At 68.1% G+C, this 56291-nt stretch carries 57 protein-coding genes (2 of these 57 running past the window's edge); 20 read left to right on the forward strand and 37 right to left on the reverse strand.

Annotated features, from left to right (window positions below; all coding sequences use genetic code 11):
* From moaA to QK291_RS07730, 3 genes are all read left to right on the forward strand, one after another.
* A protein-coding gene (gene moaA, locus QK291_RS07720; RefSeq protein WP_282380586.1) for a GTP 3',8-cyclase MoaA crosses the window boundary here: on the forward strand, positions 1 to 559 show its final stretch. 578 nt of this gene lie to the left of the window's left edge; 559 of the gene's 1137 nt are visible here — the last part of the coding sequence; its start codon lies off the left edge, out of view; it ends in the stop codon at positions 557 to 559.
* Between the two features lie 7 nt (positions 560 to 566).
* Positions 567 to 833, forward strand: coding sequence for a MoaD/ThiS family protein (locus QK291_RS07725; protein ID WP_282380588.1), 267 nt, complete (start codon positions 567 to 569; stop codon positions 831 to 833).
* 121 nt (positions 834 to 954) lie between these two features.
* Positions 955 to 1236 (forward strand): hypothetical protein, encoded by a 282-nt coding sequence (locus tag QK291_RS07730; RefSeq protein WP_282380590.1) that lies wholly within the window; start codon positions 955 to 957, stop codon positions 1234 to 1236.
* A 245-nt stretch (positions 1237 to 1481) separates the two neighbouring features.
* On the opposite strand, the gene QK291_RS07735 is transcribed toward QK291_RS07730, so the two are convergent.
* From QK291_RS07735 to QK291_RS07780, 10 genes are all read right to left on the reverse strand, one after another.
* A complete protein-coding gene (locus QK291_RS07735; protein WP_282380592.1) occupies positions 1482 to 2093 on the reverse strand; it encodes a hypothetical protein in 612 nt (203 codons plus the stop codon).
* Between the two features lie 672 nt (positions 2094 to 2765).
* Positions 2766 to 2921 (reverse strand): hypothetical protein, encoded by a 156-nt coding sequence (locus QK291_RS07740; protein WP_282380594.1) that lies wholly within the window; start codon positions 2919 to 2921, stop codon positions 2766 to 2768.
* 377 nt (positions 2922 to 3298) lie between these two features.
* On the reverse strand, positions 3299 to 3937 hold the full coding sequence (locus QK291_RS07745; protein ID WP_282380596.1) for a hypothetical protein: 639 nt from the start codon (positions 3935 to 3937) through the stop codon (positions 3299 to 3301).
* A gap of 627 nt (positions 3938 to 4564) precedes the next feature.
* A complete protein-coding gene (locus QK291_RS07750) occupies positions 4565 to 5050 on the reverse strand; it encodes a DUF1579 family protein (protein ID WP_282380598.1) in 486 nt (161 codons plus the stop codon).
* A 175-nt stretch (positions 5051 to 5225) separates the two neighbouring features.
* Positions 5226 to 6569, reverse strand: a complete 1344-nt coding sequence (locus QK291_RS07755; protein ID WP_282380600.1) for a pitrilysin family protein — start codon at positions 6567 to 6569, stop codon at positions 5226 to 5228.
* A gap of 179 nt (positions 6570 to 6748) precedes the next feature.
* On the reverse strand, positions 6749 to 8998 hold the full coding sequence (locus QK291_RS07760) for a polyribonucleotide nucleotidyltransferase (RefSeq protein ID WP_282380602.1): 2250 nt from the start codon (positions 8996 to 8998) through the stop codon (positions 6749 to 6751).
* Positions 8999 to 9245: 247 nt separating this feature from the next.
* Entirely contained in the window at positions 9246 to 9515 is a 270-nt protein-coding gene (gene rpsO / locus QK291_RS07765) for a 30S ribosomal protein S15 (RefSeq protein WP_226760651.1), read from the reverse strand.
* Positions 9516 to 9699: 184 nt separating this feature from the next.
* Positions 9700 to 10926, reverse strand: a complete 1227-nt coding sequence (locus tag QK291_RS07770) for an aminotransferase class V-fold PLP-dependent enzyme (protein ID WP_282380833.1) — start codon at positions 10924 to 10926, stop codon at positions 9700 to 9702.
* 62 nt (positions 10927 to 10988) lie between these two features.
* The gene (gene kynA, locus QK291_RS07775) at positions 10989 to 11843 is read right to left on the reverse strand and encodes a tryptophan 2,3-dioxygenase (protein WP_282380607.1); all 855 of its coding nucleotides are present in this window, start codon (positions 11841 to 11843) and stop codon (positions 10989 to 10991) included.
* Positions 11844 to 11986: 143 nt separating this feature from the next.
* A complete protein-coding gene (locus QK291_RS07780; RefSeq protein WP_282380609.1) occupies positions 11987 to 12982 on the reverse strand; it encodes a bifunctional riboflavin kinase/FAD synthetase in 996 nt (331 codons plus the stop codon).
* A gap of 236 nt (positions 12983 to 13218) precedes the next feature.
* On the opposite strand from QK291_RS07780, the gene QK291_RS07785 reads away from it, so the two are divergent.
* Complete coding sequence (locus QK291_RS07785; RefSeq protein ID WP_282380611.1) at positions 13219 to 14046, forward strand: DUF937 domain-containing protein; 828 nt, start codon at positions 13219 to 13221, stop codon at positions 14044 to 14046.
* Between the two features lie 40 nt (positions 14047 to 14086).
* Entirely contained in the window at positions 14087 to 14536 is a 450-nt protein-coding gene (locus tag QK291_RS07790) for a hypothetical protein (protein WP_282380613.1), read from the forward strand.
* 42 nt (positions 14537 to 14578) lie between these two features.
* Here the strand turns inward: QK291_RS07790 and QK291_RS07795 are convergent, their stop codons facing one another.
* Both QK291_RS07795 and QK291_RS07800 read right to left on the reverse strand, forming a co-directional pair.
* The gene (locus tag QK291_RS07795; RefSeq protein WP_282380614.1) at positions 14579 to 14989 is read right to left on the reverse strand and encodes a hypothetical protein; all 411 of its coding nucleotides are present in this window, start codon (positions 14987 to 14989) and stop codon (positions 14579 to 14581) included.
* A 34-nt stretch (positions 14990 to 15023) separates the two neighbouring features.
* The gene (locus tag QK291_RS07800) at positions 15024 to 16091 is read right to left on the reverse strand and encodes a GNAT family N-acetyltransferase (RefSeq protein WP_282380615.1); all 1068 of its coding nucleotides are present in this window, start codon (positions 16089 to 16091) and stop codon (positions 15024 to 15026) included.
* Between the two features lie 128 nt (positions 16092 to 16219).
* On the opposite strand from QK291_RS07800, the gene QK291_RS07805 reads away from it, so the two are divergent.
* The gene (locus QK291_RS07805; protein WP_282380616.1) at positions 16220 to 16645 is read left to right on the forward strand and encodes a GNAT family N-acetyltransferase; all 426 of its coding nucleotides are present in this window, start codon (positions 16220 to 16222) and stop codon (positions 16643 to 16645) included.
* Positions 16646 to 16699: 54 nt separating this feature from the next.
* On the opposite strand, the gene QK291_RS07810 is transcribed toward QK291_RS07805, so the two are convergent.
* Entirely contained in the window at positions 16700 to 17119 is a 420-nt protein-coding gene (locus tag QK291_RS07810; protein WP_282380617.1) for a hypothetical protein, read from the reverse strand.
* Positions 17120 to 17249: 130 nt separating this feature from the next.
* Between QK291_RS07810 and QK291_RS07815 the strand changes: the two genes are divergently transcribed.
* Positions 17250 to 17642: a hypothetical protein gene (locus QK291_RS07815; RefSeq protein WP_282380619.1), complete on the forward strand. Its 393-nt coding sequence runs from the start codon at positions 17250 to 17252 to the stop codon at positions 17640 to 17642.
* Positions 17643 to 17741: 99 nt separating this feature from the next.
* Here the strand turns inward: QK291_RS07815 and QK291_RS07820 are convergent, their stop codons facing one another.
* Positions 17742 to 19409 (reverse strand): HNH endonuclease signature motif containing protein, encoded by a 1668-nt coding sequence (locus tag QK291_RS07820; protein ID WP_282380621.1) that lies wholly within the window; start codon positions 19407 to 19409, stop codon positions 17742 to 17744.
* A 259-nt stretch (positions 19410 to 19668) separates the two neighbouring features.
* Between QK291_RS07820 and QK291_RS07825 the strand changes: the two genes are divergently transcribed.
* Entirely contained in the window at positions 19669 to 20256 is a 588-nt protein-coding gene (locus QK291_RS07825; protein WP_282380623.1) for an NUDIX hydrolase, read from the forward strand.
* Positions 20257 to 20432: 176 nt separating this feature from the next.
* Entirely contained in the window at positions 20433 to 20858 is a 426-nt protein-coding gene (locus QK291_RS07830; protein ID WP_282380624.1) for a VOC family protein, read from the forward strand.
* 4 nt (positions 20859 to 20862) lie between these two features.
* Here the strand turns inward: QK291_RS07830 and QK291_RS07835 are convergent, their stop codons facing one another.
* From QK291_RS07835 to truB, 3 genes are read right to left on the reverse strand one after another with little or no spacing between them, the layout of a single operon-like run.
* Entirely contained in the window at positions 20863 to 21288 is a 426-nt protein-coding gene (locus QK291_RS07835) for a hypothetical protein (RefSeq protein WP_282380834.1), read from the reverse strand.
* A 46-nt stretch (positions 21289 to 21334) separates the two neighbouring features.
* Complete coding sequence (locus tag QK291_RS07840) at positions 21335 to 21688, reverse strand: hypothetical protein (RefSeq protein WP_282380625.1); 354 nt, start codon at positions 21686 to 21688, stop codon at positions 21335 to 21337.
* Positions 21688 to 22641: a tRNA pseudouridine(55) synthase TruB gene (gene truB / locus QK291_RS07845; protein ID WP_282380626.1), complete on the reverse strand. Its 954-nt coding sequence runs from the start codon at positions 22639 to 22641 to the stop codon at positions 21688 to 21690. Before truB ends, QK291_RS07840 begins: the two co-directional genes overlap by 1 nt.
* Before the next feature lie 37 nt (positions 22642 to 22678).
* Here truB and QK291_RS07850 point away from each other — a divergent pair, with 37 nt between their 5' ends.
* A complete protein-coding gene (locus QK291_RS07850) occupies positions 22679 to 23845 on the forward strand; it encodes a pyridoxal phosphate-dependent aminotransferase (RefSeq protein ID WP_282380627.1) in 1167 nt (388 codons plus the stop codon).
* 139 nt (positions 23846 to 23984) lie between these two features.
* Positions 23985 to 24194, forward strand: a complete 210-nt coding sequence (locus tag QK291_RS07855; protein WP_282380628.1) for a hypothetical protein — start codon at positions 23985 to 23987, stop codon at positions 24192 to 24194.
* 53 nt (positions 24195 to 24247) lie between these two features.
* On the opposite strand, the gene QK291_RS07860 is transcribed toward QK291_RS07855, so the two are convergent.
* The 3 genes from QK291_RS07860 to QK291_RS07870 all read right to left on the reverse strand — a co-directional run bounded on the left by QK291_RS07860 (position 24248) and on the right by QK291_RS07870 (position 25716).
* Positions 24248 to 24493: a CU044_2847 family protein gene (locus tag QK291_RS07860; RefSeq protein WP_348994566.1), complete on the reverse strand. Its 246-nt coding sequence runs from the start codon at positions 24491 to 24493 to the stop codon at positions 24248 to 24250.
* 129 nt (positions 24494 to 24622) lie between these two features.
* The gene (gene trxA / locus QK291_RS07865) at positions 24623 to 25060 is read right to left on the reverse strand and encodes a thioredoxin (RefSeq protein ID WP_282380630.1); all 438 of its coding nucleotides are present in this window, start codon (positions 25058 to 25060) and stop codon (positions 24623 to 24625) included.
* Between the two features lie 170 nt (positions 25061 to 25230).
* A complete protein-coding gene (locus QK291_RS07870; RefSeq protein ID WP_282380631.1) occupies positions 25231 to 25716 on the reverse strand; it encodes a nucleoside deaminase in 486 nt (161 codons plus the stop codon).
* 184 nt (positions 25717 to 25900) lie between these two features.
* Between QK291_RS07870 and QK291_RS07875 the strand changes: the two genes are divergently transcribed.
* Entirely contained in the window at positions 25901 to 27028 is a 1128-nt protein-coding gene (locus QK291_RS07875; RefSeq protein WP_282380633.1) for a ScyD/ScyE family protein, read from the forward strand.
* A 127-nt stretch (positions 27029 to 27155) separates the two neighbouring features.
* On the opposite strand, the gene rbfA is transcribed toward QK291_RS07875, so the two are convergent.
* From rbfA to rimP, 5 genes are all read right to left on the reverse strand, one after another.
* Positions 27156 to 27665 (reverse strand): 30S ribosome-binding factor RbfA, encoded by a 510-nt coding sequence (rbfA, locus tag QK291_RS07880; RefSeq protein ID WP_282380635.1) that lies wholly within the window; start codon positions 27663 to 27665, stop codon positions 27156 to 27158.
* 244 nt (positions 27666 to 27909) lie between these two features.
* Positions 27910 to 30813: a translation initiation factor IF-2 gene (gene infB / locus QK291_RS07885; RefSeq protein ID WP_282380637.1), complete on the reverse strand. Its 2904-nt coding sequence runs from the start codon at positions 30811 to 30813 to the stop codon at positions 27910 to 27912.
* 152 nt (positions 30814 to 30965) lie between these two features.
* Positions 30966 to 31307, reverse strand: coding sequence for a YlxR family protein (locus tag QK291_RS07890; RefSeq protein ID WP_348994562.1), 342 nt, complete (start codon positions 31305 to 31307; stop codon positions 30966 to 30968).
* A gap of 263 nt (positions 31308 to 31570) precedes the next feature.
* Positions 31571 to 32551 carry a transcription termination factor NusA gene (gene nusA, locus QK291_RS07895; RefSeq protein WP_282380639.1) on the reverse strand — a complete coding sequence of 327 codons (981 nt, stop codon included), beginning with the start codon at positions 32549 to 32551 and terminating at the stop codon, positions 31571 to 31573.
* The gene (gene rimP, locus QK291_RS07900) at positions 32551 to 33168 is read right to left on the reverse strand and encodes a ribosome maturation factor RimP (RefSeq protein ID WP_282380641.1); all 618 of its coding nucleotides are present in this window, start codon (positions 33166 to 33168) and stop codon (positions 32551 to 32553) included. Before rimP ends, nusA begins: the two co-directional genes overlap by 1 nt.
* Before the next feature lie 106 nt (positions 33169 to 33274).
* On the opposite strand from rimP, the gene QK291_RS07905 reads away from it, so the two are divergent.
* From QK291_RS07905 to QK291_RS07920, 4 genes are all read left to right on the forward strand, one after another.
* Positions 33275 to 34507 carry a DUF4439 domain-containing protein gene (locus QK291_RS07905; protein WP_282380643.1) on the forward strand — a complete coding sequence of 411 codons (1233 nt, stop codon included), beginning with the start codon at positions 33275 to 33277 and terminating at the stop codon, positions 34505 to 34507.
* Between the two features lie 252 nt (positions 34508 to 34759).
* Positions 34760 to 35491 carry a VIT family protein gene (locus tag QK291_RS07910; protein WP_282380645.1) on the forward strand — a complete coding sequence of 244 codons (732 nt, stop codon included), beginning with the start codon at positions 34760 to 34762 and terminating at the stop codon, positions 35489 to 35491.
* Positions 35492 to 35535: 44 nt separating this feature from the next.
* Positions 35536 to 36642, forward strand: a complete 1107-nt coding sequence (locus QK291_RS07915; protein WP_282380647.1) for an aminoglycoside phosphotransferase family protein — start codon at positions 35536 to 35538, stop codon at positions 36640 to 36642.
* 34 nt (positions 36643 to 36676) lie between these two features.
* Complete coding sequence (locus tag QK291_RS07920; protein WP_282380649.1) at positions 36677 to 38632, forward strand: molybdopterin-dependent oxidoreductase; 1956 nt, start codon at positions 36677 to 36679, stop codon at positions 38630 to 38632.
* Positions 38633 to 38714: 82 nt separating this feature from the next.
* On the opposite strand, the gene QK291_RS07925 is transcribed toward QK291_RS07920, so the two are convergent.
* The 8 genes from QK291_RS07925 to QK291_RS07960 all read right to left on the reverse strand — a co-directional run bounded on the left by QK291_RS07925 (position 38715) and on the right by QK291_RS07960 (position 47156).
* On the reverse strand, positions 38715 to 40139 hold the full coding sequence (locus QK291_RS07925) for a pyridoxal-dependent decarboxylase (RefSeq protein ID WP_282380651.1): 1425 nt from the start codon (positions 40137 to 40139) through the stop codon (positions 38715 to 38717).
* A 99-nt stretch (positions 40140 to 40238) separates the two neighbouring features.
* The gene (locus QK291_RS07930; protein ID WP_282380653.1) at positions 40239 to 41033 is read right to left on the reverse strand and encodes a TSUP family transporter; all 795 of its coding nucleotides are present in this window, start codon (positions 41031 to 41033) and stop codon (positions 40239 to 40241) included.
* 13 nt (positions 41034 to 41046) lie between these two features.
* The gene (locus QK291_RS07935) at positions 41047 to 42858 is read right to left on the reverse strand and encodes a proline--tRNA ligase (RefSeq protein WP_282380654.1); all 1812 of its coding nucleotides are present in this window, start codon (positions 42856 to 42858) and stop codon (positions 41047 to 41049) included.
* Positions 42859 to 43378: 520 nt separating this feature from the next.
* Positions 43379 to 44266, reverse strand: coding sequence for a GNAT family N-acetyltransferase (locus QK291_RS07940; RefSeq protein ID WP_282380839.1), 888 nt, complete (start codon positions 44264 to 44266; stop codon positions 43379 to 43381).
* Positions 44229 to 45395, reverse strand: coding sequence for a flavodoxin-dependent (E)-4-hydroxy-3-methylbut-2-enyl-diphosphate synthase (gene ispG / locus QK291_RS07945; RefSeq protein ID WP_069951145.1), 1167 nt, complete (start codon positions 45393 to 45395; stop codon positions 44229 to 44231). The genes QK291_RS07940 and ispG overlap by 38 nt, the downstream gene beginning before the upstream one ends.
* Before the next feature lie 38 nt (positions 45396 to 45433).
* Complete coding sequence (locus QK291_RS07950; RefSeq protein WP_282380657.1) at positions 45434 to 45727, reverse strand: YciI family protein; 294 nt, start codon at positions 45725 to 45727, stop codon at positions 45434 to 45436.
* A gap of 158 nt (positions 45728 to 45885) precedes the next feature.
* A complete protein-coding gene (locus tag QK291_RS07955) occupies positions 45886 to 46392 on the reverse strand; it encodes a hypothetical protein (RefSeq protein ID WP_282380659.1) in 507 nt (168 codons plus the stop codon).
* Positions 46389 to 47156, reverse strand: a complete 768-nt coding sequence (locus tag QK291_RS07960) for a MarR family transcriptional regulator (protein WP_282380660.1) — start codon at positions 47154 to 47156, stop codon at positions 46389 to 46391. The genes QK291_RS07955 and QK291_RS07960 overlap by 4 nt, the downstream gene beginning before the upstream one ends.
* A 317-nt stretch (positions 47157 to 47473) precedes the next feature.
* On the opposite strand from QK291_RS07960, the gene QK291_RS07965 reads away from it, so the two are divergent.
* Positions 47474 to 48028 (forward strand): hypothetical protein, encoded by a 555-nt coding sequence (locus QK291_RS07965; RefSeq protein ID WP_282380661.1) that lies wholly within the window; start codon positions 47474 to 47476, stop codon positions 48026 to 48028.
* On the opposite strand, the gene QK291_RS07970 is transcribed toward QK291_RS07965, so the two are convergent.
* Both QK291_RS07970 and dxr read right to left on the reverse strand, forming a co-directional pair.
* Positions 48012 to 49343, reverse strand: coding sequence for a site-2 protease family protein (locus QK291_RS07970; protein WP_282380663.1), 1332 nt, complete (start codon positions 49341 to 49343; stop codon positions 48012 to 48014). The genes QK291_RS07965 and QK291_RS07970 overlap by 17 nt on opposite strands.
* 19 nt (positions 49344 to 49362) lie before the next feature.
* Positions 49363 to 50547 (reverse strand): 1-deoxy-D-xylulose-5-phosphate reductoisomerase, encoded by a 1185-nt coding sequence (gene dxr, locus QK291_RS07975; protein ID WP_282380665.1) that lies wholly within the window; start codon positions 50545 to 50547, stop codon positions 49363 to 49365.
* 206 nt (positions 50548 to 50753) lie between these two features.
* Between dxr and QK291_RS07980 the strand changes: the two genes are divergently transcribed.
* Positions 50754 to 52250 (forward strand): lipase maturation factor family protein, encoded by a 1497-nt coding sequence (locus QK291_RS07980; protein WP_282380667.1) that lies wholly within the window; start codon positions 50754 to 50756, stop codon positions 52248 to 52250.
* 42 nt (positions 52251 to 52292) lie between these two features.
* On the opposite strand, the gene QK291_RS07985 is transcribed toward QK291_RS07980, so the two are convergent.
* Complete coding sequence (locus QK291_RS07985; RefSeq protein WP_282380669.1) at positions 52293 to 52979, reverse strand: response regulator; 687 nt, start codon at positions 52977 to 52979, stop codon at positions 52293 to 52295.
* Entirely contained in the window at positions 52976 to 54598 is a 1623-nt protein-coding gene (locus QK291_RS07990; protein ID WP_282380841.1) for a sensor histidine kinase, read from the reverse strand. The genes QK291_RS07985 and QK291_RS07990 overlap by 4 nt, the downstream gene beginning before the upstream one ends.
* Positions 54599 to 54887: 289 nt before the next feature.
* Here QK291_RS07990 and QK291_RS07995 point away from each other — a divergent pair, with 289 nt between their 5' ends.
* Together QK291_RS07995 and QK291_RS08000 are read left to right on the forward strand one after the other, a co-directional pair.
* On the forward strand, positions 54888 to 55895 hold the full coding sequence (locus tag QK291_RS07995) for a tripartite tricarboxylate transporter substrate-binding protein (RefSeq protein WP_282380843.1): 1008 nt from the start codon (positions 54888 to 54890) through the stop codon (positions 55893 to 55895).
* Positions 55892 to 56291: the 5' portion of a tripartite tricarboxylate transporter TctB family protein gene (locus tag QK291_RS08000; RefSeq protein ID WP_282380670.1), read on the forward strand. It continues 113 nt past the right edge of the window; only the first 400 of its 513 coding nucleotides appear in the window; it begins with the start codon at positions 55892 to 55894; its stop codon lies beyond the right edge, outside the window. The genes QK291_RS07995 and QK291_RS08000 overlap by 4 nt, the downstream gene beginning before the upstream one ends.

Raw genomic sequence — 56291 nt, forward strand, 5'->3', positions numbered from 1 at the left:
CGCTGTGCTGATGCGCGGCATCAACGACGCCGAGTCCCCGGCACTGCTGGCCTGGGCGCTGGACCGCGGCTACGAACTGCGGTTCATCGAGCAGATGCCGCTCGACGCCGACCACGGCTGGACCCGCCGGAACATGATCACCGCCGCGGAGATCCGCGAGCTGCTCTCGGTCGACTACGTGCTCAGCGCCGATCCGCGGGACCGCGACGGCGCCCCGGCCGAACGCTTCGAGGTCCGGGCCCGCGTGCCCGGCACGGCCGAGGCCACGGGAGAAGTGCTGGGAACCGTGGGGATCATCGCCTCCGTGACCGAGCCGTTCTGCTCCGATTGCCGCCGCACCCGGATCACGGCCGAGGGCAAGATCATGAGCTGCCTGTTCTCACGGGAGGAAGTGGACCTGTTGGGGCTGCTCCGCGAAGGCGCGAGCGACGAACAACTCGCCGAGCGCTGGCAGGACGCCATGTGGATCAAGCCCAAGGCCCACGGCATGGACCACGTCGGGCTGGATGCCCCGGACTTCGTCCAGCCGGACCGCAGCATGAGCGCCATCGGAGGCTGAACCACCTGTGAACGTACGTTATTTCGCTGCCGCGCGCGCTGCCGCCGGCGTCGATGAGGAACGCTTTGAGCTCCCCGCCGGAGCCACCGTGGCCGCGCTGCTGGAGGCGATCCTCGCCGTCGAGCGCCCGGAGCCCCCGGCCGGAACACCGCCGCTGGCGCGCCTGCTGTCCCGGAGCAGCTTCCTGCTCAACGAGGTGGCGGTGCGGAACCGTGCGGCGGCGCTGAGGCCGGACGACGTCGTCGACGTGCTGCCGCCGTTCGCCGGCGGCTAGGCCCCCTGCCGGTTTCCGGCCACGCCCCCCGGATTTTTTGGGATACCGCAGCATCCCTGCCGCGCGTAGCTTGGAAGCATCCCTGCAACCTGCAGATACGGCGCCGGAAGGAACGAGTGGCATGTACACCTTGCAGATAGAGCACGAAATTTCGGATTTTGGCGTGTGGAAGGCCGCGTTCGACCGCGATCCGGTGAACCGTGCGGCGTCGGGGGTCACCGCGCACCGGATCAGCCGCCCGGTGGACGATCCGCAGTCCGTGGTCGTCGAACTCGACTTTGCGCGTCGCGACCAGGCGGAGGCGCTCCTTGGCAGGCTGCGCGCGAACGTCTGGAATTCTTCCGACGCTGCGCCCGCCCTTCTGGGTGCGCCGAGGACCCGGATCCTGGAGTCAGCTCTCTGATAGCGACAGGGGCACCAAGGCCAGCGTCCGGTCACTACGCCACGGCAAGGGCCTCCCCCACGGTGTCCGCGACGGCGGCGGCGCCCGGCCCGCCCATGATAATCGCGTAGCGGTTGACGTCCGGGATCGCTCGGACCGTCAGGGCGGGCTGCACCGGTGAAGGCCGCCCGCACTGCACGGCGACGCTCGCCTGCCATGCCCGATCCGCCGAATGCCGACGGCCTTCGGGCATCCGGGGCGAGCTGTTATGGCCCATGGCCATCACGGCGCACGAGACGCCTGGCCGCGAGGCCGGAGAGCAGCGCCACGGTGAGGGCCATGAGCAGGCCCGCCACCGTGTAGCTGCCCACGAGCACGGCCACCGGCGTACGCTCATCCACCAGGGGCGAGGGCGCGAACGTCCACAGCAGGGCCGCCATCCACGCGCCCATGTTTGCCGGGATCCACCAGGCGCAGCGGGACACGGTCCGGCGCAGCACGAACCACTGCAGCGTGGGGATGGATGCAAGCAGCACGACCGCGCCGAGCCCGGCGACCGCGAGGACCGGCCCGGAGCGCCAGTCGACATCGAGGACCAACAACAGGCCCCCAACCGACCAGGCAAGGCCCGCCCCGGCAGCCGTCGCGGCGATCCAGGGCCCGCCGGGCACCGGCCGGTCGGAGCCGAAGCCGATCCACTGGCCCAGACCGAAGAGGAGCCCTTCGCCCACACCGGCGGCGATGGCCGCCGCATACAGGACGGGCCCCGGCGCCCCGGCCTGCGCCAGGGCGATGCCGACAACGGCCGGGACGGCGAACCCCAGGGTTTCCCCGACCGTCACGGCGAGCACCCAGCGCCGCAGGAACCTTCCCTTCACCTTCGCCGCCTCACTGCTGGATGTCCGCTGGCGGGATCAGGCTCCCACACCGTCACCACGGCGGCACCGCCGTAATTGTCTTGGCCGCGCGGTCCGAACAGTCGGTGTCGGGCAGCGCCGCCGCCGGCGCGAGGAGGACAGGAGCGCCGACGATGCCCGCGCTCTCCAGCAGCTCATGGGCCTGCGCGGCCTCAGGCAGCGGGCACCTGCCGGCGATGGGTGGGACGATCCGCCGGTCCTCGAGTAGCTCATACAGGGTGGCCCAGGCGGCCGGCAGCGGCCTGGGCAGTCCCCGGCAGCGACGGCGTAGCCGGACACGAACGGGAAACGCTGCGGATACTTCGAGCCCCCGACGGGCCTGTAAATCAAAGGCGCTCACTCTGCAGGCGTCAGCCCGCACCCTGACCTCGCCACGGCGAGGTGTCCCCACCCGGCGGGGCACGTCCTGCAGCACTTCCGGGCCGCCAGCACGGCTCGCGACCACGCTGCAGTACCCCGCGGGCGCCGCCCGCTCCGCTGGCGGGGCGGCGCAGCGGGCAGCAAGGTCTGCCCGTTGCGCAGCGGCTCTTGGTCCGGCGATCGGCCGTCCGTGACGCACGATGTCGGTCATGTCCGACTCCCGGAGCGCCGCTGGCGGCGGGAGCCTCAGCAGGGGACGCAGCACCCACCGGGCTAAGGGGTTGGCGTGCGCGTCCACCCGGCGTCCCCGAGTACCCACCCAGGCCCGGCGCGAACCAGGGAGACGTGGAAGGTGATCGGACCCGGGCCGGTGCTCAGCTGGTACACGCCGTCGGCGACGGCCAGCGGCTGCGGGGTTTTCGTCTGCATTCCGATCGTCCTTTCCGGTGTGCCCGGCGCATCGGCGTCCTGCCTTCGGGCTCAACTGCTGCGCTTACAGTGCTACAAAATGTCATTCACCCATGTTTCGGGCAGGGGTGCCATCTTCTAGGAGGTGGCCGGCGATGGCGTCCGCGAATGCATCCAACTCCACCCAGTTCCGGGAGTCCCCGTATCGCCCGCCCAGGAGCGAACACTCTCCGCTGGCGGAACGGCGGTCCGCGGATGAAATCGCGGGCCTGAGGCAGCCATGCGCCGGAAGACACCGCACTGCCGCTGACCGCGGCCCCGAACTGTTCGATCGCCGTCGCCTGGTGGAGGGCTGCTCTTCAACTGCCTGGCCGTGCGACCGGAGACGGGCGGCCAGCCTAAGGGCCACCTCTCGGGTGGAACCATGTCGGGACGCGAAGGCCGCTAGTATTGTCACCGGCCGTCCGCCTTCCGGACAGCGCCGCGGTTGACCGACGTAGCAGCAGCACGGCGGCCAGCATCACCCAGATCGCCGGCGGGAGGTTGGCCACGACCACCCGGCCCCAGCCGGCGGCGTCGTAGAACCCGGCCGGGTCGAGGGGACCGCCGTACATCGATGGCACTGCGGCGGCGCACAGCAGGACTCCGACAAAGGCGATCCACCGAGTCCATCGAGGGAGGACTCCGGTAGCGGCGGCCGCCCAGCCGGCGGCACCGCGGAAAAGGCCCGTGATAGCGAAGGCAATGGAGCTGTTGCAGATCAGGATGTAGCCCATTGTCAGCGCGCGGTTCACGGACGGGTCAGGGTCCGGTGCCATGGCCCACCCGTACCCCGGATCGGCCCGGCGGATGAGGTGGCCCAATCCGGCCGCGAAGATCATTGCCGACACGTACAGGCCCAGATCGAGCAGGATACGGGTGACGATGATGCTGCGGATCCGGTAGGCCTCCACCGCGCCGGCGGAGCTGTCATAGATCCCCACCGAAGGATCGTGCGCGAGGTACAGGGGGAACTGGGCCGCCCAAAAGACCAGCATTCCGACAGCAGCCCACCCGGTAAGTCTTCTGACCGCTCTGTTGTCCAGGGCTGGCTTCCTTTCCGGGTCCTTCAGCCGGGGCGGCCCGTGGCCTGCGGAGGACGGTCGTAGCGGGTAAACGGTCTGCTCAGCTGTGCCGACTCCGTTGGGCGGCTGTGGCAACTGCTCTCCGACCTTCGCCTCCGTGGGGGCCTCCTTCCCGGAGCCAGGGACCTGCCGGCCTCGATCGCCTCCAATGCAAGTACCAGCGTGATGCCTCAGGACCGGGGCAACACAGGGTCGAAGGTTCCGTGGCGGAGCTCGACATGCGTCCGTGGTGAACGTTGCGCGCCGAGCTCGGCGCCCCGGGGCGCACGCCTTCGCCACCAGGGGCCCACCTTCTCGGAGCTGGCGCAGGCGTTTGACGTCACCGGGAGGCCGGGCCCGTTGCCTTTACAGGTGCGTTGGACCCTTCCCTCTAGACGAAGACCGCCTGTGGCCCTGGTGTCGCAAATTCGCCCCAATCATGGCAGTTTCCCCCGCCGCGCCAGGAACCGCAGACATCACCCTCATGCGCAACCTCGACAATGCTCAGACACCATCAGCGGCACCCGGGCCAAGCGCCGCCCCCCACCAGCTGAGGGAGCGTCAAGCGGGGACGGCGGTATTCATGGCCACACGCCGGCAGACGGTGGTCATAAACGGCGTGAATTCGTTCGCGGAACCCAGCCGGAGTCCGGCAGCGTGAGTCAGCACGCCGTCGTCGACCCGGAAAGTGTGCCGGGACGTGCCGCGTTCGCTGCGCCGTTCCATGGTGAGGGTGCCATCCTGCCAGCTGGCGCGTGCGGGCGCTTCCGGGGGCAGACCCATGCTGTTGACGTGGTACCAGAGAGTGTCCGGACGGTCCGGGTCCATGGTGAACACCCCGTGGCCCTCGAAGCGGGTCCCGTCGGCTTCCGTGTGCCGGTAGCTGTGGGTGACGGCCAGCCCGGCGGCGGCGCGGGCGAACGTCAGCTCGATGGCAGCAGCACGCGCCGGCCCCCACGGCGTGGCCTCCCATCGCGTGGTGCCGGTCCAATGCCCGAGGAACGCTTCAAGCGCCTCGTGTGCACTGCCGGGCAGCGGCCGGTCCATGTTGTCCTTCCAGATGGGGGCTCCTGAGTGACCCGTCCCATCATCACGCGGCGCCGCCTGCCCTGTCTAGGTGCGCGCGGGCCACCCGGGCCAGTGCAGGCCCAGCTCAGCGGCCTGCAGGGCCCAACGCAGCGGCCTGCGGGGCCAAACGCAGCGGCCTCTGCGGCCCCGGTCCTCAGAGGCCGAAGGTCTCGGTTTCCTCGAAGGGACCCACCACCGTGATGGTCCGCGGGGCGGCGGCGAGTTCGCGGGCGAGCTCCTGGACTTCGGCGGCGGTGACGGCCTTGATCTGGCGCAGGGTCTCGTCGATGTCCTGGTATTCACCGGAGACAAGTTCGGCCCGGCCCAGCCGGGACATCCGGGAACCGGTGTCCTCCAGGGCCAGCACGATTCCGCCGCAGAGCTGGCCTACGGCCTTGCGGAGTTCCTCCTCGGAGATGCCGCCCGCGGCCAGCTTGTCGAGTTCGGCGCCGAGCAGATCAAGGACCTGCCGCACCTTAGACGGCGTGCAGCCGGCGTACATGCCGAAGTAGCCGGCGTCGGCGTAGGAGGAGGCGAAGGAGTAGGTCGAGTACACCAGTCCGCGCTTCTCGCGGACCTCCTGGAATAGCCGGGAGGACATCCCCCCGCCGAGCACGGCGTTGAGCACGCTCATGATGAAGCGGCGGTCGTCGGTGGCGACGATCGTCGGGCAGCCCATGATGATGTTGGCCTGCTCCACCGGGCGCTTCACGACGTGCAGGCCTGCGGTGCCGGTGATGGCGGCGCGGTCGGTGGAGCGGCGCTGCACGGGGGCCGCTTCGGGTTCCAGGCTCCAGCCGGCGGCGTGCAGGGCGTCGACGACAAGGCCGCAGACGACGTCATGGTCCAGTCCCCCGGCGGCGGTGATGACGAGCTCGTCCGGGCGGTAGTAACGGCGGTAGTGGTCCCAGACGGAGTCGCGGGCCACGGCCCGGATGGCGTCCGGGGTGCCGCCGATCGGCCGGCCCAGCGGGTGGGTGCCCAGCACGGCGCCGACGAAGTGTTCGTGGGCGACGTCGGTGGGGTCGTCACTGTCCATCGCGATCTCCTCGAGGATGACGTCGCGTTCCTGCTCCATCTCCTGCGGGTCCAGCACGGCCCCGGTGATCATGTCCGCGATGACGTCGATGGCCATGGGGAGGTCGGTGTCCAGCACCCGGGCGAAGTAGCAGGTGCTTTCCTTCGCCGTGGCGGCGTTGGATTCGCCGCCGACTTCGTCGAAGGCCGAGGCGATCTCCAGGGCGGTGCGCCGCTTGGTGCCTTTGAACAGCAGGTGCTCCAGGAAGTGGGTGGAGCCGTGCTGTCCGGGGGCCTCATCGCGGGAGCCGACGCCGACCCAGAAACCGATGGTGGCCGAGCGCTGGCCCGGCATCGCTTCGGTGAGCACGCGGACGCCGCCGGGCAGGACCGAACGGCGCACCTCGGAACCGCCGTCGGCGCCGTGGATCAGGGTGTCAGCGTGCTGGTTCTGCTCAAGCGGCAGGGGGACGACAGTCATCAAGGCCTTTCAGTAAACACGTGCCAAATCTGCCTGCAATCGTACCAGCGGCACACCGCCCCCACGGTCCGGCCGCGGCCCCGGGGATCCGCTGACGACGGCGGCCGGCAGCCGGCCGCCGTTAACGGCGGCAGGGCCGGTGGATGATCCACCGGCCCCGCCCCTTGAAACAGCAAAAACTACTCTGCGGACTCCAAGGAGACCTCAGCGTTGTCGGCGTCCTCGGAGCCAGCCTCGCCAGCCACAACGGGTGACAGGGAGAGCTTGCCGCGGTCATCGATCTTGGTGATTTCCACCTGGATCTTCTGGCCGACGGAGACGACGTCATCGACGTTGTCCACGCGCTTGCCGCCGGCGATCTTGCGCAGCTCGGAGATGTGCAGCAGACCGTCCTTGCCCGGAGTCAGGGAAACGAAGGCGCCGAAGGTCGTGGTTTTGACGACCGTACCCAGGTAGCGCTCGCCGATTTCCGGGATCTGCGGGTTGGCGATGGCGTTGATCGCGGACCGTGCTGCGTCGGCAGACGGGCCGTTCGTGGCGCCGATGTAGACAGTTCCGTCGTCCTCGATCGAGATGTCGGCTCCGGTGTCTTCCTGGATCTGGTTGATCATCTTGCCCTTCGGGCCGATGACCTCGCCGATCTTGTCTACCGGGATCTTGACCGCGATGACGCGCGGCGCGAACTCGGAGAGCTCGTCCGGGGTGTCGATCGCGGAGTTCAGGACGTCCAGGATGTGCAGGCGGGCTTCGCGGGCCTGCTTCAGGGCAGCGGCCAGGACGGAGGCCGGGATGCCGTCGAGCTTCGTGTCCAGCTGGATGGCCGTGACGAACTCAGCGGTACCGGCGACCTTGAAGTCCATGTCACCGAAGGCATCTTCGGCGCCGAGGATATCGGTCAGGGCTGCGTAGCGGGTCTGACCGTCGACCTGGTCGGAGACCAGGCCCATGGCGATACCGGCAACAGCGGCCTTCAGCGGCACACCTGCATTGAGCAGGGACAGCGTGGAGGCGCAGACGGAACCCATCGACGTCGAACCGTTGGAGCTGAGGGCCTCAGACACCTGGCGGATGGCGTAGGGGAATTCCTCGCGGGACGGCAGCACCGGCATGATGGCGCGCTCGGCGAGGGCGCCGTGGCCGATTTCGCGGCGCTTCGGGGAACCGACGCGGCCGGTCTCGCCGGTGGAGTACGGCGGGAAGTTGTAGTTGTGCATGTAGCGCTTGCGCGTCACGGGAGACAGCGAGTCGATCTGCTGTTCCATCTTGAGCATGTTCAGCGTGGTGACACCCATGATCTGGGTCTCGCCGCGCTCGAAGATGGCCGAGCCGTGAACGCGGGGCAGGACCTCAACTTCGGCGGTGAGCTGGCGGATGTCCGTCAGGCCGCGGCCGTCGATGCGGATCTGGTCCGTGAGGATGCGCTGGCGCACAACGTGCTTGGTGACGGAGCGGAAGGCTGCGGACAGCTCCTTCTCACGGCCTTCGAACTGGCCGGCCAGGGAAGAGGTGACCTCGTCCTTGAGCTCGTCGGAGGCGGTGTCGCGCTCCTGCTTGTCGGCGATCTGGAAGACAGCGGCCAGCTTCGCGGCGGCAGCGGACTCAACAGCGGCGTAGACGTCGTCCTGGTAGTCCAGGAAGACCGGGAACTCGACGGTCGGCTTGGCGGCGCGCGCTGCCAGGTCGGACTGCGCTTCGCAGAGGGCCTTGATGAACGGCTTGGCAGCCTCGAGGCCTTCGGAAACAACCTCTTCGGTCGGGGCGGTGGCGCCCTGTTCCTTGATGAGGTTCCAGGAATTGTCGGTGGCTTCGGCTTCAACCATCATGATGGCGACGTCGTCGTTCTTGATGCGGCCGGCAACGACCATGTTGAAGACGGCGTTCTCCAGCTGGGAGTGCTTCGGGAACGCAACCCACTGCGAACCGTGCTCGTCCTGGACGAGGGCAACGCGGACGCCGCCGATCGGGCCGGAGAAGGGCAGGCCGGAGAGCTGGGTGGACATCGAGGAAGCGTTGATCGCGACCACGTCGTAGAGCTCGTCCGGGTTGATGGACAGCACGGTGACGACGATCTGGACCTCGTTGCGCAGGCCCTTGACGAAGGCGGGGCGCAGCGGGCGGTCCATCAGGCGGCAGGCCAGGATGGCTTCCGTGGACGGGCGGCCTTCGCGGCGGAAGAACGAGCCCGGGATGCGGCCGGCGGCGTACATACGCTCTTCGACGTCGACGGTCAGCGGGAAGAAGTCGAAACCTTCACGCGGGTGCTTGCCGGCGGTGGTGGCGGACAGCAGCGCGGTCTCTTCGTCGAGGTAGACCATCGCTGCGCCGGCTGCCTGCTTGGCAAGGCGGCCGGTTTCAAAGCGGATTACACGCTTGCCGAAGCGTCCATTGTCAATGACTGCTTCTGAGAACTGGATTTCGGGACCCTCCATAGAGAGTCACCTCCGTTTCATGGTTCACGGAGTCCAGCCGCATCAACCCAGACCAGCATCTGTCGGCTGGCCTGCACTGCACCCGGTCATCGATCGAGACCCACGGGCTCAGGCTTCATCCCTTGAAGCCGTTCCCGGAGATCACTACCGAAGACCGCGAATGCGTGATGCGGTTGATCCTCCTGTTGAGTTTTGTGTGAAGAAGGCGGCCCTTTCCGTCACGGAAGGGGCCGCCCCTTAAAGCTGACTAGCGGCGCAGGCCGAGACGCTCGATGAGCGCACGGTAGCGGGTGATGTCAGTGTTCTTGAGGTAGGTCAGCATGCGCTTGCGACGACCAACCATGGCCAGCAGACCGCGCTGGGTGTGGTAATCGTGCTTGTGCACCTTCATGTGCTCAGTGAGATCCTTGATCCGCTGAGTCAGGACTGCAACCTGGACCTCCGGCGAACCGGTGTCGCCCTCGGACGTTGCGAAATCCTTGATGATGGACTGCTTTACAGCGGCTTCAAGTGCCACGATAACTCCTAGAGATGTGCCGTGAGGCCCGAATCAGTAACTCACTGCCGGGGGTGCTGCGCCGGAGATTCCTCCTCCGAAGAGGGGGCTGCCCGTACACAACAAGAGCCAGCCGCCACGGACTGCAGCCGGATCCAACGTTTAGTTTACCGGCACGCCGCTAATCTTGTCGAAACGGCCGGTCCTACCGCCCGGAAGGGCCCTGTGCCAGCCGTTCACGGATGGCGGCCATGCCGCGGTACAGCTCCGCGAAGGACGTGCTCAGCGGGGACAGCCCGATCCGGATGCCGTGCGGTGCCCGGAAATCCGGAATGACATCCTGCTCCCACAGCGCCGCGGTCAACTCCCGGAACGCCGGATGGTCCACCGTGATGTGGCTGCCGCGCCGTTCCGGATCCCGCGGCGTGGAGAGTTCCACGCCCGCCGGGGCGAGCCAGGCGTCGTGGAGTTCGACGGCGAACGCGGTCAGCAGCCGGGACTTCTCCCGGACGGCGGCCATGCCCACCTCCTCCAGCAGATCCAGGGTGCCGCGCATGGCGAGCATCCCGAAGATCGCCGGGGTTCCGCTGAGGAAACCGCGGATTCCCGCCGCGGCCTCATAGCCGGGCCCCATTTCGAAGGCGTCCTTGCGGCCCATCCAGCCCCAGATCGGCTGCTGCAGCCCGGGCAGGTGCCGGCTGTTGACGTAGGCGAACGCGGGTGAGCCCGGTCCCCCGTTCAGGTACTTGTAGGTGCAGCCGGCGGCGAAGTCGACGTCGGCGGCGTCCAGGGCGATCTCCACCGAACCGGCGGAATGGCACAGGTCCCACACGACCAGCGCGCCGGCGTCGTGCACGGCCGCGGTGATGCCCGGCAGGTCCGCGAGGAACCCGGAGCGGTAGGCGATCTGGCTCAGGACCACGACGGCGGTGGCGGGGCCGGTGGCGGCCCGCACCTGGTCGACGGTCACGCCGGAGTTGGGATCGGCGTCGATCCAGCGCAGCGTGAGGCCCTCTTCGCGGGCGATGCCCTCGACGAGGTAGCGGTCGGTGGGGAAATTGTCCGTGTCCAGCACGATTTCGGTGCGTGCCGGGTCCGTGACCGCGGCCAGCGCGGCCCGGATCAGCTTGTACAGGACCACCGTGGTGGAATCGGCGATGATGGTCTGCCCGGCAGCGGCGCCGAGGACGGCCCTGCCGAGCTGGTCGCCGATGGCCTGCGGCAGTTCCAGCCATTCCTCGTCCCAGCCGCGGATCAGCCGGCCGCCCCAGCTGTCCTGGATGAAGCTGCTGATGTCCGTGACGGTGCGCTTGAGCGGGCGGCCCAGGGAGTTGCCGTCCAGGTACGACAGGGCGGCGTCGGCGCCGACGAAGTGGCCGCGGTAGGCGGCCAGCGGGTCGGCGGCGTCCAGATCGCGGGCGCGCTGCAGCAGGGCTGTGTCGTTGCCGGCGGCAGCCTGTGCCGCGGGGCCCGCCGTTTCCGGCTGAAGGGCGCTCACTGGCCGATCACCGTCCGGACGGCGAAGAGCTCGGGGAAGAAGGTCAGTTCCAGGGCCTTCTGCAGGAAGGCGGCGCCGCTGGAGCCGCCGGTGCCGGACTTCATGCCGATGGTGCGCTGCACCGTGCGCAGGTGCCGGAAGCGCCAGAGCTGGAAGTTGTCCTCGAGGTCCACGAGTTCCTCGCAGGCCTCGTAGGCGCCCCAGTTGTCCGCGGCGTTCTCGTAGATGTATTTGAAGACCGGGACGAGCTCGGCGCAGAACTCGTGCGCCTGGGTCACGTCCCGCTCCAGCAGCGAGGCGGGCACGTCGAAGCCCTGGCGCTTGAGGTAGGCGAGGAAGTCGTCGTAGATGCTCGGGGATTCGAGGAGCTCAAGCAGCATCGCATGGGCCTCGGGGTCGGATTCGAACACCGGCAGCATCTTGCGGTTCTTGTTGCCGAGCAGGAATTCGACCGCGCGGTACTGGCTGGACTGGAATCCGGAGGAGTTGCCCAGGAAGCCGCGGAACTGCGAGTACTCGGTGGGGGTGAGGGTGGCCAGCACGGACCACTGCTCGGTCAGGGTTTTCTGGATGTGCTTGACCCGGGCGATGGCTTTCAGGGCCGAGCCGAGATCGTCGGAGCGGAGCCAGGCGGCGGCGCTGCGGAGCTCGTGCAGGACCAGCTTGAGCCACAGCTCCGTGGTCTGGTGCTGGATGATGAACAGCATCTCGTCGTGGTGCTCCGGGGCGCTGACCGGCTGCTGGGCGCTCAGGAGCGTCGGCAGCTGCAGGTAGGACGCGTAGCTCATCTTTGAGCTGAAGTCCCGGACAATGTCCTTGTCCAGCTCCCTGGTGTTTTTCTCAATCGTCACGATTTCTTGCCTTCCTTGCCCAATGGCGGTGCTTCACTGCCCGGACCCGCCGGCGAAACCGCCCGCAAGGACCGCGGATCAGCCGCGCGGTTCAGCGCGGCGGTTCGGCGCAGCGGTTCAACCTGGCGGTTCAGCCTGGCGGTTCAGCGCGCGAACAGAATGTCGTGGGCCTGGACCACGTCCAGGCGCATCTGGTCCACCAACGCTTCAGGGCCACGGTACGCCACCATTCCGCGCAGCCGGGCGACGAATTCCACTACTACTGTCTGGCCGTACAGATCGAAGTCCTCGACAGCCTCTTCCGGACGGTCTAGCACGTGCGCCTCCACCTGCCGGCTGACTCCGTCGAAAGTCGGGTTGGAGCCCACGGAGATGGCCGCGGGCCAGCGCGTGCCGGCCTGGTCGACGAGCCAGCCGGCGTAGATGCCGTCGGCCGGGACGTAGCCGCTGGCGTTGGGGGCGAGGTTGGCAGTCGGGAAGCCGAGGTCGCGGCCGCGCGCGGCGCCGTGGACCACTTCGCCGCGCATCCGGTGCGACCGGCCCAGGACGGCGGCCGCCGTGGCGACGTCGCCCTCGCGCAGTGCCTCGCGCACCCAGGTGGAGGAACAGCGGCGGTCCGTGCCGCCGTCGTCGTACTGATCGCCGTGCAGCGGGAAGCCCTCGGAGCCGAACTCGCTGATGACCAGGACCTCGAAACCGAGTTTCCGGCCAAGCTCCTGCATGGTGTTCAGGTCCCCGGAGTTGCCCCGGCCGAACCGGGCGTCGTGGCCAATCACGACGTGGCTGGCCTTGAGGGCGCCGACCAGGACGTCGGCGACGAATTCTTCGGGGGTGAGGCTGGCCAGTTCGAGGGAGTACTTCATGACGAGCACCGCGTCGAGGCCGAGTTCGCCGAGCGCGACGAGCTTGTCTTCCAGGCCCATGATCAGTTCCGGGGCGGATTCGGGGCGGTGGACCTGCGCCGGATGCGGGTCGAAGGTGATGGCGACGGCCCGGGCGTGGTTCAGGCGGGCGATGCGGATGAGCTGCGAGAGCACCTGCTGGTGGCCGCGGTGGACACCGTCGAAGTTGCCGAAGGTAACGACGGAAGGACCGAAGTCCGCCGGGACTTCGGACGGATCGTTCCAGATGTGGACCATCAACCTCGCCTTTTGCTGCCTGCCGTGTGCACCTCCGGAGAATCCTGCCGGCTCCGGAACTCTCCTAGATTACCCGCAAACACGGTCCGGCTCCGACGGGCGCTGCCCGGCCCCGGGCAGGGTCCTTTCGCGTTCCGGGCACCCGGACTACGATGCAAGGGCAACCGTCCGCCGGCGCAGGCGCCGGCGCCGCGTCCAGCGAGGCCCGCACTGTGCTGCGGCTGAAGGAGAACGCCATGACCGAGCTCCACGACATCCTGCGGCAGGTCCCGGTAGAGCAGATTGCCGGCTTGCTCGGCACCGACCGGCAGACAGCCCAGGCCGCAGTGGAAGCTGCCGTGCCCACGCTGCTGGCTGGCATGCAGAACAATGCCCAGGCCTCCGACGGCGCCGCGTCGCTGGAGTCGGCGCTCGGCCAGCACCAGGACGGGCTGCTGGAGGGCGGGGTCGATATCTCGCAGGTGGACACCGCGGACGGTGAAAAGATCGTGAGCCACGTCCTGGGCGGCCAGCAGGACCAGGTCGCCAGCCGGCTGGCCGGGGCGTCCCAACTCGGCGGCGTGGGCGGGGACCTGATCAAGAAGCTGCTGCCGATCCTGGCCCCGATCGTGATGTCCTACCTTGCCAACAAGATCCTCGGGGGCCGCGGGCAGTCGTCCGGGGCCGGCGGCGCGGGCGGGGCCCGCGGCGCGGGCGGGGCCGGACAGCCCGGCGGCGCCGGCGGGGCCGGCGGCATCGACCTTGGCGGAATTCTGGGCGGCATCCTTGGCGGCGCCGCCGGTGGTGCAGGTGCCGGCGCCGGCGGTGGCGGGATGGGCGGGCTTGGTGACCTGCTGGGCGGGCTGCTCGGCGGCGGCCAGCCGTCCGCGCCGGCAGCCGTTCCGGACACCGGGCAGGACGCTGCGTTGGAACCACAGGCCCACCCGCAGGGCCAGGCCACCGGCGGCGCGCCGCGCCCGGGAGAGCTGATCGACGTCGACCTCCAGGAGAGCGAGCCGGTGGAGCGGAAGAATGAAAATGGCGGGTCCGGCGGGCTCCTGGGCGATCTGTTCGGGAAGAAGTAGGCCGGGACAATGACAATATTGGGGGACAAAAATCGTGGGTTTGACTGACAGAGCGCCACACGTTGCCACTGTTTGTGTGATGCTCGCTGCCGGAGTTGCCTTGAGCGCCTGCGGCGGTGCGGCCGAAGCCGCCGGGAACGCCGGGACACCGCCGATGTCCCGGTCGACGTCGGCTGAAGCGTCGGTCGAACCGCCGGCGGTACCGCCTGTGGGCGGCTACGAAGGCTGGTGGAACGCGACACCGGCCAGCGGCAGCTCCGCGGGGCTCCCCCAGGAAACGGTGGCGATCAATACCAGGACCACCATGGTGGTCGATGCCTTCAGCCGGAGGATCAACGACGCCGGGCGGCCGACCCTCATTACGGATGTTCCCTATACAGTCGTTCCCGATCCGACCTGGCCGGCGGATTCAGTGGTCATCATCGACACAGCGACTAACAGGGTGATTGAGCACTTCCGCGTTGACCCCAACGGCGACCCACTGCGCTAGCGCCGCGGACGACGCGCGGCGATGGGCCGGTCGATGTGCCGGTCAACGAGCCGGGGCGAGGAGTGCGGTCCTGTCGTCCGCGGAGCCGTGTTTCCGCCAGTGCAGCAGCACGGCGGCCAGGATCAGTGGAACGTGGATAGCCGGGAGATTCCGCGCGAACCACCGTGGCAGATAAATATCCGTGACGGAGCCCGTCTCATCGCCCAGGTCCCTGGCCACGGCGGTGAGCGGGCAGTGGAAGCCGTTGGCGGCGAAGATCAGGGTTTCGGCGGTGACGACGCCTGCGGCCAGGGCCACCCTCCGGTCAGTGCGGCCGCGGACGCCGGCACACAGGACGTAGACCATGCAGGCCTCGATCGTGAACCAGGCGAAAGTGTGGAATGCTTTCACGGCCCTGAGCAGGGAGGCACGTTCAGCGTCTGCCAGCTCCCCTGGGGGCTTGAGTGCGGCCATGCGACCAGCTTAGCCGCCGTCCGCCGTCGTCGGGTCAGAGGCTTTCGGCCCGCGCGGACCCAGCCCCCGCGGCGGACAGCTCCGTGAGCCAGGCGTCGAGCTGGCGGGGATGTCGGAAGAGCACTACGGGTGGCATCGCTGGATCCGAATCGATACTGCGCATCACCTGTCGTTTCCGTGTGAACGACCGGAAGTGCCACCGGATTATCGAGTCCTGGATGAAGAGCCGGCCCAGGGTTTCCTGGTTGCCGTTGCAGACCGGTTCCCGGGTCACGGCCCGCCGCAGCGTGCGGCGTACCAGCCGGGCCAACGAAAGCCAGCGCGGATAGTCCAGGCCGACGACGAGCTCCGCCCGCGGCAGAACCACATCCCGCCACACCCCGTAAGCGCTGTCCAGCACCCAGCGGTCCTGGGCAGCAATCGCGGCCGCGAGCTCCCGCTGCTCCTCGACGGTGCGCTGCTGCCACCCGGGCAGCCAGCCAATGTCATCGTCCGCCGAGAACTCGGGCAGCCCGGTCGCCTGAGCGTAGGCGCGGGCGGCGGAAGACTTGCCGCTGCCGGTCACCCCGTAGAAGAGGACCCGGGAGGGTGCAGCCGGGGGTGGTTCGGCGCCGGTGCCGGCCTTAAGGCTTCCGAGTGGTTTGCGGTACCAGTCTGCTGTTTCCGTGGCGACGGTTCGGTTGCCGGCGGTGTCCAGGGCTTCGTACGAATACGTCGCGGTGCCGCCGGTGGGCCGGAAGCCCAGGCCGAGGTAGAGATGGAGTGCCGCCGTGTTGCCGGGCTCGACACCAAGGATGATCTCGCCGTGGCCGGCCAGCCTGGCTTGCTCCTCCAGCCAGAGGCAGACCGCTCCGGCTATCCCCGCTCCCCTGCTGCCGGGGTACACGAAGAGATGCTTCAGCTCAGGGACGGGCCCGCCCCGGAAATCCAGCACAGCCCCGCCGTGCGGGGTTTCCCCGGTCCACGCCGTGGCGTAGATCAGCTCCCCGGCCGCCTGCCGTTCCAGAAAACCTTCGGCGATCCGTGAGTTCGAAGGTTCGTGCCGGACGAGGGCGGGAAGATCACTCGCCTGGCACTTGCGGATGATCACAGACGCGTTCATGGTCCCTGCCCCTGGTTACAGCCCTGCCGGGCCCTGCCACTATTGCGCATCGACATTGCGTATTCGGCGATACGCTAGCACCCCTACTACGGCAAGCGGATCAGGGCTGTGTGTGCCACACTGATCCGATGTCCGAGTTCACCGTCCTCGCCGGTGCCCCCTTCTCCGATTCGGAGGTACTGGCGCTCTACGAATCCGTGGGCTGGGGTGCGTATACCCGGGAACCCAACGTCCTGGCCGAGGCCGTGCGCGGTTCATCCTTCGTAGTCACGGCCCGGAACAGCGGCGGGGCGCTGGTTGGGATGGCCCGGACGATCTCCGACGACGCGACCATCTGCTACCTGCAGGACATCCTCGTGGACCCGGCTTTCCAGAAATCGGGCGCCGGCCGCGCGCTGTTGGAGACCGTGCTGGTGCGCTACCGGCACGTCCGGCAGCTGGTACTGATCACTGACAACGAACCGCGCCAGCGTGCCTTCTACGAGGCCCTCGGCTTCACCGAGGGTTCGGATTTCCGACCTGACCCGGTGCGCGTGTTTGTGCAGTTCCGCTAGCCCTGGGTGGCCCGCATACCTGGGGCTTTGCGGCGCAGCCGATACGCCCAACGATCAGGGAGCCGCGGCAGCCCCGGTTCTGGGAGGCAGGCCCTTCCAAAGAACAATGGCTGCGATTGCGCCCGCACATGCGATGAGGACCAACGGCGTTTGGAAAACTGCGGCCAGAATGGCTATGCCTGAATCCGGTATGGGTTTCGACGCCGAAAATATCGATGCCATGTCGATCATCAATGCGGTCGCGTAGCCGGCGAGCTCGTAGATCAGGTACTTAAGCCCAAACACGGTGGCGGCGAAGGTCAGAACGAAAACAAAATCCACATCCTCGGGAAATTCGCTCAGGGGGACATTTGCCACACCTTGATAAACATCACCTGAATGAAACCAAAAGCCCGCCAGCTGAGTTACGGCCATCAGAATAACGACGGCACAGTACCGCAGCGCCACGGTACCCTTTGTCCCTTGGAGAGCCATGGCGTTAGTATGGCATTGTTGGCACCTCGGGCCCGTTTCGTTTGCGCAACGCTCTCCGGGACAGGCTCAGCGGTATCCCCGGATCCAGGCATCTGTAGCCCGTGAATGCCATTCCGATTAGGGTCGTGTGATGCACAAATCCAGGCTCGATCGTCCAGTGCTTTTTGTATCGGAACTGGGTTTGCTGACTGTGGGGTTGGTGCTGGCGGGCATAGGGTTCGCAAATTTTGGCGGCGCATTCCGCTCCGATCGGCTTGCATTCCTGGGTGCGATGGTTTTTCTGTCGGCCGGCGTCTGGTGCTGCGCAGTGAGCCTAATGGCGTTGTTGGGACGTCCCCGTTCAGCGGTCGCAAGGGCCACCTGGATGGCGGCCGGGTGGGTGGGAGCGGCCTATCCTCTGAGTCTGGCCTTTACATTTCTCGGCGGCGCGTACATGGCAGCTGCGCCGATCGTGATGGCAGGGCTGGTCCTCGCTTTGATCTCAACCGGAAAGAACCGAACGCGTAGTGCCAATTTGCCATGATCCCTCGGTGGCAGCAGCACCGCTCCCGGCAGGACCGCCCCCCATTACGCATCGTCGATAAGCCATCACCCCAGGCCGAGCCGCGGAGCATACCCAGCCTCACTCCAGCCGGAAATAACGGTTTCGCCGTGGCACCTGGCGCGGATCGACGTGCGGTGGCGGGATGAACCACGGGACGCTGCTTCGCAGTTCGATGGTCCACTGTTCCTTGTGGATTAGGTGATGGTGATAGGAGCAGAGAAGTGCCGCGTTCTCTGTGGCGGTGCTTCCGCCGCGGGACCAGTAGTTGATGTGGTGGGCCTCGCACCAGGGCGCCGGGATGGCGCACTGGGGAAACGCACATCCCCTGTCCCGCGCCGTGATGGCCTTGCGGATGTGCGGCGGGAAGACCCGCGATGTGCGTCCGATGTCCAGGATCCGGCCTTGTCCACCCAGCACAATCGGGATGATGTCGGCGTCGCAGGCGAGCTTGCGCACGGTTGAGGCCGAGACAGGGCCGGTGAACATCAGAGTCCCGGCATTGGAGCCCGGGGCACGCGTCTCCGCCTCGGCGGCGCCGAGCCGTTCCAGCAGGTCACGGTAGTCAATGGTGACCATCACCTGCGGGCGCAGCCCTCCCGCGGCGGGCAGGTCTCCGGCGGCGAGGGCCACTTTGCAGGCACCGACGAGGCCGTCGAGTAGCCGCTGCGGCCGGGTCCGCTGATCCAGCCGTTCCGCCGCAGCCTCGTCGTCCGCATCGCCGTCGACGCCGGGACCAGCCCCGGGCCCGGTTTGGGAGGGGGAATCGTTGCCGTCGCCTGGCCCGGATGCGACGCCGGTCCGCGGGTTGGTGGCGGTGTTCATGACCGTGATCAGGTGTTCGAATTGGTCGGTTGTGGCGAAGATTTCCAGATGCTGCAGTCCGCGGTGTGCCCGGCGGATGAAGGCGCCCTGGCGCTGGCGCAGTTCCTGCTCGCTGGGTTCCTCGCCGTCCTGGTCCAAGGCGTCCGTCCAGCGTTTGGCGATCCGGGTCAGAAAGTCCGGGTCGTTCTCGACCGCCGTCCGGGTGAGGGCATGCTCCATCCGCGCGGCGTCCCCGGGTGCGGACACATGCCGGACACTGTCCAGGGAAAGGCTGATGATGGTCGCCGTCCGTGAGCTGATGTCCCCCGATGCGGTCACAGCCGCGAGTTCCTCTTTGGCGGCCGGCAGGGGCTGTCCCGATATGCCTGTTCGCGGCAGGACGTCCGCGACGAGGGCAAGCCGGCGTCGGGCTTCCGGGGCACTGATCCGCAGCCGCGCCCGCAGGAATTCCGCGGTGTTCCGGTATCCGTCGTCGACCCATCCCGGGGAAGGAGCAGTGCCTTCCTGTTCATTCCAGATGGGGTCCGGTGGAGTAGTCTTCGGCGCACTAGCCTCCGCATTCCAGCCAGTCAACCAGCCGGCAGGCGCGTTGGCGCCAAACTTCGCGGCGGCAGTCCTGGCTCCAGCCGCTGCCTGGGTTCGGGTCCGGTCGACCGCCCCCGCGGCCACGAGCTGGAAGTAATCGACCATGCGGGACAGCTCCTCCACACGGTCAGCGAAGTCCGCGGCTTCCGCCACTCCGAACAGCGCCGCAGCGGGCACAGCCGTCCCGTTGCAGGAGCGGAGCAGGGCAAGCGCCGCATCAAGGGCACCGTCCACGCCCTCCGCTTCGGGAGGAACGGGCGCGAGCCGGGAAACGCCCGGGAGGATCACGCCGCCAGGCCGGGTGGCCTGTAGCGGGATGAAATCTCCAATGGCTTCCATGACTCAACACTACTTTTGAGGTGTGACAGAAACGGGTGTGAGCCGGGCAACGCCAGGGAGGATGCCGGCGCCAGGCCGGGTGGCCTGTACCGGGACGAAATCTGCAATGGCTTCCATGACTCAACACTACTTTTGAGGTGTGACACTAACGCGCCCAGCTGTTCGGCCCGGATACGGGCGGGATCCACGCCGGCGTCAAGGCCAGCCCCGCGGAGTCACACTCCGGCCGGCACGGGCAGTGCCGTGGGAAACTGGGGGCATGGACAGCCCTGTTGCCCCGACCTCCAGCCCGGCACTCCCCCACAGCACAGAGCCCAACGAAGCACAGCCCCCCGCCGCACAAACCGAGCTCCCCATCGAGCTGCGCCGGCCCCACGGTCCCCGTGATCCCGGTGACGCCTGGGTTGAGGGTGAGCGTGGCCGGTTCTGGGGGCGCTTTGGCTCGGCGGGTCTACTCGTCCACGACTCCGCTAAGGGCATCCTGCTTCAGCACCGGGCCCTGTGGAGCGACCAGGGCGGCACCTGGGGCCTCCCGGGCGGAGCCCTGCACCAGGGCGAAGAGGCAGTCCACGGCGCCCTGCGCGAGGCAAAGGAAGAAGCAGCCGTTCCGCCGGAGAACGTCCGGGTACTGTTCACCTCGGTCTTCGACGTCGGCTATTGGAGCTACACGACGGTCGCTGTCGAAGTCGTGGACGCGTTTGAACCGGAAATCAGCGACCCGGAAAGCCTGGAGCTGCAGTGGGTGCCGGTTGAGCTCGTCGGCGACAAGGAATTACATCCCGGGTTCGGAGCGGCCTGGCCGGTCCTGCGCGGCAGGCTGTTGGGGCTCGACGCCGGAACGGACTGAGCCCTCGACGCGGGCCCGGGGCAGCAGCCAGGAATGGGGGCAGCCAGGAACGGGGGCAGCCAGGAACGGGGGCCGTCAGGAATGGGGGCAGCCAGACCCAGCAGCCGGCAACAACAGCGGCATCCCGCTCCGGAATCAGCATTCCGCTCTGGAACAGTCCGTCCTAAGGTTCGGTTATGACGTCTGAAAATCACACCCCCCTTGTCCGGCAGCTGCGCCTCGTCGTCAAGACGGAGGACTACGACGCCGCCCTGACCTTCTACCGGGACGTGCTGGGACTCGTGGAACGTGAAGTGGTTCCCAGCGAGGGGGATGCGCGCATCACGATCCTCGAAGCTGGCCGCGCCACCCTGGAGCTTTCCAACCCGGCGCAGGTCCAGCACATCGACCAGGTGGAGGCCGACGGGCAGCCGAGCGCCCGGATCCGGGTCGCCTTCGAGGTCGACGATACGGAAGAAGCCACCCGGTACCTCGTGGAAGCCGGTGGCACGCTCATAGCGGAACCTCGGGAAACGCCGTGGCGCTCGGTGAACTCACGGCTCACCGGCCCTGCCGGGCTCCAGATCACGCTGTTCCAGGAACTGGACCGGCCCGCAGGCTAGGCGCTTAGGCCTGCTTCGGGGCGGGACGGCGGCGGTACAGCCAGATCAGGCCCAGGATCGGCAGCAGCAGCGGGATAAACGCATAACCGCGGCCAAACAGGGACCAGACCGTCTCATGCGGGAAATTGACCGAGTCGAACAGGCTGAGGGCCCCGACCACCAGCACTCCCACCAGTTCCACGAGCACCGCCGCAACGGAGACCTTGAACCAGGTCCGGCCGGACTTCGCGAGGGACACCGTCGCCACCAGGTAGACGACGGCGGCGAAAGCCGACAGCAAATACGCCAGGGGGGCTTCGGAGAACTTGGTGAGAATCTGGAAACCCGCCCGGGCCGTAGCGGAAATAGCGAACACGGCGTAAACGGCGATCAGCAGCCGGCCGGGACCGGTGTTGCGGGTGTCTTTTGCCGGGGCCGGGGTCGTTGCGATGTCCTGGTGCGAAGGTTTCGCCGTCACGTTCTCTGCCTCTTCCACGTCAGTACCAAATCTGATTCATTCGGGCCGCCATCACCAGGGCGGTGACGCCGACGGCGGCGAGCACGAAGTTGCTCCAGCGGGTGCGTTCCAGGATGGCCCAGTACACCGCGCCGACCGGCAGCAGGAGTGCCGTCAGCAGGTAACCCCAGAACTCCCACGGCTCCCCCGCCATCTGTTCCCCGCCCGCGACCCGGACGATCGACCCGACCAGGTACACCAGCAGGGACAGTTCGACGGCGGCCACCGAGAGGATCGTCGTGTCGTTCGGGGCCTTCTTGAGGATGCCGGCGCCCAGGCAGATGACGGTGGAGACCAGCCCGACGACAAGGATGATGTAGAAATACGCGTCCACTACTGTCCGGCCTGCTGTTCCGCCGTCGGCTGCTTGGGTGCATGCTTCTCATTGTCCGGCGCGAACACCAGCACCGGTTTGGCGTAGCTGCCCTTGTCCGCGAGCAGGGCCACGAGGGTCCCGTCGGGGGCGAAGCCTGCGGCCGGGTTCTCCGGCGTGGCTGCGCCGGGGGTACCGGCGGCCGACCCCGCGGCGATCCTGCGGCCGAAGGAGATCTCGGTGGTTTCCTCGTCGCTGAGTTCGCGGTTGGGCATGAGTGCCCGGGCGGCCTGGGACATTTCCAGCACGTCCAGCTCTTCGGCGAGCTGCTCCAGGGTGTGGGCTTGGTCCAGCGTGTAGGGGCCCACCTGGGTGCGGCGCAGCGCCGTCAGGTGACCGCCGACGCCGAGCGCGTCGCCGAGGTCGCGGGCCAGGGCCCGGATGTAGGTGCCGGAGGAACACTCGACGGTGACGTCCACGTCCAGGGCCTCGCCGTCGCGCACGGGACGGAACCCGTGGACCTCGAAACGGTGGATGGTGACCGGCCGTGCGGCTAGCTTGACCTCTTCGCCGGAGCGGACGCGGGCGTAGGCGCGCTCTCCGTTGACCTTGATGGCGCTGACGCTGCTGGGAATCTGCTGGATCCCACCGGTCAGCGCGGCGACGCCGGCCCTGACGGCTTCCTCGGTGACCGCCGCGGCGCTGTGCGTCGCGGTGACCTCGCCTTCGGCGTCGTCGGTGACCGTTGATTCGCCCAGGCGGATGGTGGCCGTATAGGTCTTGGAGGTGCCCACAATGTAGGTGAGCAGGCGGGTGGCCTTGTTGATGCCGACCACCAGAACGCCCGTGGCCATCGGATCCAGCGTTCCGGCGTGGCCCACTTTTCGGGTACCGGCAAGCCGCCGCATCCGCCCAACCACATCGTGGCTGGTCCAGCCTTGCGGCTTGTCCACTATTACCAGTCCAGAAAGCACGCTCCCCAGTATATCTGCGCCGGTTAGGATGGCAGACATGCCCGAGCTTGCCCCCCACGTCCGCGACGTCCCCATCAACCAGATCCGCGAAATCACCGAAGCCGCCTGGGGCACCCCCGGCGCGATCGTGCTGAGCATCGGCGAACCGGGCTTCGCTGTCCCGCGCCATATCCTCGAAGCCGGGATGGCCTGCCTGGACCGCGACGAAACGAACTACACCCCGAACGCCGGCATTCCGGCCCTGCGCGAGGCCTTCGCGGCCAGGTTCCGGGAACACAACGCGACGCCGGTCGGCGCCGACCGTGTCTACGTCGTCGACGGCGCCCAGCAGGGCCTGCACTTCGCGATGAGCCTGCTGCTCTCCCCCGGTGACGAAATCCTGATCCCCAATCCGGGCTACCCGACCTTCGCCATGACCAGCAGCCTGCTGCACGCCGTCCCGGTGCGGTACCCGCTGTATCCCGAGCATGACTTCCAGCCCCGGATCGCGGACATCGAGGAGCTGATCACACCGCGGACCAAGGTGCTGATCCTCAATTCGCCGTCCAATCCGCTCGGCGCCGTCCTGGGCGAGGAGCTCACCCGCAGCCTCGTGGCCCTGGCCGTCCGGCACGATCTGTGGATCATCTCCGACGAATGCTACGAAGCGTTCACGTACGACGTCCCGCATGTGAGCCCCGCCCGCTTCGACAGCGACGTCCCGGGCGAAGCGCGTGTGTTCACCTCGCTCACGCTCTCCAAGACCTACGGCCTGACCGGGCTGCGGATCGGCGCCCTGATCTGCCCGCCCGGCCTGGAGCAGAAGATGAACAACGTGATGGAGGCCATCGTCTCTTGTGTCGCCGCGCCCTCGCAGTACGCGGCGCTGGCCGCGCTGACCGGCCCGCAGGACTACGTCAGCCACGCCCACGCGCACTACCGGGCCAACCGCGACGCCGCCTCGGCCGTCCTGGCCGCCAAGGGGATACCGTTCCTCACCGCGCAGGGGGCCTTCTACCTCTGGGCGGACGTGTCCCACGCCAGCGGCGGGGATGTCCGGTCCTGGGTCCGGCGCTTCCTGGCCGATTCCGGGGTGTCCTTCGCCCCGGGCACCGCGTTCGGCTCGATCGGCGAGGGCTGGATCCGGATTGCCCTCTGCAGCAGCCAGGCCGACCTCGTCGAAGGCCTCGGCCGGCTCCCGGCGCGGGTCGCGGCCGAGGGCTGACAGCCCGGGCACCGGGTCCCTGTCCCCTACCGCCGCGGCATTGCAACGCCTAACCTGAGCGCAGTGCGCGGTCTTCGCGTGCGTCGCGGGGCGTACCGCTCCGGGACTGGTGTGTCGGGGTTCCGTCAGGGAGGTTCGCATGTGGTGGCAGGATTTGTTATGGGGCATCTGGAACGGGCTCACGGCGTGGATTGTGCTGATCGCGCACGTCTTCGGCCAGTGGAGTGAATTCCCGTTCTACAACTCGGCCCGCGCCGGGAACTGGTACGACTTCGGCTTCCTGCTGGGGGTCGGCTCGCCCCTCCTGGGCGGCCTGGGCGCCCAAGGCGCGCGGAGCCGGCGCCGCTGACTTCCTGGGCCCGCGGGGCCGCGCCGCGGCCCACTCCACCGGGCCGGACGGCCTCACAGTATGATCTCTTCCTCCGGCGACAATTGCGGCGGGGGCCTGTGGGCGAACGACAGCCTGACGATGAAGTGGGCCTCGGAGCAGTTCTGCGCGGTGATGGCCCCCGCCTCACCGGCCAGCTCTACGCCGAACTGAAGCTCCAGCTGCGCTGCGCCGACTTCCCTCAGGACCTCCGCCGCCGCGTTGGCCGCCGGCCGGATGGCGGCAAGGGCATCCTCCAGCCGCCGCCCGGCGTCGGTGATTCCCTGCTCGTTCCGTGCGGGCGTTCGACGCCGAAGCTGTCATCGGCGACCTCGACCAGCACCGTCCCGGAACCCACTTCGTAGCGCAGTATCCCGGTCATTGCTTCCTCCATTTCGCCCGCGGGACGCTCACGGTTTGCCCGCCGCCAGCGCCCCGTCGAGCCATTGGCGCAGGGCCGCGGCCGGCGGAGCACCCGCCTGCCGGGCGACCACTTTGCCGTCCCGGATGACCAGCATGGTCGGAATGGCCTGGACGTCGAAGCGCCGTGAGAGCGCCGGTGACTTATCGACGTCGACCTTGACGAGCTTGACCCGGCCGGCCCGCTCCTGGGCCAGTTTGTCCAGCACGGGGCTGACCATGCGGCAGGGACCGCACCAGGCTGCCCAGAAATCGATCAGGGCGGGCGTTGAGGACTGCTCGGCGATGACAGCGAAGTCGGCGTCGCCGGCGTCGACAATCCAGGGCAGGTCCGTGCGGCAGTTCCCGCAGCGCGGATGGCCGGCAGCCGCCGTCGGTATCCGGTTGGTCTTCCCGCACTGGGGGCATGTAATCAGGCTGGAGCCCACGGACCGCCGCCTTCCCGAGTCCCCGCAGTCATGGTTCCATAGGACGCCCACGCGCGGAGCGGGCATAGAGTCCAAAGTCCCCGGCCAGGCCATGGCGGCCGAGACCGTCAGGGTGGCCGTCAGGGTGCCCGTGAGGGTGCCCGTCAGGGTGGCCGTCAGGGTGGCCGTCGTCAGTATTCAACGCGGTCCGGGTTGTCATGCCAGGCCTGGAAGGGAACGTCCGCCGCCGGGACGGCTGTTTGGCGGACCGGCATCAGGTCTGGCCGGCTGCCGTCGAAGTACTCATAGAACAGCGCATCGTCGAATCCGGCTCCCGCAGCGGCCTGACGGTCCGCGGCGAAGTGGACCTGGCCAATGCGGGCCCAGAGGGCGGCAGCGAGGCACAGCGGGCACGGTTCGCAGCTGGCATAGAGCACGGCGCCGCTCAGATCAAAAGTGGCGGACGCGGCGGCGGCCGTGCGGATGGCAACCACCTCGGCGTGGGCTGTGGGATCGTTGTCCCGCGTGACGTGGTTGACGCCCTCGTGGATCCGCCCGTCGGGGGTCACCACCAGCGCCCCGAACGGTCCGCCGCCCGCGGCCACATTGGCGGCGGCGAGCCCGATGGCCTGATCCAGGAAGCGGTTGATGTCGGAAGCTGAGGGTGCCGTGACCATGGTCCGATCATAGCCAGCAACTCCCTCTGCCCCAGCAGATCCCTGGCCACCGCGCAGGCATCGACTTTGCGTCGCCGAGGGCTTAATATCCGCTTGGGGGGCCGTCAATACGACAGCTACCTTAACACCGGTCTCAAGGGTCTCAAGGATGTGGATTCCTCATCACTCGCCCCGGGAGCCAACCATGAGAAAGAAATTGTCATTGCCCGCCACGGCTGCCACGGTCGCCGTGTTCCTCGCTACCGGGTCAGCTGCCGGCGCAGCGCCGGACGGCCCGTCGGTGGCAGCCGCACGGTACGCGGCACCGGTTCCGCTCACCGGCGGACTGGTGGGGCCGCTGCATGTCAGCGCCGGTCGCGACGGCTCCGTCACGGTGAGCGAATCCTTTGCCGGCCGGCTGACCAGGGTCGACTCCGAGGGGAACAAGAAAGTCCTCTACGAATCCCCTGACTGGAGCGTTGCGGGCAACGACCGGCGGGATGGGAGGACCTATTTCCTGGAGAGCCAGGGCGCCGGACCCCATCCGGCCGAGCTCGCCGGCCACGTCCGGATCATCGACGACGACGGGCGCCAGCGGACCCTGGGTGACTTCGCCGCCCTGGAAACGGAGGAGAACTCCGATGGGGATACCCGGTACGGCTTCCGTGACCTGCCAGCGGGCTGCGAAGCGGAGCTGCCGGTCAACATGCCCGCCGGCTACAGGGGTGAAGTTGATTCGCATCCGTACGGGATCGCCGTTACCGAGGAGACCATCTACGTCGCCGATGCGGGGGCGAACAGTGTGGTGTCGGTTGATACCCGCAGCGGCGAGACCAGGACGGTCGCTGTACTGCCGCCGCGGCCCTACAAGATCACCACGGCAGCTGCGGCCTCCAACGGGCTGCCGGACTGCGTCGTGGGAACGACCTATGACTTCGAGGCCGTCCCGACCGATGTCGCCGTCGGGCCGGATGGCTGGCTGTACATCACGTCGCTCCCCGGCGGCCCCGAAGATCCGGCACTGGGTGCCCGCGGGGCGATCTTCAAGGTGGACCCCGACGACGACGAGGTGAAGCTCGTCGCGGATGAGATCATGACGCCCACGGGACTCGCCCTGAACAAGGACGGCGACCTGTATGTCGCCTCCCTGTTCGGCGAAGGTGTGCTCAGGATCGACCCCCACTCAGGCGACCAGACGGTGGTGCTTGGGGCCGGATTCGCCGCCGACGTGGACCTCCGCGGTGATTCCCTGTATGCCACGGTCAACGCCCTGCCCGGACCCGACGGCAAGCCAGACGGCCAGGTGATGCAGCTGAATCTGCGGGACGGGTGAGATCGCGGGCCACCGGCTCCTGACGGGACAGCGCAGCAGCCACACATTAACGGCCGGCCCCTCCCGGGGCCGGCCGTTAATGTGCAGAACTGCATTGGTTCAGGACTGCGTCGACGCTCGGGTAGGGCTACTTGTTGCTGTCCTCGTCGACGTCGTCTTCGTTGGTGAGGTCCAGGTCCTCTTCGTCGAAGTCGTCCTCGTCGAGCTCCACATCCTGCGGGGTGTCGCTCTTGTACGGGTCGGCATCTCCGGCGTGCTTGGCGCTGGCAGCGAGTGCGGCCACCTCGGCGTCGCGCTTCTTCGCAGCCCGGAGGAGCTCCTCCAGGTTGGAGGCGTTGACCGGGATCTGGTCCGCCACGAACTCCAGGGTCGGGGTCAGCCGGACAGTGACGTTCCGTCCGACTTCCTGCCGGAGCACGCCCTTGGCCTTCTCAAGCCCCTTGGCAGCCTCAGCCTGGACCAACTCGTCACCGAACACGGTGTAGTAGATCGTGGCATGCTGAAGATCGTTGGTCACACGCGCATCAGTGACGGTGACGCCCTCAAGCCGGGGATCCTTGACCCTCCGGCCCAGCGCCTCGGCAACAACAACCTTAATCCGCTGCGCCAACTTGGCAGCCCGTGCGGGATCAGCCATTTCCACTCCTAAAAATTTGGATGTACGACGGCGCGTAAACGGCGTACGTACACACTTCTGGTTTGTTGCCACGCGCCTAAGGCAAGCCTACGACGGACCCGTTGGTTTTTTTCCGGCGGCCTGGGAGTGGCATCGGGCCTGCCGGAGCTGGGCGGCCGACGTCGTCAGACGTTGGCCGCCCAGCGCAGGGGCGGGGCCGCCGGAAAAAATCCAACGGCCCCGCACCTGTAACGCACAGACAGACTTAGACGCGCGGCTTTTCGCGCATCTCGAAGGTCTCGATGGTGTCACCTTCGTTGATGTCGTTGAACGAGCCAAGACCGATACCACACTCGAAGTCCGTGCGGACCTCGGTGGCGTCGTCCTTGAAGCGCTTGAGCGTCTCAACCGTGAGGTTCTCACCGATGACCTTGCCGTCGCGGCTGACACGGGCCTTCGCGTTGCGTCGGATAACACCCGAGCGCACGATCGAGCCTGCAATGTTGCCGAACTTGGAGGAACGGAACACTTCGCGGACCTCGGCGGTGCCAAGCTGGACCTCTTCGTATTCCGGCTTGAGCATGCCCTTGAGGGCTGCCTCAATGTCATCAATTGCTGCGTAGATGACGGAGTAGAAGCGCATGTCCACGCCTTCGCGGTCTGCCAGTTCGGCAACACGCTCGGCGGGCTTGACGTTGAAGCCGATGATGACGGCGCTGTCGACCGTCGCCAGGTTGACGTCGTTCTGAGTGATCGCACCGACACCGCGGTGGATAACGCGGAGCTGGACACCCTCGCCGACGTCGATCTTGAGCAGCGCGTCTTCGAGGGCTTCCACGGCACCGGACACGTCACCCTTGAGGATGAGGTTGAGGGTGTCGATCTTGCCATCGGCGACGGCCTGGTCGAAGTCTTCCAGGCTGATGCGCTTGCGGCGCTTGGCCAGTGCGGCGTTGCGGTCCGCAGCTTCACGCTTCTCGGCGATCTGGCGGGCGGTGCGCTCGTCGGCGGTCACGAAGAACGTGTCGCCGGCGCGCGGGACGTTCGACAGACCCAGTACCTGCACGGGGCGGGACGGGCCGGCCTCGGTCAGGGAGCTGCCGTCGTCGTCGAACATCGCACGGACGCGGCCGTGGGCCGTGCCTGCCACGATGGTGTCGCCGATGTGCAGGGTGCCGGACTGAACCAGGACGGTAGCGACCGCGCCGCGGCCCTTGTCCAGGTTGGCTTCAATCGCGATACCGCGGGCGTCCTTGTTCGGGTTGGCGCGCATGTCCAGGGCTGCATCTGCGGTGAGCAGGACGGCCTCGAGCAGCTCGTCGATATTCAGGTTCTGGCGGGCAGAGACCTCCACGAACATGGTGTCGCCACCGTACTCTTCCGGAACCAGTCCGTACTCGGTCAGCTGGCCGCGGACCTTCTCCGGGTTGGCGCCTTCCTTGTCGATCTTGTTCACAGCCACGACGATCGGCACGTTGGCCGCCTGCGCGTGGTTGAGGGCTTCAACGGTCTGGGGCATCACGCCGTCGTCCGCTGCGACCACGAGGATGGCAATGTCGGTGACCTTCGCACCACGGGCACGCATGGCGGTGAACGCCTCGTGGCCCGGAGTATCGATGAAGGTGATCTTGCGATCGATACCCTCGTGAGCATGTGTGACCTGGTAAGCACCGATGTGCTGCGTGATGCCGCCGTGCTCGCCCGCCATAACGTCGGACTTGCGGATGGCATCGAGCAGGCGGGTCTTACCGTGGTCAACGTGACCCATGACGGTGACAACCGGAGGACGTGCCTCGAGTTCCTCGTCGCCTTCGGCTTCCAGCTCGGCGTCGAAGTCGATGTCGAAGCCGGAGAGCAGGTCGCGCTCTTCGTCCTCCGGGGACACGACCTGGAGCTTGTAGCCAAGCTCCTCGCCGAGCAGGGCGAAGGTCTCTTCATCCAGCGACTGCGTGGCGGTAGCCATTTCGCCGAGGTGGAAGAGGACGGTCACCAGTGCTGCGGGGTTCGCCTCGATCTTGTCGGCAAAGTCCGTGATGGACGAGCCTCGGCGAAGCCGGACTACGGTGTTGCCGTCGCCGCGGGGCACACTGACGCCGCCCAGCGACGGAGCACTCATCTGCTCGAGTTCCTGGCGCTTGGCACGCTTCGACTTGCGCTGCTTGCCGCGGCCTGCGCCGCCCTTACCGAAAGCACCCTGGGTGCCACCGCGACCGCGGCCACCCTTGCCGAAGCCACCGCCGGCCGGAGCGCCGCCACCGGCACCGGGGGCACCGGTACCTGGAGCGCCACCCGGACGGCCCGGGCCACGGGCTCCGCCGCCGGGACGGCCTGCACCAGCGGGTGCGGGACGTTCGGTGCGGTTCGGCATCATGCCGGGAGTCGGACGGTTTCCGCCGGCCCCTGCCGGGCGGCCAGCGCCGGCTGCGCCGGCCGGACGCGGTGCGCCCGGACGTGCACCCGGAGCGCCGCCGGTGCGGGGAGCACCGGGACGGGGACCACCAGCGCCTGCTGCGGGACGGGGACCGCCGGGGCGTTCGCCCTCGGTGCGGCTTCCGCCCGGACGCGGCATGCCCTGGGAAGGAGCGAACGGGTTGTTACCCGGACGCGAGGGACGTTCGTTGTCGCCGCCGCGGCCCCGGGGCATGCCCTGGGACGTAGCGAACGGGTTGTTCCCGGGACGGGGACCGCCCGGGCGGGGTGCAGAGCCACCCTGGCGTGCCGGAGCAGCCGGGGCTTCAGCCTTGGGGGCCGGACGCGCGCCGGGCTTGGCGCCCGTCGAGGGCGCAGCCGGAGCCTGGGCAGCGGGAGCCGCCGGCGCGGCCGGTGCTGCCGAGGGAGCCGCCGGAGCGGCACTGGCCGCCGGAGCAGCTGCTGCCGGAGCCGGAGCTTCAGTCTTGGTTTCCGCAACCTTCGGGGCAGCCGGAGCCGGCGCGGGCGCCGGACGGTTTGCCGAGGGGCTGGCGGGTGCCTTGGGGGCGGACGCAGGCGCTTCGGACTTCGAAGCTGCTGCTGCGTCGGGGAACGCGTTGCGGAGTTTCCTCACAACGGGGGCCTCAATGGTGGAAGAGGCAGAGCGAACGAATTCGCCCAGTTCCTGCAGTTTGGTTACTGCATCTTTGGAAGTAATACCGAGCTCTTTAGCAAGCTCATGTACGCGGACCTTGGCCACATTTCTCCTGTCTCGGTCCGCACCGAGCCAGGCACGAACCGTCTACTTCTTAATGCGGACCTCCGCCGCGAGTGCAGCTGAAAGGTCCATTGCAGAGCGCAACAAAGTTGTCATCGTTGCGCACTCATCGCTGGGAACTCATCGGGTTTCCATCAGTTTTCTGACCCGCTTTCAGGTTGGACGGTTGTTGCTGCGGCCACCGGGGTGTCCACGGCTTGCGTGCCCGCCAGGATCCGGCGTTCGACGTCGGCTGTTCCGGCAGCGCCGTTGAGGGCGCGTCCAAACGCTCGACGTTTGACCGCCAGTGCCAGGCACTTTTCGCTGGGGTGCAGCCATGCACCCCGGCCAGCCATCCGGCGTCGTTCATCCACTACGACGGCGGATGAACCGCTGCCGTCGGCGACGAGCCGGAGTAGCTCCGACCGCGACCCCTTCTTCCGGCATCCGATACAGGTACGCTGCGGCTGATTCTCGAGGTGTTGCACGTGTGCCACTTACGAGTATCTTCCTGCCAGTACATATCTGCCGGTCCCGGGTTCCGGAACCGGCCTGGCCAAGGGTTGTCATCAACACCTTCGCCGGACGCAGAACCGGACGCGTAAGGGACACGCGGATACCGGCCGTTAGGCGCGGTCATGTCTATTCTAGCCCCTCAATCGCCCGGGCCCCGAACTTGCGGGGCCACGGATGCTGACGGTCGGCCCGAACCAGGGCCCTTGAGTTGCGGCCCTCTTGACGGGGGCCACTGAGTTGGGGCCTATTTGTCGCGGCTGACCGCGGCGTCCGAGACGATGTCGATCCGCCAGCCGGTGAGCTTGGCGGCGAGGCGGGCGTTCTGGCCTTCCTTGCCGATGGCGAGGGAGAGCTGGTAATCCGGGACCACGACGCGGGCCGAACGCGTTGCCTCGTCGGTGATGGTGACCGAATTCACCCGTGACGGTGAGAGTGCGCTGGCGATGAAGGTTGCCGGATCGTCGCTGTAATCGACGATGTCGATTTTTTCGTCGTTCAGTTCGTTCATGACCGCACGGACGCGTGAACCCATTTCGCCGATGCAGGCGCCCTTGGCGTTGATGCCGGGGTTGTTGGCCTTGACCGCCATCTTGGTGCGGTGCCCGGCTTCACGGGCGAGGGCGACGATCTCCACGGAGCGGTCCGCGATTTCCGGAACTTCCATTTCGAAGAGCTTCCGCACGAGGCCCGGGTGTGAGCGGGACAGCGTGATGGAAGGTCCCTTGGTGCCGCGGTGCACGTCGATCACGAAGGCACGGAGCCGGTTGCCGTGGATGTACTTCTCCCCCGGCACCTGCTCGGGCGGCGGCAGCAGCGCCTCCACCGAGCCCAGGTTGACCTGGATCATGTGCGGATTGTTGCCCTGCTGGATGGTACCGGCCACCAGCTCGCCCTCGCGGCCCTTGAACTCGCCGAGGACGTTGTCGTCCTCAACATCGCGCAGGCGCTGCAGGATGATCTGCCGTGCTGTGCTGGCGGCGATGCGGCCGAAGCCGGCGGGGGTGTCCTCGAATTCGCCGATGGGGTCGCCGTCGTCGTCGATCTCCGTGGCCCAGATAGTCACGTGGCCGCTCTTGCGGTCCAGTTCGGCCCGGGCCTTCTCGAAGGCTCCCGGCGTCTTGTGGTAGGCCACCAGCAGGGCCTGCTCGATCGTCGGAATCAGGAGATCCAGCGGGATTTCACGCTCACGCTCCAGGAGTCTCAGTGCGCTCATGTCAATATCCATTAGGCCTCCTCGGAAGGTCCATTGTTTGCGTTCTCCAGGCCTGCCTCGTCGAGGTGGCTGAACTCTATTTCGACTTTTCCGCTGCGAATCTTGTGGAAGGGAAGCTTGATGGGTTCGCCCTGCTTGGACTTCATGCCCTTCTTCACGGCGATCTCCGGGACCAGGGTGACGCCGTCGTCGTCGACGGACTGAACCCGGCCGGTGACGTTCTCGCCCTGCAGGACATTGACCTTGACCATCCGGCCGCGGGCACGGTGCCAGTGCCGCTCCTCGGTAAGGGGACGGCCGACGCCGGGCGAGGAAACCTCAAGCTCGTAAGGGCGCGCGTCGGTGCTTGGATCGTTGTCCAGGATGTCGGAGAGGGACTTGGAAATCTCCGCGATGACGTCGAGACCTACGCCGCCCGATTCTTCCTGCGGCAGGTCCACCACTACGTGGACGACGCGGTTGGCTCCGGCGACGTGAATGGAAACGTCCTCCAGGTACAGCCGGTTTGCCAGGACCTCGGGTTCAAGGAGGGCATGCAGCCGCTCGGCCTCGAAGTTGTGAGCGGGTGCGGCCTCAGCCTTACCCGTCCCGGTCCGGTCTGCTGAAGTCGTGGCTTCTGCGTTGGTCATGATGCCGGCCGCCTCCCGTTAGATGATGTTGTGTGTACTAGCCTAGCGATTTTCCGGGCGCCGTGGTGCACTTCAGTTCCCGGCCGGCATGACAACATGGTCTGTTGTGAAAGACGACAGCGGGGAAAAGCAGCGGCGGACGCTCATTCCCCGCATCGCGCTCCTGGCCTGCCTCGCCCTCGTGGTCGTGAGCCTCGGGATCGCGCTGAGTCCCCGAAGTCCCGTGGAGCCCGCCGACCCGCCGTTTTCCGAGCAGGCAAGGTCCGCCGCGCTGGCCGAGACCATGCGGCTGCGGGCCGCCGGCGAGGAACTGGGCGGGTCCACGACCGGTGACGCAACGCCCGCCGTGGCGCGGACTGTGAGTTTGCTGACAAGCCAGGCCCGTGCCCTCCTCCTGCCGGGCCAGGATGAGCCGGATGCTGCTCTCCCGGCGGGGCCTTCCGCACCGTCGGCTGCTCCGTCTGAGGCCCCCTCTCTTGCTCCGTCTGGTGTTCCGTCTCCTGATCAGCCTGGTGCCGAGTCCGCGGCTACGCTGCCCGCTTCGGCCGCGGCTTCGCTGCCCGCTTCGGCGGCCGCACTGGCATCCGCCCTGGCGGACAGCGCCGCCCAGCGGCTCGCCGACGCTGCCGTGGCTGACGGCGGAATGGCCCGCCTGCTCGCCGCTGTCGGGACGGCCCAGCTGCTGCAGGCATCCTCCCTAGCGGCGGCCGCCGGGGCGCCGGCCCCGGCGGTGCCCGACCCTGCCGTACCCCCGCTTTCCGGCACGTGCCCGGATGCTGCGGCGTCGCCGTCGTCCTCCCCGGCTGCGACGGCACCTTCAGCCGCGTCGGCGGCTTCAGCGGCTCCGGCAACTTCGTCCCCTTCGGCGGCTTCTGCGGGAGCTGATGCCCAGGCCGCCACACTGCCCGGGGCGCTGGCCGCGACCGTAAGGACAGAACTGGAGACCGTGTACGGCTACCAGGTGGCCCTGCCCCGGCTGGGTGGCGCGGCGGCTGCCCGGGCGTCGGAACAGCTCATCCTGCATGAGGCCCTCGCGGCCGGCGCGGAAGCCCTGAGCCGGGTACATTGCGCCCCCGTGCCGCAGCGCGAAGCCGGATACGCGACGGAGCAGGACTTCCTGGCCAACCCCGCCACCGGTCTCGGAGGGTTGGAAGCCTCGGCGCTGCGGGTCTACGGGGACCTGGTGGCCTTGAGTGAGGGCCAGACCCGTCAATGGGCGATCGCCGGGCTCGTCGGTGCCGCACGCCGCTCCGCCGCCTGGGGTGCGGAGACAGGAGCCCTCCCCGGCCTGGCGGTAGACCCGGCGGGCTTGCCCGAACTGCCGGCACCCAGCCCGTAGCCTGCCTCGGCCTGCTTCCCGGTTGGGCGGTTGGGCGTTGGGCGGTTTCGCTTGGGCTGGGTGTCGGCCGCGCCGGGCAACATTGAGGTCCGAAAACCACGAATCCAGCTCAAAAATGCCCCGAATCTGGGTCATAGTGCCCCCGCTGCGCTGCCCGCCGAGAACCGGGTACCGGGAACCGCGGCGGCGAGGAAACGCTTACTTAGGCTCGTCATACTGGCCGGCTGTGGTCGCCGGTGCTTTGCTGTAGTCATGGACAGTCAAGCCGCCCCCCTCCAGCACGACAACGAGCCCCACAAGACCGACATCGCGCACCGCCTCAACTGGCTGCGCGCGGGTGTGCTGGGCGCCAACGACGGCATCGTCTCCGTCGCCGCGATTGTGGTCGGTGTCGCCGGCGTCACCACCGAGTCCGGCCCCATCCTCATCGCCGGTACCGCCGGTGTGGTCGGTGGCGCAATCTCGATGGCCCTGGGCGAGTATGTCTCGGTAAGCAGCCAGAAGGACAGCCAGCGGGCCCTGATCGAGAAGGAACGCCGGGAACTGGAAGAACAGCCCGAAGAGGAGCTCGAGGAACTCGCCGCGATCTACCAGGGCAAGGGTCTTAGCGCGGACACCGCCCGGACAGTGGCCAAGGAACTCACCGCCCACGATGCCCTCGGCGCCCACTTGTCGGCGGAACTGCACATCGACGAGACGGACATTGTCAGTCCGTGGCACGCCGCGTTCGCCTCCGCTGCGGCGTTCCTGGTCGGTGCCATCCTCCCGATGCTTGCCATCCTGCTGCCGCCGGAGAACATCCGGGTTCCGCTGACCTTCGTGGCCGTGCTGGTGGCCCTGGCACTGACCGGGGCCGTCGGCGCCTGGATCGGCGGCGGCTCGAAGATGAAGGCCGCCGTGCGGGTGGTGATCGGCGGCGCCGCGGCGCTCATCGCGACCTTCCTGATCGGCAGCTGGCTCGGAGCCAGCGGCATCGCCGGCTAACGGCCCTGCTTCGTCGGCAGGATGCTGCAACTACGCTGGATCCGATGATTCAGCCAGCAGATATCCCGATTCCGCCCGACCTCAGCCGCCGCTACGGCGGCAGCTCAAGCGGCCGCGGCTGGCTCGCCTCCCTGCCCGGCCTGGTCCGGCACTGCCTGGACCAGTGGCAGCTCGAGCTGGACCTCGCCCCCGGAGCGCTGCCGCGGAACGGCCACGGAGCCATCGTGATTCCGGTGCGGCATGGTGCCAGCGCCCGCACCGGCACCGAGTTCGGGAATGGAACCCTGGGTACTGCGCGCCAGGCTGCCGTCCTGAAGATCGCGTATCCGCACGACGAAGCGCTCGTGGAACCGCAGGCCCTCGCCCTCTGGGACGGGCACGGGGCGGTGCGGCTGCTGGCCGGCGACGCCGGGGCCGGTGCGCTGCTGCTGGAGCGCCTGGACGCTGCCCGGTCCCTCCATAACGCGCCCCTGGACGAGGCTGTCCCGGTGTGGGGCGCCTTGGTCCGCCAGCTGGGCCTGGTCCCGGACGGACGGCCGGAATGGCGGGATTTCGACCACGTGGCGGCCCGGGCCGAGCAGTGGAGTGATGAGTTGCCGGAGAGCTGGGAACGGCTGGGCCGGCCCTTCCCGCGCTGGCTGCTGGAAGCCGCGCTCGAGGTCTGCCAGACCCGCGGGGCCGTCGGGCGACGCTCCGGGCGGGATGTGCTGGTCCATACCGACCTGCACTATCTGAACATCCTGGCCGGGCTCCCCGGGGAGGAACCGGAGAGCGGCGGCGGTGAAGCAGCCGCTGGATGGGCCGCGATCGATCCGCAGCCCATGATCGGCGAGGCGGAATTCGCGGTGGCACCGTTGTTGTGGAACCGGATCCGTGAGCTGTCACGGGCGGATCCGGAACGGGGCCTGCGGGAGCGCTGCCGGGACTTCAGCATGGCCGCCGGGCTCGACGCCGAGGTGGCCCGGCAATGGAGCCTGGCCCGCGAGGTCGAGAACGCGCTCTGGTACGCGTCGACGCCCGGGCACGACGGCGATCTCGCCCGGTCACTCTGGGTGGCCAGCACGCTCGCCGGCCGGACGCTCCCGGAGCTCCCCGCGCCCCACGGGCTGCCGGCGCCGGGCGTCCCGGCGTCCCGGGACTTTCGGCACTAAGCTCCTCCCCTGGCCCCGGACGAGGGTGGGGTGCATGCACGAACCCTGGGAGGGGCGCTCAAACTCCGTGCCCGAAGGGCACACGAAGCGGACCAATGACGATCCGTTTCTCCGGTACGCAGCCCGCTTCGACCGGCCGATCGGGGACGTCCGGGGCATGCTCCGCCCCCCGGGCGCTGAACCAACGGCGGTTGCCCGTGCGCTCGGGTTGCCCGCCGCGGCGGTCCAGGGACCGGCGTCGTTCTTCAGCGATTTCTCCGCGCCGCGCGGATCGCGGCATGTCCGCGTCTGCACCGCCACCGCGTGCTTCGCGGCGACTGCCGGAGCCCACGTGGCCGAGGTGGAGGCGGCTCTCGGGGTAGAGGCGTGGAGCCGGACGGCGGACGGCTCCGTTTCGATCCAGGCGGTGCGCTGCCTCGGCTACTGCTTCGCCGGCCCCGCAGCCCTAGACGGCGACCAGGCCTGCGCCGGCCCCGATCTGGCCGCGCAATTGCGGGGGGAATCCCCGGCCAAGGCGCCGCCCCGTCTGGTGGTGGATCCCCGCCGCACCTCACTGGCCCGGCACGCCGACGTCCACCTTCGGCCGCGGCCGGGAACCAACGTGGCCGTGTTCAACGGCCTCGCACACGTCCTGGTCCGCGAGGGCCTGGTGGACGAGGACTTCCTCAACACCCGCACCAGCGGCCATGAGGAACTGCTCGGGTTGCTCGGCGACTATCCGCCGGACCGCGTGGCTGAAATCTCCGGCGTACCCGCGGAGGACCTGGTGCGCGCGGCCGTGATGTACGGGCAGTCGCTGGCTCCGGCGATCTTCTATGGACTCGGGGTGACCGAACACCTGCACGGCACGGACGGTGTCCGGGCCCTCTCCAACCTGGCCCTCCTGCGCGGGGCGGTTGGACCCGGATCCGGCGGCGGGGTGAATCCGCTGCGCGGGCAAAACAACGTCCAGGGGGCATCGGACATGGGGGCCCTCCCCGATCTGCTGCCCGGATACCAGAAAGTCAACGATCCCGAAGCGTGCTCAAGCTTCGCCGCTGCCTGGCGGACCAGCCTGCCGCCGCGGCCGGGACTTCGGATCCCGCAGATGTTCGCGGCCGCCCGGGGCGGGGCGTTGAAGGCCCTGTGGGTGATCGGCGAGGACGTACTCACCACCGACCCCAACAGCACGGAGGTGCGGGCGGCACTGGAGGCCTGCCCGCTGGTGATCTGCAACGACCTGTTCCTCTCCCCCACGGCTGCCGCCGCCGACGTCGTCTTCCCGGTGGCGGCTTGGCTCGAGAAGGACGGCACCTTCGTCAACTTCGACCGGCGCTTCCAGCGGGTCCGCGAGGCCGTGGCTCCCCCGGCTGGGGTCCGCACGGACTTTGCTGTCCTGGTCGACGTCGCGGCCCGCATGGGGGCGGATCTCGGCTGCGCGACGCCGGCTGAAGCCATGGCGGAATGCGCCACGGTCGCGCCGCTGTTCGGGGGAATCTCGCACCCGCGCCTGGACCGGGACGGTCCGCTGCACTGGCCGTGCGTGTCGGCCGAATCCCCCGGAACGCCCCGGCTGTATCAGGACCGCTTTGCCACCCCTGACGGTCTGGCGCATCTGGCAGCTCGGCCCTACCTGCCGCCGGGCGAGCAATGCGACGCGGAGTTCCCTTTCCTGCTGATCACCGGTCGCCGGGGAGAGCATTACAACTCCGGCAGCATGACCCGCCGCACCGACAACCTGCACCTGCTCACCGAAGAGACGGTCTACGTCGACCCCGGCGACGCGTCCGCGCTGGGCCTCGGTGAGGGCGATTACGTCCGGCTGGACAGCCGGCACGGGGCGGCGGTCCTGCGGGTCAGGATCACGGACGACGTGGAACCCGGGCAGGTGTTTGCCGGCTTCCATTTCCCCGGCGCCACGGTCAACAGCCTGACCTCCTCCCAGACGGATGAGGTCACGGGCTGCCCGGAATACAAGGTGGCGGCCGTCCGTCTGGCCGTCCACGCCTGAGCCGGCAGGAACATGCAGGTCTGAGCCGGCAGGAACGTCCACGCCTGAGCCGGCGGGAAGAGTGGCCGCGCATCCCGGGCGGTCAGCCGCGGACCGCCGCCACGGCATCCCGGACGGCGGCGACGGCGACTGCCACGTCGGCGTCGTCTGTGCTCCGGTTGCTGACGGAAATCCTGAGGATGTCGCGGTCCCGCCAGCGCGACCCGGACATCCAGACCCGCCCGTCGGCAATGATCCGCGCCGTCACCGCACGGGTCGTGGCGTCGTCGCCGAAGGCCAGCGAGACCTGGGTGTAGTCGACGTCGTTGAGCACCTCGACGCCTTCCAGGGCGGAGAGCTGCTCCGCCAGTTGCCGGGCGTGCAGCACCAGCCCGCGGACCTGGGCGGCCACCCCGTCCCGGCCCAGCGATTTCAGCGCGGCCCACACCGGCACCCCGCGGGCCCGGCGGGACAGTTCCGGCACCGACTCGAAGGGGTCCGCCGCGCCGTCGGCGTCCTGGATCAGGTAGCTGGTGTGCAGGCCCATGGCGGCCCGCAGCGCCTGGGCGTCACGGACCACCGCGATGCCGCAGTCGTAGGGGACGTTGAGGGTCTTGTGCGCGTCGGTGCCCCAGGAATCGGCGCCCTGCAGCCCGGCGGTCAGCGCGGCGAGCTCCGGGACGGCGGCGGCCCAGAGCCCGAACGCGCCGTCCACATGGACCCAGGCGCCGTGTGCTTTGGCGATGGCGATGGCGATGGCCTCCGTGAACGGATCGAAGGCTCCGGAGTGCAGGTTCCCGGCCTGCAGGCAGACCAGCAGCGGGGCCGGGCCCGATCCGGCTGCCGACGCCTGTTCAACGGCGCTCGCCAGGGCCCGGTCCAGCTCCCGCGGGTTGATGCGGCCCTGCCGGTCCGCGGGGACCACGGTGGGCCGCCCCAGCCCCAGATACCTGAGGCCGAGGTCGATGGTGTCGTGCCGTTCCTGGCCCACGAAGCAGCGGATCCGCGGGGCGCCGGAGAGGCCGTCGCCGTCGAGGTCCCAGCCGGCGTCGGCCATCAGGCGCCAGCGGGCGGCGGCCAGCCCGGTGAAGTTGGCCATCGTGGCGCCGGTGGCAAAACCGACGTCGGACCCTTCAGGAAGCCCCAGCAGCTCCAGCAGCCAGGTGCCGGCGGCCTCCTCGATGGCCGCCGTCGCGGGGGTGGCGAAGCGCAGTCCGGCGTTCTGGTCCCAGGCACTGACCAGCCAGTCCGCGGCCAGCGCCGCCGGCAGCGTGCCTCCGATGACCCAGCCGAAGAACCGTCCGGAGGGCATGGCCATCAGCCCTGGTTCGGCCTTCGTGGCGAGGTACTCCACCACCTCCGCTGCCGGCATGCCTTCCCGGGGCAACGGACCGCCGAAGTCGGCAGCGAGGTCTGTCGCGGACACACGAGGGCCCACAAGCCGTGTTTCCTGGCTCTCCAGCCACTGGCGGGCGTGCCGGGCCGCCGTCTCCAGGGCATCGCTGTAGCGTTCTTCAGGTGCTGACATAGCTGCATGCTAAGCCCGCGGCCAGACGACGGGCAGTGGGGTCAGGCAGGACAGCAATTCTGGACGGGCAGCGGGGGTGGGCGCCCGGCGGCCGGCGGGTCAGGCGAAGTTCTCCTGCCAGATGTCCGCGCCGAGCTTGATGATCAGCACACCCACCACGGCCAGGAACACGATGCGGATGAACTTGTTCCCGTGCCTGACGGCGGTCCGGGCCCCGAGGTAGCCGCCGGCCATGTTCGCCACGCCCAGGACCAGCCCGAGTCCCCACAGCACGGCACCATGCGGCACAAAGAACAGCAGGGCCCCGGCGTTGGTGGCCATGTTCACGATCTTGGCCTTGGCGCTTGCCTCGAGGAAGGCGTACCCCATCGCCGAGACGAGCGCGATGATCAGGAAGGACCCGGTGCCGGGGCCGATCAGGCCGTCGTAGAACCCGATCACGCCGCCGATCAGGCACGCCAGCACATAGTGCCGGTGGCCGTTGTGCCGCAGCCGGGTCAGCTCCCCGACGTTCGGGCGGAAGGCCGTGAACAGCGCGACGGCGACGAGCGCCACCAGGATGATGGGTTTGAACACGCTCGCCGGGAGGTTCGCGGCGAGCACCGCCCCGCCGAAGCTGCCGGCCATGGCTATCACCGCCATGGGCAGCGCGGTCCGCAGATCCGGCCGAACCCGGCCGTAGTAGGTGACGGCGCTGGTCGTGGTGCCGAAAATCGACCCCATCTTGTTCGTCGCCAGCGCCTGCACCGGGCTGATGCCCGGCACCAGCAGCATCGCCGGGAGCTGGATCAGTCCCCCGCCGCCGACGACGGCGTCGACCCAGCCCGCGGCGAAGCCGGCGACCACGATCAGGATCAGGGTGCTGAGCTCGATCGACTCGAGTCCGGAGACCACGCCTGACTGCGGGTTAGCTGTTGCGGACGGCGTCGACCACGTAGCCCACGGCCTTCTCGACGGCGATGTTTTCGGCGTTGCCGCTGCGGCGGTCCTTGATCTCGACCACACCGTCCACGAGCCCTCGGCCGACGGCGAGGATGGTCGGGACGCCGACGAGTTCGGCGTCGCCGAACTTCACGCCCGGGGACACCTTGGGACGGTCGTCGTAGATCACCTCGAGGCCGGCGGCCTCCAGTTCGAAAGCCAGCTTCTCCGCGGCGGCGAAGATCTCCTCGCCGCGGCCGACGGCCACCACGTGGACATCGGCCGGAGCGACGGCGCGCGGCCAGATCAGGCCCCTGTCGTCGTGGTTGGATTCGGCCAGGGCCGCGACGGCGCGGGTGACACCGACGCCGTAGGAACCCATGGTGACCACGACCTGCTTGCCGTTCTGGTCCAGGACCTTCAGTTCCAGGGCCTCGGCGTACTTGCGGCCGAGCTGGAAGATGTGGCCCATTTCGATGCCACGGGCGGTTACCAGCGGGCCGGAGCCGTCGGGGGCCTCGTCGCCGGCGCGCACCTCGGTGCACTCGATGACGCCGTCCCAGCCGAAGTCGCGGCCGGCGACCAGACCGAAGACGTGCTTGCCGGCCTCGTTGGCGCCGGTGACCCAGGCGGAACCGCTGACCACGCGCGGGTCAACGAGGTAGAGCAGCTTGGCGGCGCCCTCGGTTCCCAACAGCGGCGCGTCCAGGGACAGCCCGGGGCCGAGGTAGCCCTTGACGATGAGGGGCTGCTTCTTGAGGTCCTCTTCGTTGGCGGCCTCGAGGATGATTTCGCCGGCGATCGGCAGGAAGGATCCGATGTTCGCCTCCACGCGCTTAAGATCGACGCCGCGGTCCCCCGGAACGCCGATGACGACGATCTGGCGTTCGCCGGTCGGCAGCGTGACGGCGAGGACGACGTTCTTGAGCGTGTCAGCGGCGGTCCAGGCGCCGCCGTCGGCCTCGGCGCGGGGCACCAGGACGTTGGCGGCGTCCACCAGGGTTTCGATGGTGGGGGTGTCCGGGGTGTCCCGGACCTCGGCAGCCGGGGCGCTGCTGAAGTCGATGTCTGCGGGGACCACGGTAGTGACGGCCTCGACGTTGGCCGCGTAGCCGCCCGCGGAACGCACGAAGGTGTCCTCGCCGATCTCGGTGGGGTGCAGGAATTCCTCGCTCTTGGAGCCGCCCATGGCGCCGGCGGTAGCGGCCACCGGGATGACCTCGAGGCCGAGGCGCGCGAAGATCTTCAGGTAGGCGCCGCGGTGCGCGGCGTAGCTGGCGTCCAGGCCGGCGTCGTCGACGTCGAAGGAGTAGGAATCCTTCATGATGAACTCGCGCCCGCGCAGCAAGCCGGCCCGGGGACGTGCCTCGTCGCGGTACTTGTTCTGGATCTGGTAGATGCTCAGCGGCAGGTCCTTGTACGAGGAGTACAGGTCCTTGACCAGCAGGGTGAACATTTCCTCGTGCGTGGGCGCCAGCAGGTAGTCGTTGCCCTTGCGGTCCTTGAGCCGGAAGATGCCCTCGCCGTACTCGGTCCAGCGGTTGGTGACCTCGTAGGGTTCCTTGGGCAGCAGGGCCGGGAAGTGCACTTCCTGGGCGCCGATCGCGGCCATCTCCTCGCGGATGACCGTCTCCACTTTGCGCAGCACACTCAGCCCCAGCGGAAGCCAGGTGTAGATGCCCGGGGCGGCCCGCCGGATGTAACCGGCGCGGACCAGGAGCCGGTGGCTGGCCACCTCGGCGTCGGCGGGATCTTCACGCAGGGTGCGCAGGAACAGCTTGGAGAGTCGAAGGACCACTGGGTATCTATCCGTTTCTGGGAAGGTGCGGGGCAAAGCAGCAAAGCTGTAAATAATGGAGCTGTAAATAATCGAGCTGTAAATAACCGAGCTGTAAATAGTGCGGCTGTGAACAAAGCCGTGAATCAGTAGCACCGGAGGACCGGCACACGCGTACCTACTAATCTACCGTCAGCCCGGACACGGAAGAGCCACGCCATAACTGACGGAAGCCCCTGGCCGTCTCCGGCTGGTCATCCTGTCATGACGTGGCTCTGCGGTCCCAGCACCGCCAAAGAAATGGCCGTGAGTTCCGTTGTGTTGCCCTCAAGGGCGTCTGCGTCCCCGGCCGCTGCTCCCGGGGAAACACGTGCACATGCGACACGGCTAGATCGAACTTATGTGACCCAGGGCACTAAAACAAGAGTCCGCATTCAGATATCTTCTGTGATGCCGGTGTTACTGCTGGTTAGGAAGAGTACTGCTGTGAAACCAGAGGTTCCGCAGCGGAACCGTAGGTTAGAGCTGATGAACCCTTCGGTTAGAAGAGCACGGTGGCAAACGTGCCGACCTGGCGGAAGCCGACCCGCTCGTAGGTGGCACGGGCCCGGCTGTTGAAGTTGTTCACGTAGAGGCTCGTGACCGGGGCGAGGGTTTGGGCCAGGACGACGGCGGCGGCCATGTACCCGGCGCTCAGGCCCTGGCCGCGGAACTCCGGGTTCATCCAGACCCCCTGGACCTGCGTCACCTCGGGGGTGACCGCACCGAGTTCGGCCTTGAAGACCACTTCGTGTGCGGGGTTCAGGTGGACCATCGAATGGCCCTCGCGGATGAGGCCCTTGACCCGGCGGCTGTAGTACTCCCGGCCGCCAAGGTACGGCGAATATCCCACTTCCTCTTCGAACATCGCCGCGCAGGCGGGGAGGATCTTGTCGAAGTCCGCCAGCTGGCCGAAGCCCAGCCGCGGGTTGGGGGCCACGGCGGGAGGACCGGAGATCGTCATCAGCGGCTGGTCATCGCGGATCTCATGGGCCGTCTGCCCGGACTGTTCCAGCCCGGAGTACAGTGCCAGGACCGTCTCGGCCGGGCCGAAGATCGAGGCATACCGGCGCCCGGAGCGGTGCGCGGCCGCAGCCACCACGCTGGCAAGCCCGGGGTCCAGCTGGACCGGCACAAGGTTCGCGCCGGCCCAGCAGGCGCCCAGGAGGGTGCCGCCGTCGAACACGCCCAGAATGCTGGCACCGCCGGTGGTGGGAGCCGCCGAACCGGCGGTGGCCAGATGGGACAGGACGAAAACATTCGCGACGTCGTCCTGCCGCGCCAGGTCCACCAGCTGGGATGTATCCGAGCCCCCGAGGGTCCGGACTGCGACGCCGGGAGCGGCGCCGTCCTTACGAGACGCTAACCACGGGGCTACCCTTGACAGCATCTTCGCCATCGGCCTCCCCCATCTCTTCAGCGATACGCATGGCCTCTTCGATCAGTGTCTCAACAATCTGGTCCTCCGGCACAGTCTTGATGACCTCACCCCGCACAAAGATCTGTCCCTTGCCGTTGCCCGAGGCAACGCCGAGGTCGGCTTCGCGCGCTTCGCCCGGTCCGTTGACGACGCAGCCCATCACGGCAACGCGCAGCGGGATCTCCATGCCTTCCAGCCCTGCGGTGACCTGCTCGGCGAGTGTGTACACGTCCACCTGGGCGCGGCCGCAGGACGGGCAGGAGACGATCTCGAGTTTGCGTGGTCGCAGATTGAGCGACTGCAGGATCTGGTTGCCGACCTTGATCTCCTCCACCGGCGGGGCGGAGAGGGAAACGCGGATGGTGTCACCGATGCCGCGGGACAGCAGGGCGCCGAAGGCCGTGGCCGACTTGATGGTGCCCTGGAAGGCGGGTCCGGCCTCGGTGACGCCGAGGTGCAGCGGCCAGTCGCCCTGTTCGGCGAGCATTTCGTAGGCGGCGACCATGATGACCGGGTCATTGTGCTTGACGGAGATCTTGAAGTCGTTGAAGCCGTGCTCTTCGAACAGCGACGCTTCCCAGACCGCGGATTCCACGAGGGCTTCCGGGGTGGCCTTGCCGTACTTTTTCAGGATTCCGGGCTCCAGCGATCCGGCGTTGATGCCGATCCGGATGGAGGTGCCGTGGTCCTTCGCCGCGCGGGCGATTTCCTTAACCTGGTCATCGAACTTGCGGATGTTGCCGGGGTTCACCCGGACCGCCGCACAGCCTGCCTCGATCGCGGCGAAAACGTATTTGGGCTGGAAGTGGATGTCCGCGATCACGGGGATCTGGGACTTCCTGGCGATGATCGGCAGGGCCTCGGCGTCGTCCGCGGACGGGCAGGCGACGCGCACAATGTCGCAGCCGGAGGCCGTGAGCTCGGCGATCTGCTGCAGGGTGGCGTTGATGTCCGTGGTGGGCGTTGTGGTCATCGACTGCACGCTGATCGGCGAATCGGAGCCGACGCCGACCGAACCCACCTTGATCTGGCGGGTCTTGCGGCGCGGGGCGAGGACGGGTGGCGGTGCTGACGGCATTCCCAGGCTGACCGAGGTCACATGGACTCCTTGTATCGAGGTAGGGCTGGCGGGGACGGCTAGGCGGCGTGGCCGGCCAGGAGGCCGGTCAGGGGTGCCCAGATCGTCGTGCGGGTGCCGGAGATGGCACCGGCGGCGTTGAAGGGATCCCGCTTGAGGACCTCATTCAGGGCCTGCTCGTCGGCAGCCTTGAAAATCAGCAGGGCGCCGGCGCCGTCACCGTAGGGGCCGCTGGCGAGCAGCGTTCCGTCCTGGGCAAGTCCCGCGGTCCATTCGCGGTGCGCCGGGCGGGTGGCGGCGCGGGCTTCGGAGGATTCGACATCGTATACGTACTCAACAGCAAAAACAGTCATACGGATACACTATCGCCCCGTGGGCCAGGTACCCATCCGGGGCGGACGGCCGGTGGCTTACTTGCCCCTGCGGGCGGACGGCCGGGCGGCGTACTTGCCCATCCGGGCGGACAGGCGGGCGGCGTACTTGCCCATCCGGGGCGGACAGGCGGGCGGGGTCAGCCGAGGAAGAACACTTTGGCCAGGGCAGCGACGCCGGCCGCCCACAGCAGGGAGGTGAGGGTGCCGATGATGAACCGCTCCGCGGCGACCGGTGTCTCCTTCAGTTCGGCGAAACGGCCCAGGCCCTTGATCGCGACGACGTAAGCGATGGCGACCGGTTGGCCCGCGAGGATCGCGAGGCAGACCGCCAGGCGCTCCAGCACGCCGATGATCGCGCCGCCGCGCAGGATCCTGACGCTGCTGACCGAAAGGGCCGCGGAGCCCGCTGCCGCGCCGGGCGTGGCGGGCGTGCCGGGAGTGGCGGCCGCGCCGGATGCGGTACCGGTGGCGGCCATGGGATCAGCGGTGGCATCCGCCGCCGGGTCGTTTGCCGGGTCGGCGGCTCCGGCACCTGCCTCCTGCCGGTCATCGATGGTCCGGGCGAGCCGGAAGACCAAGGCCGTCACCGGCCATCCGACGAAGCCTGCGGTGAGCAGGGTCAGGGTGATCCAGAGCGCGTTCACCGGTCTCCTTCCGTGCTGTCCCGGGGGCGGGTATCCGGGTTCTGGGGCCCGCCCGCGTCCGGGTTTCGGTCTGCGGGCTGCCCGCGGGCGTCGTCGTCGGCGGCAATCACTCCGTGGGCGAAGGCCAGCAGCATCTCCGCCGCAGGCCTCGCGGCCCATTCTTCCTGCCAGCCGGAGCGCAGCAGCGCACGGCTCACCGATTGTTCCGTGATTCCCAGTTCCTGGGCAGCAATCTTCTGCGTGCCATGCGTGCCGGCGTGGCCATGCTGCACCGAGCGCAGCACATCCACGACCTTCCACTGTGCGGCCGTCCGGTCCTGGACCAGCCGTCCGATCAGCCGCAGCACCGCCTCGGCGTTGGCGCAGGCGCGGGCGCCGGCGGATCCCGCGGGCGAGGGAGCAGCCTCTCCCCTGCGCAGGCCGCCGGAGACGACGGCGATGGGCACGTGCGCGGCGCCAGACTTGGCTTTCTCGACGGCCGCGCGCGCCGCCACGAAGGCCGGCCCGGATCCTTCCCGCGGGCTGGCCGGCAGCGGCTGGTCCACCACCCCCACCCCGACGCCCACGTACCAGCGCCCGCTGCGCAGGGCGTGCAGCGCGATGTCGACGACTTCGTCCGGGCGTTCCACAACTCCCTGGACTTCGTCGCCGACGGACCGCTCGAAGCGCCCGGCAGTGGAGAGCCCGGCCAGTTCCGCCAGGAGTTCCGGGACACGGTCGACGTCGGCGCTGCTGCCGCGCTGGTCGATGGTCATGACGTACATAACCCCACCTTAAGGGGCTGATCCTTCGGAATCAATCATTTTCAACTGATTACTAAAAATAAGCCGAAATAAACTGATAAAGCATAATCAGCGTTCTCCGGTTCGCCGGCGAGGTCGCCGGGACGCCGGCCCGGGCATCCGGTGGCCGTTCGGGGCATCAGGCGGCCGTCCGGAGGCAACAGGCGGCCGTCCGGAGGCAACAGGCGGCCGTCCGGGGGCATCAGGCGGCCGTCCGGGGGCACTTTGACCCGAAAACGGCGGGTTCCGTCGTCCATTGCGACGACGGCGGCGGCAAAGTGCCCCCGGACCGCGGGGCAATGCCAACGAAGGGCAGGCCGGGCACCGGCGCCGTTGACAGCTCAACCGGCGCCGGTCCAGTCTGGGGCACATCAACCACGACGCCGCGGAGGTGGGACGGTGCCGACAGCAGCGGGAGCGGCGTTCATCGCCTTCGGCCTCGGCTCCCAGCCCTGCTCGCCGCCTACTTCGCCGCACGGCGGTGGCGTTCCTGGCTCGCGGACCGCTACGGCTGGGTGGCCTACGCCGCCGCGGGACCCGGGCTCCCGCTCCTTGCCGGCGGGCAGTCCTGGCGGCTGTACACGGGCCCGCTCCTGCTCGGCTGCTGGGGCGGTGTTTGGCAGCTACCTGGACCTCTGGCGCCGGTGGAATGGCGCTTACTGCCCAGGCTTGGCCTGCTGATCCCGTACGTGGCGCTGTACTTCTGGGCCCAGATGTTCCTGTGGTGGCCGCTCTGGGACCTCCAGCGCGGTGCGTGGGCCGCGTTCCTGGTCCTGTTTTCCGTCAACACAGCCCTGAACCTCAGGGGACATTTCCGCAGGCCGGCAGGCCGCCGCGTCAGCCGAAGAGGTTGACCGGTTTGACGATGTCCGCGTAGATCAGCAGGGCGCCCATGCCCATCAGCAGCACCGCCACCACGTAGGTGACCGGGAGCAGCTTGGCGATATCGAACGCGCCGGGGTCCGGGCGGCCGAAGAGCTTGGCGATCCTGCGGCGGGCACCCTCGTAGAGCGCCCCGGCCACGTGGCCGCCGTCGAGCGGCAGCAGCGGGATGAGGTTGAAGACGGCCAGGGCGAAGTTGAGTCCGGCCAGCAGCCCCACGAGGGTGGCCACCCGGGACTGCATCGGCACCTGCTCCATCGCGGCGACCTCCCCGGCCACCCGCCCCACGCCGACCACGCTGATGGGTCCGTTGGGGTCGCGCGGGGCCTCGCTGAACGCCGCCTCCGCCACGCCTGCCACCCGGGCCGGGAGGTTCAGAACAACGCCGGCGATCTGCTTGATGTTCTCGCCCGCCATCGGCAGGACGGTCGACGCCGGCTGCGGCACGAGCGCGGTCTGCGCCCCGATGCCCAGGAAGCCGACATCCTGGTACTGGAGGGTGCCGTCGGCGCTCTTGGCCTGGCGGCCGTCGTCGCCCACCACGGGCCGCGCGGAGAGGACCGGGGTGACAGTGGTGGTGACCGGGACGCCGTCGCGCGCCACCGTGATGCTGACCTGCCGGTCCGCGGACGCGCGGATCCAGCCGGTGAGTTCATCCCAGCTGGTCACGGCCTTGCCGTCGAAGGAGGTGATGACGTCGTTGGGCAACAGACCCGCGGCGGCGGCGGGCGTGGGCCGGCAGTCGGCGGAGTCCGGGTCCACGGTTTCGCCGGCCTTGACCTGGCATTTGGAGACGTCGGCGATGGTGGTGGTCTGGGTGGCGGTGCCGAAGCCCATCAGCAGCACGGCCGTCAGCCCGAGCCCGATGAGCATGTTCATGGCCGGGCCGCCGAGCATAATGATGATCTTCTTCCAGACCGGCAGCCTGTAGAACACCCGGTTCTCGTCTGCGGGTCCGACTTCCTCGTGCGCCTGCGAGCGGGCATCCGAGGCGAGGGACTGGAACATCCCGGTGCTGGAGGTGCGCACGGTGCCGTCGTCCTTGTTCGGCGGATACATGCCGATCATGGACACGAAGCCGCCCAGCGGGATGGCCTTGAACCCGTATTCGGTGTCGCCCTTCTTGCGGGACCAGAGCGTGGGCCCGAAGCCGATCATGTACTTGGTGACCCGGACCTTGAACAGCTTGGCAGGCAGCAGGTGGCCCACCTCGTGCAGGGCAATGGACACGGCGATGCCGATCGCCACAAAGACGACACCGAGGATAAAGAGGAGGACGGGACTCATGCTTGTATCTGCTGCTTCCTTAGACGCTTCTGACGGCTAAACGTTCGTGGGTGCGGGCGCGTGCCCATCTTTCAGCATCCAGCACCGACTCCACCGTCAGCCCGGAGGAGCCTGTGTGTTCGCTGAGTACTGCTTCGATGGTATCGACGATGTCGGTGAACCGGATCCGGCCGGCGTGGAAAGCCATCACGGCCTCCTCGTTCGCGGCGTTGAAGACTGCCGGGTAGGTGCTCCCCCGCCGGGCGGCGTCCTTCGCCAGCCCGACGGCGGGGAACGCCTCGGTGTCCAGCGGCTCGAAGGTCCAGCTGGTGGCCTGGGTCCAGTCGCACGGCCGTGCCGGGCCGGGGACGCGGTCCGGCCAGCCCAGGCCCAGGGCAATCGGCAGGCGCATGTCCGGCGGCGAGGCCTGGGCGATGGTGGAGCCGTCGATGAACTGGACCATCGAGTGCACCACGGACTGCGGGTGGACCACGACGTCGATCCTCTCCAGCGGGATGTCGAAGAGCAGGTGCGCCTCGATCACTTCCAGGCCCTTGTTGACCAGGCTGGCGGAGTTGGTGGTGACCATCAGGCCCATGTCCCAGGTGGGGTGGGCGAGGGCGTCCTGCGGGGACACACCGTGCAGCTGATCCCGGGTCATGCCGCGGAACGGGCCGCCGGAGGCCGTGAGGATCAGCCGGTCCACCTCGGCCGCGGTGCCCGAGCGCAGGCACTGGGCGATGGCGGAGTGTTCGGAGTCGACCGGGACGATCTGGCCTTCGCGGGCCGCGGCTTTGACCAGGGCGCCGCCGACAATCAGGGATTCCTTGTTGGCCAGTGCCAGGGTCGCGCCGGACTTGAGCGCGGCCAGGGTGGGCGCCAGGCCGATGGAGCCGGTGATGCCGTTGAGCACCACGTCGGCCTCGATCTCCGCGATCCGGGTGGACGCGTCCGGCCCGGTGATGATCTCGGGACGGTAGCCGGTCACCCCGGCCGCGCCGGCGGCGTCGTCGATCAGTGTCTGGAGGGCGCCCGGGTCGCCGGACGCCACACCGATGGCCCCGGCCCGGGTGTGGACGGCCTGCCCGGCGAGAAGTTCGAGGTTGCCGCCGCCCGCGCTGAGCGCCACGACCTCGAAAAGGTGCGGGGCGCCGTCGACGACGTCAATCGCCTGCGTGCCGATGGAACCGGTGGACCCGAGGAGGACGATCTTGCGCGGCTGCATGGTTACAGTATCCCGCACCGCGTTCCCTGCTGGGGTATCCCGCGGGCGGCCCAGACCGGCGATCCGGGGGCACATTGCGCCCGGCCATGCCGTCGGATGGCCGGAAAGCCCTCGTTGGCGCCTCAAAGCTGCCCCGGACGGACGCGGGCCGGTAACGGATGCCGCCGCGCATTGACGCCGCGGCCCGCGGGCGTAACGTGGGGATCGTGGAGTGGACGGCCTGGTTTGACGCGCCGGAGTACGAGTTCGCCCGGCAGGTGCTGCAGCGCGGCGTCGCCACCATCTACTTCGTGGCCTTCCTGTCCTCGCTCAACCAGTTTCCGGCCCTCCTCGGCGAGCGCGGGCTGTTGCCGGTGCCGGCGTTCCTGGCGCGCTCCAGCCGCCTGCGCCGGCCCACCCTGTTCAGCTGGCGCTACTCGGACCGGCTGCTGCGGGCCGTCTGCTGGGGCGGCATGGCGATTGCCGCCGCGATCGTGCTGGGCCTGCCGCAGCTTGGCCCGCCGTGGGTTCCCATGCTGGCGTTCCTGGCGCTGTGGCTGCTCTATATGTCCATCGTCAACGTGGGGCAGACGTTCTATGGCTTCGGCTGGGAAATGCTGCTGCTGGAGGCGGGCTTCATTGTGGCCTTCCTTGGCTCCAACCAGACTCCCCCGCCGCGCACCATCCTGATCCTGCTGGCCTGGCTGGTGTTCCGCCTGGAGTTTGGCGCGGGCATGATCAAGATCCGCGGCGGCCGGGAGTGGCGGGACCTGACAGCCCTGTACTACCACCACGAGACCCAGCCGATGCCGGGGCCGCTCAGCCGGCAGGCGCACCTGCTGCCCAAGGCGTGGCACCGGATGGAGGTTTTGGGCAACCATTTCGCCCAGCTGGTCGTGCCGTTCTTCCTCTTTGCCCCGCAGCCGCTGGCCAGCGTGGCCGCGGGGATCATCATCGTCACCCAGCTCTGGCTGGTGGCGAGCGGGAACTTCGCCTGGCTGAACTGGATGGCAATCCTGCTCGCGTTCGCCGCCGTCAGCGACCCGGTGGCGCATGCGCTCGTCCCGGCGATCCCGCTCGACTGGCGCCCTGCTGCCGGCACAGCTACGGAAACCGCCGCTGCAGGCGCTGCCGGCGCGGCCGGCAGCCAGGCTCCGGCCGCGTGGCTAGTCGTGGTCCTGGTCGCCACTGTGCTGCTCGTGGTGCTCAGCTACCGCCCGGTCGAGAACCTGTTCTCCCACTACCAGCTGATGAACGCCGCCTTCAACCGCTGGCAGCTGGGGAACACCTACGGCGCGTTCGGCACGGTCACGAAACAGCGGATCGAGATCGCCGTGGAAGGCACGCTCGCCGCCGAGCCCGACGACGCGGCGGACTGGCGGGAGTACGGCTTCCGCGGAAAGCCCGGCGAGGTCCGCCGGATCCCGCGCCAGTGGGCGCCCTACCACCTGCGCCTCGACTGGCTGATGTGGTTCCTGCCGCTGCGCACCGTGCACGAGCAGTGGTTCTACGCCTTCCTGGCCAAGCTGCTGGAGGCCGACCGCCCCACCCTGCGCCTGTTGCGGCATGATCCGTTCGACGGCGCCCGGCCCCGCTGGGTGCGGGCCAGCAGCTATCTGTACCGCTTCGCCACCCGGAAGGAATTCCGCGCCACCGGCCAGCGCTGGCTCCGGATGGTACTGGACGAGTCCATTCCGCCGCTGTCCCTGCCGCCGGATGGCTGATGCCGCCGTGGGACCGAGGTCGCGCTGACGCCGGGCCGATTGTCACACCGGCTTGAGCTCGTAACGGCGCTCGGGGCGGCCCGCACCGTATTTGAGCCGCACCTCAACCCTCGCCTCATCGTGGAGGTATTCGAGGTAGCGGCGGGCGCTGACCCGGGACGTGCCCAGCAGGTCCGCGACTTCGGCAGCAGACAGGTCTTTTTCGGCGGACTGAAGCACGTCGACCACCACGCGGAGCGTCTCGGCGCTGCATCCCTTGGGCAGGCGGTTTTCCGTCCGTTCCGCACGCTCGTTGCGTTCCAGCCCGAAGACCCGGTTGACGTCCGATTGCTCGGCAACGTCCTTGGCCATGTCCAGGCCTTGGTAAGCGCTGCGATAGTGCTCCAGCCGCTCCTGCAGGTCCGACTGCGAAAAAGGCTTGATCAGGTAGTGGACAATTCCTCCGCGTAGGGCCCTGCGGACGGTCTCGACCTCTCGGGCTGCGCTGATCACCAGAACGTCCAGTTCCGGCGCCGTCTCCCGCAGCCTGGCCATGAGGTCCAGACCGTTAATGTCGGGCAGGTGAATGTCCAGAAGGACCAGATCAGGCTGCAGCCGGGTCGTTTCCGATATGGCTTGGGCTCCGGTGTGCGCAACCCCGACGATGGCGAAACCCGGAGTGCGCTGGATGAAGCCAGCATGGACTTTTGCCACCATGAAGTCATCGTCGACGATCAGGACCGTGATCAAGGCCGGGCCACCTTTCCCGAGGCCGGACTCCTTGTTGCCGATGTCAGTGACAGCGGCGTCCTTTTCAGCCGCGCAGTAAAGACAGCCCCGCCGTCGTTGGACACCGCAAGCGCGCCGCCGCTCCGTTGGCAAACCACCCGCGAGATGGCCAGACCAAACCCACGGCCGCCGGCTGGACCGGGCTCCTTGGTGCTGAACCCCTGCCGGAAGATCTCGTCGGCGGCTGCGCCGTCAATCCCTGGGCCGGTGTCCCGGACGGTGACGACTACTTCGTCGCCACCGTCCTCGACAAGAACCCGGACAGAGGCCTCGGCAGCTCCGGTGACGGCGTCGAGCGCGTTGTCCACGAGGTTTCCCATGACGGTGGTCAGGTCCCGGGAGAGTTCGTCGCCCACGGGGGACAGCGACGAGGCGTGGTCCAGCTGCAACGGCACGCCGCGCTCGGCGGCAAGACTTAATTTGGCAATCAGCAGGGCGGCGAGCGCCGGGTCCTGGATGCGAGTGGTCACGTCGTCATTCAGCCTCGTCCGGTCCACGGTGACGCCGTTGACGAACTGCACCACGGATTCGTATTCGCCGATCTGGATCAGGCCTGAAATGACGTGCAGCTGGTTGGCAAACTCGTGGGCCTGCGCCCTTAGTGTGTCCGTGGCTGTGCGGGTTGCCCCCAGTTCGCGTTCCAGGGATGAAAGCTCAGTCCGGTCACGTAAGGTGGCGACGGATCCCATCACCCTGCCCTTGGAACGGATGGGCACCCGGTTCAGCACCACCAGGCGCTCCCCGACCAGCACCATTTGGTCTTGCCCGGGCTGCTCGCCGGTCAGCACTTCCTTGAGCGCCGACTCTACGGGCAGTCCCGCCAAATCCTTGCCCACGCAGTCCGCCGGGAGTCCCAAGAGTGCCCGGGCACTGTCGTTTGCCACGGTAATCCGTCCGTGGAGGTCCAACGCCACCACTCCTTCCTTGAGTCCATAAAGCATCGCCTCGCGGTTCTCAACCAGGCCCGAGATTTCGCTGGGCTCCATGCCGAGGGTCTGCCGCTTGACCCTGCGCGACAGCAAAAGGGAGCCTGCCACCCCTAGGACGCTGGCCACTCCCAAATAGGTCAACAGGTTCGGTACCGCATCCCCCAGCCGCTCCCAGGTGGACGGATAGTTCCGGCTGATGGACGCAATACCGATCATTGTCCCGGAGTCGTCAAGGACCGGTACATGGGCCGAAAGCACGGGGATGGCCGTTCCGCCCACTACACCCGTCCAGGCTCGGCCCTCCATCACCCGGCTCGCGCCAAGTTCCAGCGACCGGCTCAGCAGTCCGGGGTCCGACGACGCCACCACGGTGCGGTCGATTCGAGCGAGGGCCACTCGCGCGGACCCGGAAACGGTGCGGACCGACTCGGCGACGGCGGACAGCGCCGCACTCCCCCGCGGTTCGGCCGAGGGAAGCATTGCCCGGACGGTGGGGTTGCTGCCCAGCGCTTCAGCCGCGGACATTGCCCTGCGACCCTCGATCCGCTCAAACGCGGCGGCCGACTGGGCCAGGGAGATGGCGACAACGCCGACGAGGACGGCCAGGACAATCAGCAGCTGCAAAACCAGATATTGCCCGGCGAGGGACATTCCTCTTCGTCGGGTCACGTGCCGTCTTTCTTGGTGAGGGTTCTGCCGGCTTCTTAAGCCGGCGGCCGGGGGCGTCCGCAAAGGTCCCAATCCCGGCGGTGGGGTGAACTATACCCCACTACGACTACCGCTTTCGGCGCATGTTCCGGCATGGTTGGGGGCCGGAAACGTGAACGAAATGAACTTAACTTTCTCTGCGTACACAAGAGTGATGCCAGTCACTTAGCCGCCTAGCATCAGAGCACCCAGTCAGTTTTTGCTGATTAGCTTTATCGAGAAGAGGAACACCATGCGCCAGATCCGCGCATTGCGAATTGCCGCCGTCGCTGCCGGCATCGCCCTGATGGCCACCGGTTGCGGTGCCACCGCAAAGAGCTCAACGAGCGGAGACGCCAGCGCTGCCGCCGGTCCCGTCACCGGGCTGCAGATCCTGGTCCCCAATTCGCCCGGGGGCGGCTATGACACCACCGCGCGTGCTGCCGCGAAGGTTCTCGCAGACGAGAAGATCGCCACCAACACCGAAGTCTTCAACCTCGCAGGTGCCGGCGGAACCGTGGGACTGGCCCGCATAGTCAACGAAAAGGGCAACGGCGACCTCACCATGCTGATGGGCCTCGGGGTGGTGGGCGCAAGTTACACCAACAAGTCCACTTCCAAGCTGACGGACACAACGCCGCTGGCCAAGCTCATTGAAGAGCCCGGCGCCATCATGGTCGGCAAGGATTCGCCCTTCAAAACCATCGACGACCTCGTGACGGCGTGGAAGGCCGATCCGGGTTCCATCGCAGTCGGCGGCGGGTCCTCACCGGGCGGCCCCGATCACCTGCTGCCCATGCAGCTCGCAGGAGCAGTCGGAATCGACGCCACCAAGGTCAACTTCGTTTCCTACGACGGCGGCGGCGACCTGCTTCCGGCCATCCTCGGCAACAAGCTCGGCTTTGCTGCCTCTGGCGCCGGTGAGTACCTCAAGCAGATTGAATCGGGCGAGGTCCGTGTACTGGCCACCAGCGGCGCGGCGCGGCTGGACGGCGTTGACGCCCCCACTCTCAAGGAATCCAACATCGACTTGGTGTTCACGAACTGGCGCGGCGTCGTCGCCCCTCCGGGAATCAGCGACCCCGACAAGGCAGCCCTTATCGCCGCCCTCGAGAAGATGCACGGCACCGCCGCCTGGAAAGAGACGCTGAAGACGCACAGCTGGACCGACGCCTTTGTTACTGGCGACGAATTCAAGACCTTCCTGACCGAGCAGGACAAACGCGTGGCGGACGTCCTCACGAAGCTTGGCTTGGCGTGATCTCCTCACCAACCGTTGCTTCTCGGCTCCAAGGCCGCTCCGAGCTGGGGGTCGCCCTCCTGCTCGGAGCGGCCGGGGTCGTGGTCTTCCTTGATGCCAATGGCCTGGCGACGCCCTATTCCAGGTCAGACCCGGTGGGTCCCAAAACAGTCCCTTTCATCGTGGCCGGGCTGCTCGTCATCTGCGCCGTGCTGCTGGCAGTCAATGTACTGCGCGGCGGCAGCGGTGAAGCGGAAGGCGGCGAGGACGTTGACCTCGCACACCCCGTGGACTGGAAGACGGTACTGCCCCTCGTGGGTGCCTTCGTCGCCAACATCCTGCTCATCGGCTGGGCCGGCTGGGTGATTTCCGGAACCGTGCTGTTCTGGGGCAGCGTGTGGGCCCTCGGCGGACGCC

Origin of the sequence: Arthrobacter sp. AL12 (genome assembly GCF_029960645.1) — a bacterium.
Taxonomy (GTDB): Bacteria; Actinomycetota; Actinomycetes; order Actinomycetales; family Micrococcaceae; genus Arthrobacter.

Bases quoted from the DNA above. Each gene is read 5' to 3' on its own strand.
- QK291_RS07850 (WP_282380627.1), top strand. From the start codon at position 22,679: ATGCCCGAGCTTGCCCCCCACGTCCGCGACGTCCCCATCAACCAGATC.
- QK291_RS07785 (WP_282380611.1), top strand. From the start codon at position 13,219: ATGACCGAGCTCCACGACATCCTGCGGCAGGTCCCGGTAGAGCAGATT.
- QK291_RS07960 (WP_282380660.1), bottom strand. From the start codon at position 47,156: ATGTACGTCATGACCATCGACCAGCGCGGCAGCAGCGCCGACGTCGAC.
- QK291_RS07750 (WP_282380598.1), bottom strand. From the start codon at position 5,050: ATGGACCGGCCGCTGCCCGGCAGTGCACACGAGGCGCTTGAAGCGTTC.
- QK291_RS07920 (WP_282380649.1), top strand. From the start codon at position 36,677: ATGCACGAACCCTGGGAGGGGCGCTCAAACTCCGTGCCCGAAGGGCAC.
- rbfA (WP_282380635.1), bottom strand. From the start codon at position 27,665: ATGGCTGATCCCGCACGGGCTGCCAAGTTGGCGCAGCGGATTAAGGTT.
- QK291_RS07755 (WP_282380600.1), bottom strand. From the start codon at position 6,569: ATGACTGTCGTCCCCCTGCCGCTTGAGCAGAACCAGCACGCTGACACC.
- QK291_RS07950 (WP_282380657.1), bottom strand. From the start codon at position 45,727: ATGACTGTTTTTGCTGTTGAGTACGTATACGATGTCGAATCCTCCGAA.
- QK291_RS07925 (WP_282380651.1), bottom strand. From the start codon at position 40,139: ATGTCAGCACCTGAAGAACGCTACAGCGATGCCCTGGAGACGGCGGCC.
- QK291_RS07970 (WP_282380663.1), bottom strand. From the start codon at position 49,343: ATGAGTCCCGTCCTCCTCTTTATCCTCGGTGTCGTCTTTGTGGCGATC.
- QK291_RS07995 (WP_282380843.1), top strand. From the start codon at position 54,888: ATGCGCCAGATCCGCGCATTGCGAATTGCCGCCGTCGCTGCCGGCATC.
- QK291_RS07990 (WP_282380841.1), bottom strand. From the start codon at position 54,598: ATGTCCCTCGCCGGGCAATATCTGGTTTTGCAGCTGCTGATTGTCCTG.
- QK291_RS07730 (WP_282380590.1), top strand. From the start codon at position 955: ATGTACACCTTGCAGATAGAGCACGAAATTTCGGATTTTGGCGTGTGG.
- QK291_RS07780 (WP_282380609.1), bottom strand. From the start codon at position 12,982: ATGGTCCACATCTGGAACGATCCGTCCGAAGTCCCGGCGGACTTCGGT.
- QK291_RS07870 (WP_282380631.1), bottom strand. From the start codon at position 25,716: ATGGTCACGGCACCCTCAGCTTCCGACATCAACCGCTTCCTGGATCAG.
- dxr (WP_282380665.1), bottom strand. From the start codon at position 50,547: ATGCAGCCGCGCAAGATCGTCCTCCTCGGGTCCACCGGTTCCATCGGC.
- QK291_RS07805 (WP_282380616.1), top strand. From the start codon at position 16,220: ATGTCCGAGTTCACCGTCCTCGCCGGTGCCCCCTTCTCCGATTCGGAG.
- QK291_RS07810 (WP_282380617.1), bottom strand. From the start codon at position 17,119: ATGGCTCTCCAAGGGACAAAGGGTACCGTGGCGCTGCGGTACTGTGCC.
- nusA (WP_282380639.1), bottom strand. From the start codon at position 32,551: ATGGATATTGACATGAGCGCACTGAGACTCCTGGAGCGTGAGCGTGAA.
- QK291_RS07915 (WP_282380647.1), top strand. From the start codon at position 35,536: ATGATTCAGCCAGCAGATATCCCGATTCCGCCCGACCTCAGCCGCCGC.
- QK291_RS07855 (WP_282380628.1), top strand. From the start codon at position 23,985: ATGTGGTGGCAGGATTTGTTATGGGGCATCTGGAACGGGCTCACGGCG.
- QK291_RS07800 (WP_282380615.1), bottom strand. From the start codon at position 16,091: ATGAACGCGTCTGTGATCATCCGCAAGTGCCAGGCGAGTGATCTTCCC.
- QK291_RS07760 (WP_282380602.1), bottom strand. From the start codon at position 8,998: ATGGAGGGTCCCGAAATCCAGTTCTCAGAAGCAGTCATTGACAATGGA.
- QK291_RS07910 (WP_282380645.1), top strand. From the start codon at position 34,760: ATGGACAGTCAAGCCGCCCCCCTCCAGCACGACAACGAGCCCCACAAG.
- QK291_RS07875 (WP_282380633.1), top strand. From the start codon at position 25,901: ATGAGAAAGAAATTGTCATTGCCCGCCACGGCTGCCACGGTCGCCGTG.
- QK291_RS07965 (WP_282380661.1), top strand. From the start codon at position 47,474: ATGCCAACGAAGGGCAGGCCGGGCACCGGCGCCGTTGACAGCTCAACC.
- QK291_RS07820 (WP_282380621.1), bottom strand. From the start codon at position 19,409: ATGGAAGCCATTGGAGATTTCATCCCGCTACAGGCCACCCGGCCTGGC.
- QK291_RS07740 (WP_282380594.1), bottom strand. From the start codon at position 2,921: ATGCAGACGAAAACCCCGCAGCCGCTGGCCGTCGCCGACGGCGTGTAC.
- QK291_RS07745 (WP_282380596.1), bottom strand. From the start codon at position 3,937: ATGCTGGTCTTTTGGGCGGCCCAGTTCCCCCTGTACCTCGCGCACGAT.
- QK291_RS07825 (WP_282380623.1), top strand. From the start codon at position 19,669: ATGGACAGCCCTGTTGCCCCGACCTCCAGCCCGGCACTCCCCCACAGC.
- QK291_RS07940 (WP_282380839.1), bottom strand. From the start codon at position 44,266: ATGCTGTCAAGGGTAGCCCCGTGGTTAGCGTCTCGTAAGGACGGCGCC.
- QK291_RS07795 (WP_282380614.1), bottom strand. From the start codon at position 14,989: ATGGCCGCACTCAAGCCCCCAGGGGAGCTGGCAGACGCTGAACGTGCC.
- QK291_RS07815 (WP_282380619.1), top strand. From the start codon at position 17,250: ATGCACAAATCCAGGCTCGATCGTCCAGTGCTTTTTGTATCGGAACTG.
- QK291_RS07830 (WP_282380624.1), top strand. From the start codon at position 20,433: ATGACGTCTGAAAATCACACCCCCCTTGTCCGGCAGCTGCGCCTCGTC.
- rimP (WP_282380641.1), bottom strand. From the start codon at position 33,168: ATGACCAACGCAGAAGCCACGACTTCAGCAGACCGGACCGGGACGGGT.